Annotated in this window: 59 protein-coding genes (2 of these 59 cut by a window edge); 28 read left to right on the top strand and 31 right to left on the bottom strand. The window is 63.7% G+C overall.

Annotated elements, in window-relative coordinates; all coding sequences use genetic code 11:
* From U0S50_RS09525 to U0S50_RS09475, 11 genes are all read right to left on the bottom strand, one after another.
* On the bottom strand, positions 1-1,019 hold the 5' portion of the coding sequence (locus U0S50_RS09525; protein ID WP_322308540.1) for a M14-type cytosolic carboxypeptidase. It extends 91 nt beyond the left edge of the window; 1,019 of the gene's 1,110 nt are visible here — the first part of the coding sequence; its start codon is at positions 1,017-1,019; the stop codon falls past the left edge of the window.
* The gene (locus U0S50_RS09520; RefSeq protein ID WP_322308539.1) at positions 1,016-1,642 is read right to left on the bottom strand and encodes a DUF4136 domain-containing protein; all 627 of its coding nucleotides are present in this window, start codon (positions 1,640-1,642) and stop codon (positions 1,016-1,018) included. Before U0S50_RS09520 ends, U0S50_RS09525 begins: the two co-directional genes overlap by 4 nt.
* An 84-nt stretch (positions 1,643-1,726) precedes the next feature.
* On the bottom strand, positions 1,727-2,398 hold the full coding sequence (locus U0S50_RS09515; RefSeq protein WP_322308538.1) for a cell wall hydrolase: 672 nt from the start codon (positions 2,396-2,398) through the stop codon (positions 1,727-1,729).
* 197 nt (positions 2,399-2,595) lie between these two features.
* Positions 2,596-2,934, bottom strand: coding sequence for a DUF1491 family protein (locus tag U0S50_RS09510; protein WP_322308537.1), 339 nt, complete (start codon positions 2,932-2,934; stop codon positions 2,596-2,598).
* 18 nt (positions 2,935-2,952) lie between these two features.
* Positions 2,953-3,417 carry a PTS sugar transporter subunit IIA gene (locus U0S50_RS09505; RefSeq protein WP_322308536.1) on the bottom strand — a complete coding sequence of 155 codons (465 nt, stop codon included), beginning with the start codon at positions 3,415-3,417 and terminating at the stop codon, positions 2,953-2,955.
* A 146-nt stretch (positions 3,418-3,563) separates the two neighbouring features.
* Positions 3,564-4,142, bottom strand: a complete 579-nt coding sequence (gene hpf, locus U0S50_RS09500; protein WP_322308535.1) for a ribosome hibernation-promoting factor, HPF/YfiA family — start codon at positions 4,140-4,142, stop codon at positions 3,564-3,566.
* Between the two features lie 47 nt (positions 4,143-4,189).
* Entirely contained in the window at positions 4,190-4,891 is a 702-nt protein-coding gene (gene dnaQ / locus U0S50_RS09495) for a DNA polymerase III subunit epsilon (RefSeq protein ID WP_322308534.1), read from the bottom strand.
* Positions 4,892-4,910: 19 nt separating this feature from the next.
* Entirely contained in the window at positions 4,911-5,534 is a 624-nt protein-coding gene (gene coaE / locus U0S50_RS09490; protein WP_322308533.1) for a dephospho-CoA kinase, read from the bottom strand.
* On the bottom strand, positions 5,531-6,346 hold the full coding sequence (aroE, locus tag U0S50_RS09485; RefSeq protein ID WP_322308532.1) for a shikimate dehydrogenase: 816 nt from the start codon (positions 6,344-6,346) through the stop codon (positions 5,531-5,533). Before aroE ends, coaE begins: the two co-directional genes overlap by 4 nt.
* A 10-nt stretch (positions 6,347-6,356) precedes the next feature.
* Positions 6,357-6,956 carry a Maf family protein gene (locus tag U0S50_RS09480; protein ID WP_322308531.1) on the bottom strand — a complete coding sequence of 200 codons (600 nt, stop codon included), beginning with the start codon at positions 6,954-6,956 and terminating at the stop codon, positions 6,357-6,359.
* Entirely contained in the window at positions 6,953-7,765 is an 813-nt protein-coding gene (locus tag U0S50_RS09475; RefSeq protein WP_322308530.1) for a pyruvate, water dikinase regulatory protein, read from the bottom strand. The genes U0S50_RS09480 and U0S50_RS09475 overlap by 4 nt, the downstream gene beginning before the upstream one ends.
* 357 nt (positions 7,766-8,122) lie before the next feature.
* Between U0S50_RS09475 and hemE the strand changes: the two genes are divergently transcribed.
* The 6 genes from hemE (at position 8,123) to U0S50_RS09445 (ending at position 12,579) form a co-directional block, all read left to right on the top strand.
* A complete protein-coding gene (hemE, locus tag U0S50_RS09470; RefSeq protein WP_322308529.1) occupies positions 8,123-9,151 on the top strand; it encodes a uroporphyrinogen decarboxylase in 1,029 nt (342 codons plus the stop codon).
* Between the two features lie 3 nt (positions 9,152-9,154).
* On the top strand, positions 9,155-9,607 hold the full coding sequence (locus U0S50_RS09465) for a CopD family protein (protein ID WP_416194978.1): 453 nt from the start codon (positions 9,155-9,157) through the stop codon (positions 9,605-9,607).
* A 208-nt stretch (positions 9,608-9,815) separates the two neighbouring features.
* On the top strand, positions 9,816-11,072 hold the full coding sequence (gene rho / locus U0S50_RS09460; protein WP_322308528.1) for a transcription termination factor Rho: 1,257 nt from the start codon (positions 9,816-9,818) through the stop codon (positions 11,070-11,072).
* Positions 11,073-11,081: 9 nt separating this feature from the next.
* Positions 11,082-11,375 (top strand): antibiotic biosynthesis monooxygenase family protein, encoded by a 294-nt coding sequence (locus U0S50_RS09455; RefSeq protein ID WP_322308527.1) that lies wholly within the window; start codon positions 11,082-11,084, stop codon positions 11,373-11,375.
* A complete protein-coding gene (locus tag U0S50_RS09450) occupies positions 11,375-12,097 on the top strand; it encodes a TerC family protein (protein WP_322308526.1) in 723 nt (240 codons plus the stop codon). The genes U0S50_RS09455 and U0S50_RS09450 overlap by 1 nt, the downstream gene beginning before the upstream one ends.
* 80 nt (positions 12,098-12,177) lie before the next feature.
* Positions 12,178-12,579, top strand: a complete 402-nt coding sequence (locus tag U0S50_RS09445; RefSeq protein ID WP_322308525.1) for a DUF1489 family protein — start codon at positions 12,178-12,180, stop codon at positions 12,577-12,579.
* Positions 12,580-12,669: 90 nt separating this feature from the next.
* Here U0S50_RS09445 and U0S50_RS09440 read toward each other — a convergent pair whose 3' ends face one another.
* Complete coding sequence (locus tag U0S50_RS09440) at positions 12,670-13,068, bottom strand: nuclear transport factor 2 family protein (protein WP_322308524.1); 399 nt, start codon at positions 13,066-13,068, stop codon at positions 12,670-12,672.
* Positions 13,065-13,763: a dienelactone hydrolase family protein gene (locus tag U0S50_RS09435; RefSeq protein ID WP_322308523.1), complete on the bottom strand. Its 699-nt coding sequence runs from the start codon at positions 13,761-13,763 to the stop codon at positions 13,065-13,067. The genes U0S50_RS09440 and U0S50_RS09435 overlap by 4 nt, the downstream gene beginning before the upstream one ends.
* 110 nt (positions 13,764-13,873) lie before the next feature.
* On the opposite strand from U0S50_RS09435, the gene U0S50_RS09430 reads away from it, so the two are divergent.
* The 9 genes from U0S50_RS09430 to U0S50_RS09390 all read left to right on the top strand — a co-directional run bounded on the left by U0S50_RS09430 (position 13,874) and on the right by U0S50_RS09390 (position 24,616).
* The gene (locus U0S50_RS09430) at positions 13,874-14,170 is read left to right on the top strand and encodes a DUF6489 family protein (protein WP_322308522.1); all 297 of its coding nucleotides are present in this window, start codon (positions 13,874-13,876) and stop codon (positions 14,168-14,170) included.
* 14 nt (positions 14,171-14,184) lie between these two features.
* Entirely contained in the window at positions 14,185-15,498 is a 1,314-nt protein-coding gene (gene mnmE / locus U0S50_RS09425) for a tRNA uridine-5-carboxymethylaminomethyl(34) synthesis GTPase MnmE (RefSeq protein WP_322308718.1), read from the top strand.
* A gap of 66 nt (positions 15,499-15,564) precedes the next feature.
* On the top strand, positions 15,565-17,427 hold the full coding sequence (gene mnmG / locus U0S50_RS09420; protein WP_322308521.1) for a tRNA uridine-5-carboxymethylaminomethyl(34) synthesis enzyme MnmG: 1,863 nt from the start codon (positions 15,565-15,567) through the stop codon (positions 17,425-17,427).
* Positions 17,428-17,606: 179 nt separating this feature from the next.
* On the top strand, positions 17,607-18,275 hold the full coding sequence (gene rsmG / locus U0S50_RS09415) for a 16S rRNA (guanine(527)-N(7))-methyltransferase RsmG (protein ID WP_322308520.1): 669 nt from the start codon (positions 17,607-17,609) through the stop codon (positions 18,273-18,275).
* The gene (locus U0S50_RS09410; RefSeq protein WP_322308519.1) at positions 18,272-19,054 is read left to right on the top strand and encodes an AAA family ATPase; all 783 of its coding nucleotides are present in this window, start codon (positions 18,272-18,274) and stop codon (positions 19,052-19,054) included. Before rsmG ends, U0S50_RS09410 begins: the two co-directional genes overlap by 4 nt.
* The gene (locus tag U0S50_RS09405) at positions 19,055-20,011 is read left to right on the top strand and encodes a ParB/RepB/Spo0J family partition protein (protein WP_322308518.1); all 957 of its coding nucleotides are present in this window, start codon (positions 19,055-19,057) and stop codon (positions 20,009-20,011) included.
* Positions 20,012-20,281: 270 nt separating this feature from the next.
* Positions 20,282-20,791 carry a DUF4402 domain-containing protein gene (locus U0S50_RS09400; protein ID WP_322308517.1) on the top strand — a complete coding sequence of 170 codons (510 nt, stop codon included), beginning with the start codon at positions 20,282-20,284 and terminating at the stop codon, positions 20,789-20,791.
* Between the two features lie 186 nt (positions 20,792-20,977).
* On the top strand, positions 20,978-21,793 hold the full coding sequence (locus U0S50_RS09395) for a molecular chaperone (RefSeq protein ID WP_322308516.1): 816 nt from the start codon (positions 20,978-20,980) through the stop codon (positions 21,791-21,793).
* A gap of 90 nt (positions 21,794-21,883) precedes the next feature.
* Entirely contained in the window at positions 21,884-24,616 is a 2,733-nt protein-coding gene (locus U0S50_RS09390; RefSeq protein ID WP_322308515.1) for a carboxypeptidase-like regulatory domain-containing protein, read from the top strand.
* 51 nt (positions 24,617-24,667) lie between these two features.
* Here the strand turns inward: U0S50_RS09390 and U0S50_RS09385 are convergent, their stop codons facing one another.
* Positions 24,668-25,276 carry a glutathione S-transferase family protein gene (locus U0S50_RS09385; protein WP_322308514.1) on the bottom strand — a complete coding sequence of 203 codons (609 nt, stop codon included), beginning with the start codon at positions 25,274-25,276 and terminating at the stop codon, positions 24,668-24,670.
* A gap of 100 nt (positions 25,277-25,376) precedes the next feature.
* Between U0S50_RS09385 and U0S50_RS09380 the strand changes: the two genes are divergently transcribed.
* Positions 25,377-26,126 (top strand): YafY family protein, encoded by a 750-nt coding sequence (locus tag U0S50_RS09380; protein WP_322308513.1) that lies wholly within the window; start codon positions 25,377-25,379, stop codon positions 26,124-26,126.
* Here U0S50_RS09380 and msrB read toward each other — a convergent pair.
* The 4 genes from msrB to U0S50_RS09360 form a co-directional block, all read right to left on the bottom strand.
* Complete coding sequence (msrB, locus tag U0S50_RS09375; protein WP_322308512.1) at positions 26,084-26,572, bottom strand: peptide-methionine (R)-S-oxide reductase MsrB; 489 nt, start codon at positions 26,570-26,572, stop codon at positions 26,084-26,086. The two genes, U0S50_RS09380 and msrB, sit on opposite strands and share 43 nt — an antisense overlap.
* A gap of 43 nt (positions 26,573-26,615) precedes the next feature.
* Positions 26,616-27,872 carry a cytochrome P450 gene (locus tag U0S50_RS09370; protein WP_322308511.1) on the bottom strand — a complete coding sequence of 419 codons (1,257 nt, stop codon included), beginning with the start codon at positions 27,870-27,872 and terminating at the stop codon, positions 26,616-26,618.
* 130 nt (positions 27,873-28,002) lie between these two features.
* Positions 28,003-29,250 (bottom strand): ABC transporter permease, encoded by a 1,248-nt coding sequence (locus U0S50_RS09365; RefSeq protein ID WP_322308510.1) that lies wholly within the window; start codon positions 29,248-29,250, stop codon positions 28,003-28,005.
* Positions 29,247-30,203, bottom strand: coding sequence for an ABC transporter ATP-binding protein (locus U0S50_RS09360; RefSeq protein WP_322308509.1), 957 nt, complete (start codon positions 30,201-30,203; stop codon positions 29,247-29,249). Before U0S50_RS09360 ends, U0S50_RS09365 begins: the two co-directional genes overlap by 4 nt.
* Before the next feature lie 68 nt (positions 30,204-30,271).
* Between U0S50_RS09360 and queG the strand changes: the two genes are divergently transcribed.
* Positions 30,272-31,324, top strand: coding sequence for a tRNA epoxyqueuosine(34) reductase QueG (gene queG / locus U0S50_RS09355; protein WP_322308508.1), 1,053 nt, complete (start codon positions 30,272-30,274; stop codon positions 31,322-31,324).
* A gap of 28 nt (positions 31,325-31,352) precedes the next feature.
* Here the strand turns inward: queG and U0S50_RS09350 are convergent, their stop codons facing one another.
* Both U0S50_RS09350 and U0S50_RS09345 read right to left on the bottom strand, forming a co-directional pair.
* Positions 31,353-31,724 carry a hypothetical protein gene (locus U0S50_RS09350; protein ID WP_322308507.1) on the bottom strand — a complete coding sequence of 124 codons (372 nt, stop codon included), beginning with the start codon at positions 31,722-31,724 and terminating at the stop codon, positions 31,353-31,355.
* The gene (locus tag U0S50_RS09345; protein ID WP_322308506.1) at positions 31,721-32,416 is read right to left on the bottom strand and encodes an EI24 domain-containing protein; all 696 of its coding nucleotides are present in this window, start codon (positions 32,414-32,416) and stop codon (positions 31,721-31,723) included. Before U0S50_RS09345 ends, U0S50_RS09350 begins: the two co-directional genes overlap by 4 nt.
* Positions 32,417-32,525: 109 nt before the next feature.
* Between U0S50_RS09345 and U0S50_RS09340 the strand changes: the two genes are divergently transcribed.
* Positions 32,526-33,524 carry an adenosine kinase gene (locus tag U0S50_RS09340; RefSeq protein WP_322308505.1) on the top strand — a complete coding sequence of 333 codons (999 nt, stop codon included), beginning with the start codon at positions 32,526-32,528 and terminating at the stop codon, positions 33,522-33,524.
* Positions 33,525-33,579: 55 nt separating this feature from the next.
* The gene (locus tag U0S50_RS09335; protein ID WP_322308504.1) at positions 33,580-33,843 is read left to right on the top strand and encodes a hypothetical protein; all 264 of its coding nucleotides are present in this window, start codon (positions 33,580-33,582) and stop codon (positions 33,841-33,843) included.
* A gap of 46 nt (positions 33,844-33,889) precedes the next feature.
* On the opposite strand, the gene U0S50_RS09330 is transcribed toward U0S50_RS09335, so the two are convergent.
* The 3 genes from U0S50_RS09330 to tsaD form a co-directional block, all read right to left on the bottom strand.
* On the bottom strand, positions 33,890-35,425 hold the full coding sequence (locus tag U0S50_RS09330; protein WP_322308503.1) for a lipopolysaccharide biosynthesis protein: 1,536 nt from the start codon (positions 35,423-35,425) through the stop codon (positions 33,890-33,892).
* A gap of 76 nt (positions 35,426-35,501) precedes the next feature.
* Entirely contained in the window at positions 35,502-36,497 is a 996-nt protein-coding gene (locus U0S50_RS09325) for an NAD(P)H-dependent glycerol-3-phosphate dehydrogenase (protein ID WP_322308502.1), read from the bottom strand.
* Positions 36,494-37,528 carry a tRNA (adenosine(37)-N6)-threonylcarbamoyltransferase complex transferase subunit TsaD gene (tsaD, locus tag U0S50_RS09320; RefSeq protein ID WP_322308501.1) on the bottom strand — a complete coding sequence of 345 codons (1,035 nt, stop codon included), beginning with the start codon at positions 37,526-37,528 and terminating at the stop codon, positions 36,494-36,496. Before tsaD ends, U0S50_RS09325 begins: the two co-directional genes overlap by 4 nt.
* A gap of 61 nt (positions 37,529-37,589) precedes the next feature.
* Between tsaD and hemC the strand changes: the two genes are divergently transcribed.
* From hemC to U0S50_RS09295, 5 genes are read left to right on the top strand one after another with little or no spacing between them, the layout of a single operon-like run.
* The gene (gene hemC / locus U0S50_RS09315; protein ID WP_322308500.1) at positions 37,590-38,543 is read left to right on the top strand and encodes a hydroxymethylbilane synthase; all 954 of its coding nucleotides are present in this window, start codon (positions 37,590-37,592) and stop codon (positions 38,541-38,543) included.
* Entirely contained in the window at positions 38,540-39,229 is a 690-nt protein-coding gene (locus U0S50_RS09310) for a uroporphyrinogen-III synthase (RefSeq protein ID WP_322308499.1), read from the top strand. The genes hemC and U0S50_RS09310 overlap by 4 nt, the downstream gene beginning before the upstream one ends.
* Positions 39,230-39,248: 19 nt before the next feature.
* Entirely contained in the window at positions 39,249-40,160 is a 912-nt protein-coding gene (locus tag U0S50_RS09305; RefSeq protein ID WP_322308498.1) for a mitofilin family membrane protein, read from the top strand.
* Positions 40,161-40,203: 43 nt separating this feature from the next.
* The gene (locus tag U0S50_RS09300; RefSeq protein ID WP_322308497.1) at positions 40,204-41,406 is read left to right on the top strand and encodes an acyl-CoA dehydrogenase; all 1,203 of its coding nucleotides are present in this window, start codon (positions 40,204-40,206) and stop codon (positions 41,404-41,406) included.
* Entirely contained in the window at positions 41,399-42,541 is a 1,143-nt protein-coding gene (locus tag U0S50_RS09295) for a CaiB/BaiF CoA-transferase family protein (protein WP_322308496.1), read from the top strand. The genes U0S50_RS09300 and U0S50_RS09295 overlap by 8 nt, the downstream gene beginning before the upstream one ends.
* Before the next feature lie 66 nt (positions 42,542-42,607).
* Here U0S50_RS09295 and U0S50_RS09290 read toward each other — a convergent pair whose 3' ends face one another.
* On the bottom strand, positions 42,608-43,492 hold the full coding sequence (locus U0S50_RS09290; RefSeq protein WP_322308495.1) for an OmpA family protein: 885 nt from the start codon (positions 43,490-43,492) through the stop codon (positions 42,608-42,610).
* A gap of 341 nt (positions 43,493-43,833) precedes the next feature.
* A complete protein-coding gene (locus tag U0S50_RS09285) occupies positions 43,834-46,191 on the bottom strand; it encodes a TonB-dependent receptor (protein WP_416194977.1) in 2,358 nt (785 codons plus the stop codon).
* A gap of 222 nt (positions 46,192-46,413) precedes the next feature.
* Here U0S50_RS09285 and U0S50_RS09280 point away from each other — a divergent pair, with 222 nt between their 5' ends.
* A complete protein-coding gene (locus U0S50_RS09280) occupies positions 46,414-47,055 on the top strand; it encodes a TetR/AcrR family transcriptional regulator (RefSeq protein ID WP_322308494.1) in 642 nt (213 codons plus the stop codon).
* Between the two features lie 123 nt (positions 47,056-47,178).
* On the opposite strand, the gene metW is transcribed toward U0S50_RS09280, so the two are convergent.
* The gene (gene metW / locus U0S50_RS09275) at positions 47,179-47,778 is read right to left on the bottom strand and encodes a methionine biosynthesis protein MetW (protein WP_322308493.1); all 600 of its coding nucleotides are present in this window, start codon (positions 47,776-47,778) and stop codon (positions 47,179-47,181) included.
* Entirely contained in the window at positions 47,775-48,893 is a 1,119-nt protein-coding gene (metX, locus tag U0S50_RS09270; protein ID WP_322308492.1) for a homoserine O-acetyltransferase MetX, read from the bottom strand. The genes metW and metX overlap by 4 nt, the downstream gene beginning before the upstream one ends.
* 91 nt (positions 48,894-48,984) lie before the next feature.
* Here metX and hisC point away from each other — a divergent pair, with 91 nt between their 5' ends.
* Complete coding sequence (gene hisC / locus U0S50_RS09265) at positions 48,985-50,091, top strand: histidinol-phosphate transaminase (protein WP_322308491.1); 1,107 nt, start codon at positions 48,985-48,987, stop codon at positions 50,089-50,091.
* Between the two features lie 7 nt (positions 50,092-50,098).
* Positions 50,099-51,001: a prephenate/arogenate dehydrogenase family protein gene (locus U0S50_RS09260; RefSeq protein WP_322308490.1), complete on the top strand. Its 903-nt coding sequence runs from the start codon at positions 50,099-50,101 to the stop codon at positions 50,999-51,001.
* A 69-nt stretch (positions 51,002-51,070) separates the two neighbouring features.
* Here the strand turns inward: U0S50_RS09260 and U0S50_RS09255 are convergent, their stop codons facing one another.
* From U0S50_RS09255 to ftsE, 4 genes are read right to left on the bottom strand one after another with little or no spacing between them, the layout of a single operon-like run.
* On the bottom strand, positions 51,071-51,799 hold the full coding sequence (locus U0S50_RS09255) for a lysophospholipid acyltransferase family protein (protein ID WP_322308489.1): 729 nt from the start codon (positions 51,797-51,799) through the stop codon (positions 51,071-51,073).
* Between the two features lie 10 nt (positions 51,800-51,809).
* Complete coding sequence (locus tag U0S50_RS09250; RefSeq protein ID WP_322308488.1) at positions 51,810-52,340, bottom strand: YdcF family protein; 531 nt, start codon at positions 52,338-52,340, stop codon at positions 51,810-51,812.
* Positions 52,337-53,242, bottom strand: coding sequence for a cell division protein (locus U0S50_RS09245; RefSeq protein ID WP_322308487.1), 906 nt, complete (start codon positions 53,240-53,242; stop codon positions 52,337-52,339). The genes U0S50_RS09250 and U0S50_RS09245 overlap by 4 nt, the downstream gene beginning before the upstream one ends.
* A gap of 12 nt (positions 53,243-53,254) precedes the next feature.
* Positions 53,255-53,983: a cell division ATP-binding protein FtsE gene (ftsE, locus tag U0S50_RS09240; RefSeq protein ID WP_322308486.1), complete on the bottom strand. Its 729-nt coding sequence runs from the start codon at positions 53,981-53,983 to the stop codon at positions 53,255-53,257.
* 158 nt (positions 53,984-54,141) lie between these two features.
* Here ftsE and U0S50_RS09235 point away from each other — a divergent pair, with 158 nt between their 5' ends.
* Positions 54,142-54,185: the 5' end (the start) of a zinc-ribbon domain-containing protein gene (locus U0S50_RS09235; protein ID WP_322308485.1), read on the top strand. 808 nt of this gene lie beyond the right edge of the window; the window shows 44 of its 852 coding nt (coding positions 1-44); its start codon is at positions 54,142-54,144; the stop codon falls past the right edge of the window.

Raw genomic sequence — 54,185 nt, 5'->3', positions numbered from 1 at the left:
TCATTATCCTTGAACGGCATTTCCAGCGTCATCGACACAGCACCGAAGCGTTCGGCGATCTGGGTGGTCGACATCGACAGATTGGCCTGTCCCGGGGCCGATACAGCATAGCCAAGACGCGTTTGAAAATCGGGGGTGTTGGAGGAGAGGGTTTTTTGGAATGTCTGGTAATTTTCTGACTGTTTCACAGTGACCGAGGGGATCCCCTCGAACCCGGCCACGAAAACCGCCGGAATTGCTTCGTCTCCGTGGATATCCATGGCCCAGTCGACGCCGCTTTCGTCCATGGCATTGCGCACGCAAAGCACCTCCGGACTGCGTTCTGCAGACGGTTTGTCCCATTCGCGGTTGAGATTCACGCCCGCGAAATTGGTGCGCAGATGCCCGCGCCGCGACCCGTCGGGATTCATGTTCGGCACGATATGGAAGCGACATTTCTGCCGCAGCGAACGCGCATGGGGATCGGCCGGGTCGGTAAGCTTTTCAAGCGCCCCTTCCATCCACCATTCGGCCATGCTCTCGCCCGGATGCTGCCGCGCATAGAGCCAGACCTGGACATCGCCGGTTCCCATTTCAAGGCAATCGATCGGCTGTCCTTCGAGGCTGGTGCCGAGACAACGATAGGTGACGCCCTCGCATTCGGCGACCGATGCCACCAGATCATGATGCCGTTCCATCGAGTAGGGCGCAAAATAAGCAACCCACAGGAGATCGCCTTCGGCGGTATGGCGGATCGTCAGCGTGCCGGCGTCATAGGAGGTGTCGAGCCGGAACCAATGTTCGCGGTCGTAGCTGGCACAGGCGGCATAGCCCGGCCAGCCGTCGGGATAGGCCGAAGCCTCGAGCCCGCCGATCGCGAGTTCCAGCGCGTCGCCCGCCGAACAGGCCACGCGAAAATGAAACCATTGAAAGAAATCGGATTCACGATCCTTGCGGATGGACAGGCGCGCATTGGTCCCGTCAATCGAATCCACGACGATATTGCCGCTGTCGAACGCGGCGTTGATGGTGATGGTCATGGGACCGTGATAGTGCGTCCGGATTCGCCGGGGAAGTCCTTGAATAAGGCTTCGGTCAATTTCGCCGCAGCCAGAGACGGCTGCGCCGCTGGCGCCTTTTCCGGAACCGCGGTCAGCGCCCGGCCTTCCCAAAGAGCCTGGCCGGTCGCGGCATCGTCGATCCGCACGGACAGTTGCAGATCCTGCATAGCCCGGGGCCCGCCGCCAAGATTGATGCCGATTCCAAGGCCGACACCCGAACCATAGCTGCCGGTCGATCCGCCGACCCCAACCGATACGGGCGATCGTTTCGCAAGACCCGCGCGGTCGGCGCGATCGAAGCCGATACGCACCTTGAGCGGCGCGGCGCCACCATCATCGGCGGGAACAAGACCCTGAAGCTGCAGCTGACGTTCCACCGCGACCCGGTAGCTGTTCCATTCGAGCGACGGCTGGGTCGCGCCGAGCATCGCCGCCGCATCGTTCAGCGGCACGGCGTCGATCACATAGCGCGTCCCCGCCGCCCAACCCGCGACGGCATTGCTGTGGAAACGGGTCACTTCGACCGGTGGAACGGCCGTCGCACAGCCGCCAAGCGCGAGCGCGGCGGCGGACAGCAACGCAGCAGATTTGTGACGCATCATGACGGGCATCATGCGCCACAAAAGATGGCTTGGCAATGAACGGCATAGCGGCCCGGCGCGTGCGCCGAGGCTGCGGTGAACCGATCAGCGGTAGAAGATGTGATTGTCGATCTGCGCGATGCGCGTCTTGCGCCAGCCGGGCGATACGTGACGGGCGTGAAAGAAGAGAGCGCCCGGTGCATGGTTCTTCCAACTGCCGTCCTGGGCGATCTGCGCAATGGCGATGGCATTATCCCACTGCTTGCCTTCGCGAATGCGCGGCATTTTGCCGCCGCGAATGAAGCTGAACTGGCTGCGCTGATAGACGACGCCGCACAGGCTGGCAGGAAAGCGACCCGACTGGGCGCGGTTGATCACGACATGCGCCACGGCAAGTTGACCGGGAAGCGATTCGCCGCGCGATTCGAAATAGACGGCGCCGGCAAGGCAGCGCAGTTCCGGATCGAGCGTCGCCGGCCGGGGCGTCACCGCGACAAGCGCCGCGAGCGATTCGGCCGTCAGCGGCTGAATAACGGGCTCGGCGTCATTGGTATCGGCGTTGGCATCGGCGATGATTTTTTCCACCGATGCTTCGATATCGGCGGGCGGTTGCGTCGCCGGTTCCCCTGCCACCGGATTGGCAGAGGGAAGGGCGATTGCGGGCCGATTGGCGTCAACGCCCAAATCATTGGCGAAACCAGGTTCCGCCAGTAGCAGCATGGTTGCGGCAGTCATGCCGACGGCAGCCACACTGGCAGCGTTCAGGATGCGACTCATATTGTCCGTCAAAAGGGCGGCTGATGGACCGAAACCTCAAAACAGGTGGGGGAAGACTTTGCTCCAGGCCACCTGCGGCCATCATCCGACTGCGTGTCCGAACCGTTCAATCGGACGCATCGGAAAAAACCGACGCAACCCGCGGGACGACCTACGCGTTGATCTGTCGGCGCCACCTATTGTGCGGCGCAACAGAGTCAAGTTATCGCCCCCCATTCGGCGACGAGCCGTGGCGCATCTGCGATATCCAGTTCAACGATCCACAGGTCGGGATCGGCCCTTCGCCGCCGGTCGTGATAGTTTGCGCGCGATTCATCATCCGCATCCGGACCGGGACCGACGGCTTCCCATAGCTGGCCGCCATCGAAGGAAAAGCGCCGTTCGAGCAACGGCCCAACCTGCCCCCGATCGCTGCATTGGACCAAAATCGTTCCCGCCCGATCGTCGCCCGCCGCCAGAATGGCCGCAAAACCGCCAGCCGCCTGCGTTTCACGCAGCAGCAAGTCGATGAGAAAGCGGCTGGTCAACCGCGTCATGGGAAAGCTGGTCGCGGCTCAGGCCGCGTCACGCGTTTCGCTGTCGGCGAGCATCGCATAGAGCGATTCGTCATTCTTTGCGCCGCGCAGACGTTCCGCAATGCTATCGTTGCGCAACATGCGCGACACGCCGGCCAGCGCCTTTAGATGATCGGCGCCCGCATCGAGCGGCGACAAAAGCACGAACAGCAGATCGACCGGCAGGCCGTCGACCGCGTTGAAATCGATCGGGCGCGCCAGTTGCAGGAACAGACCGCGCACGCCCGACAGGTCGGGCATCTTGGCATGGGGCAGGGCGATTCCCCGCCCGAAACCCGTCGACCCCAAGCGTTCCCGTTCGAGCAACGCCTCGCTGACTTCACCCGCATCGAGGCCGAGCGACCGGCTGGCGAGATCGCCCACGAAGGGAAACAGCGCCTTTTTCGAGTCGAGCTGCACGTGCGCGCGCACGGTCGCGGGATAGAGAAGGGTCGAAAGGTTCATCGCTTTGATCAAATCTTCTTGCCGCCGGGCAAGCGCCCAGCTGTCCCTTGACGATCATGGATCGGTCGTGTCGGAGCCCCGCCGTCCCGGCACAAGGGCAGTGTTGGGCGCGGCCCTTATGCCGGTTTGCGAAGAAAATCCAGCCCCTATCGTGGTTCAACCCAACCGATAGTGCCATCACGGCGGCGATAAACCATATTATGGGCGCCCGTCTTGCTGTTCACGAACAGCAGCGCATTGGTGTCGCGCAGGTCGAGCATCATCACCGCATCCGACACGCTGCTGGTCGGAATATCGACGCGGGTTTCGGCGATGATCGCCGGAGCGTCGCCCGCATCATCCCCTTCACCGCCGCCATCAAAGACGATGTAGCTGGCATTGTCGTCGATTTCCTCGACGGTCGGCGAACGCAATTGCCCGGCGCTGCTGTTGCGGTCCTTCAGCCGCCGCATATAGCGTCGGAGCTGTTTTTCGATCCGCTCGGCCGCGCCCTCGAACGCGACATGCGCATCCTGCGCCTGGCCGTGCCCCTTCAGCACCAGCCCCTGCATCACATGCGCCACGATATCGCACTGAAAACTGTCGTGCGGTCCTTTGCCGAACGTCGCATGCGCCCCGATGGCGCGCGAGAAATATTTGTCGGCAATCGCGTTCATCCGGTCGGAGACATGCGCCTGAAGCGCTTCACCGGTTTCGATCTGATGACCAGAGACGCGGATTTCCATTTTTCTTCTCCTTCACAGGTCTCGGTGACGGCGGGCGTCAACCACCATCACGGCTTATCGTGCCATAGCGGCTGATTCAGCATGGCAACGAATTCGGTATGACGCGCCAGTTCGGCGGGGGTTGCAGCATGGGCGCGCGCCTCGCGAAAAGGGCGGGACACGGAAGACGCCGACGCAGCGGATGCCGTGTGCGCAGGTGACGAGGCATCGCGCATCGACGCAAGGCCAAGGCCGATCTGACGCCCCCCGGTCATTTCGATATAGAGATGGGCGAGAAGTTCGGCGTCGAGCAGCGCGCCATGCTTGATACGGTGGCTGCGGTCGATGCCATAGCGGGTACACAGCGCGTCGAGGCTGTGCTTGGCGCCCGGATGCATCTTGCGCGCCATCTGGACGGTGCAGCACATGCGCGTCATGTCGAGCGCCGGACGCCCGGCACGCGCAAATTCGGCATTGATGAAGCCAAAGTCGAACGGGGCATTATGCGCCACCATCGGTGCATCACCCAGAAACTCGATCAGTTCATCGATTCGGCTTGCGAACAGAGGCTTGTCCGACAGGAATTGTGCCGACAGGCCGTGTACGGCCTCCGCTTCGGGCGGCATGTCGCGCTCCGGATTGAAATAGGCATGAAAGGTCCGCCCCGATTCCCGGCGATCGACCAGTTCGACGCATCCGATTTCCACCAGCCTGTGCCCGGCCTTGGGGTCGAGTCCCGTGGTTTCCGTATCGAAAATTATCTCGCGCATCGAAGCTTCAATATTGACCCTAACGGGTCCGGAAACAAGAGGCGATGGCGCGAATTTGACGATGCGTCTCGCTTTTCGGGCGACCGGTTTCGATCACGAAATCGGCGCGCATCCGCTTGACCCGGTCGGACACCTGCAAGCGCCGGATAGCCTTGAGTTTTGCGCGCGTCATGCCGGGGCGGCGGATCACCCGGCGGGTTTGCATCCAGGCCGGCGCCGACACCACCGCGATCGCCCCGACCTTGCGCCAGCCGCCCTTTTCAAACAGCAGCGGAATGTCGAGAACGACGACATCGCGCGCGCGATGCCGCATCAGGAACCGGTGCTGCGCCTTTGCCACTGCGGGATGGACGATGGCTTCGAGCGCGGCGAGTTCGTGGGTATTGCCAAGCACGCGGGCGCCGAGCTTTTGCCGGTCGACACCCTGGCGGCCGGTCGTGCCGGGAAAGCGGGCCTCGATCGCGGCGACCAACGCGCCGCCGGGTCCCTGCAGCCGGTGCACCTCGGCATCGGCATCGAACACCGGAACGCCCTCGCGCTCGAACATCGCGGCAGCGGTCGATTTCCCCATGCCGATCGACCCGGTCAGCCCGAGGATGAAAGGTCGGCGCAGCGTTCGGTGCGGGCGCTTGAAATGACTCATGCCAGAAGCAGCGCACGCAGCTCGTCGTCGCGTCCTTCGGGCGGCGCCACGCCAAAGAAAAGCTCGAACGCGAGCGCCGCCTGGCCGATCAGCATGTCGAGCCCGTCGACGGTTGCCAGCCCCCGTGCCGCCGCCGCCCGCAGAAGCCCGGTTTCGAGCGGCGAATAGACGAGATCATAGACGATCGCGTCTTCGGGAAGCGGCGAAAGATCGAGATCGAGCGCGGGTTGACCGGTCATCCCCAGGCTGCTCGCATTGACGAGCAGGGCGGCCGGCGGCAGCGGTGCGTCGAGCGCCAGTACCTCACCCTTCAGGCCGAAGGTGGCGAGCAGCCCCATCGCTTTCAGCGGCGAACGGTTGAGGATGGTGACAGGACCGGCCCCGGCCCGCGCGAGCGCAAACAGCACCGCTCGCGCCGCACCGCCCGCCCCGACGACAATGACTGGCGCCCCCGCCAGGTCGATTTCGGCAAGCGGGGCATAAAAGCCGGCCGCATCGGTGTTGGTCCCGATGAGCGATCCGTCGGGCTGGCGCACCACCGTGTTCATCGCACCGATCGTCGCCCGCACGTCGCCCGGATCGTCGACCAGATCCATGATCGCCGCCTTGTGCGGCATGGTGACATTGCAACCGCGCCAATCAGGATCGGTGCGGCGCCGTTCGACATAGGCGGCAAGATCGTCGGCCAGCACATGCGCGCGGCGATAATCGCCGGACAGGCCGAGTGCGTTTATCCAGAAACCGTGGATCAGCGGCGATTTCGACTGGGCGATCGGGTCGCCGATCACCTCGGCATAGGGAAGGCTGGTCATGATGTCCTGTTCATTGGGGGGCGAGGCCAGCCGCACGCAGCCAGCCGAGCAGCGGTAGCATCGGCATGCCGATGATGGTCCAGGGGTCGCCGTCGACCCGGTCGAACAATTGCACGCCCGCGCCCTCTATCTCATAGCAGCCGACGGTCCAGCGGATGCTGTCCCAATGGCGCGCCACATAGGCGTCGATGAAGGTGTCGGACAAGGGTCGCATCCACAGTTTCGCCTCGCCGATCGCCCGCCATACCGGCGCCCCGTCGCGGGCCGCGACCGCCGCGCTGAACAAGCGGTGGCGATTTCCCGCCAGCCGCCGCAGATGCGCCGCTGCCTCTTCGGGGCTTTCGGGTTTGGCGAGCATCCCGCCATCATCGAGTGCAAGGGTTGAATCGGCGCCGATCACCGTGACGCCAGGCAGGCGCGCGGAGATTTTGACGGCCTTTGCCTCGGCCAGGGCGTCGGCGATGTTGCGCGGCGTCTGTCCCGCCGCCAGCAGCGACGCGGTCAGCGCCTCTTCATCGACATGCGCGGGCGAGGTTTCGAAATCGAGCCCGGCCGCGCGCAGCATTGCCGCGCGCCCGCTGCTCTGTGAGGCCAGGAGCAAACGGGTCATGCCGGTTGCCGATCTTCGACCAGCTTGATGACCGCCGCCGCGGTTTCCTCGATCGAACGGCGGGTGACGTCGATCACCGGCCAGCCATTGTCGGCGAACATGCGGCGCGCATAGGCGATCTCCGCCTTCACCCGCTCATCATCGACATAGGCGGTTTCGGGCGCCTGATTCAGCGAGAGCAAGCGATTGCGGCGCACCTGGACCAGCCGGTCGAGCCCCGTCGTCAGCCCGACGACCATCGGCTTCTTGAGGTTGAACAGCGCATGGGGAGGCGGCGATTCGGGGACGATGGGGATATTCGCGGTCTTGTACCCGCGATTGGCGAGATAGATGCTGGTCGGGGTCTTGGACGTCCGTGATACGCCGGCAAGCACGATGTCGGCCTGTTCCCAATTTTCCCAGCCGATCCCATCATCATGCGCGACGGTGAACTGGATCGCCTCGACCCGGGCGAAATAGGCAGCATCGAGCACATGCTGGCGCCCCGGCCGCGCCTTTGCTTCCTGTCCCAACATGCGCGACAGTGCGTCGGTAACGGCGTCGAGCGCAGGAACGATCGGCAGCCCCTGGGCATCGGCGCGGCGCTCGAGGCTGGCGCGAAGCTCGCCATTGACGAGCGTGAAGAGGATCATTCCCGGGCTTGCCTGAACCTCGGCCATGATGCGGTCGAGATGCGATTCCGATCGTACCATCGGCCAGAAATGCCGCACCACTTCGACGTCATCGAACTGGGCGATCGCCGCCTTGGCAATATTTTCGAGCGTTTCCCCCGTGGAATCGGATATAAGGTGCAAATGAAGGCGGCTCATGCCGCACCATGACGCCCGCGCCGCCAAAATTGCAAGCCGCGAAGCGGTCGGGGCGCCCCGGCAACACCCCAAGACGGCCTGTGGATAAGTTTCCGCATAAGCCTGGAAGCAATCGGGCACCAAGCAAACATCCCCAGCCGAACCGATTCCATCCATGCACTTGTCCACAGGGGACAAATTTTATCCACAGGCTGTGAAGAAGGGGGACAAGATGGTGCGACTCTGGACCGTCCCATCGGTGCTGCAGAGTCAATATGTTGGCAAAAGCGGCGCTTGTGCCTAAAGCCACGCTGTCCACCCGACAACAAACCACCACATTATCTTTAAATATATTATGAAGAGAGAAAGAGGGGCCGCGTGAAGGCGTCACCGAAGAGCTTGCTGGCAACGCTGCATGGGGTGCGGCAGGATCGACCCGCCATGTGGCTGATGCGCCAGGCGGGGCGTTATCTTCCCGAATATCGCGCTTTGCGGGAAACCAAGGGCGGTTTTCTCGAACTTTGCTATGATCCGGAGGCGGCCGCCGAGGTGACATTGCAACCGATCCGCCGTTTCGGTTTCGACGGTGCGATCCTGTTCTCCGATATTCTCGTCATTCCGCACGCGCTGGGTCAGGATTTGTGGTTCGAGGCGGGCGAGGGGCCACGACTTGCCCCGCCGCTGGTCGACCATGCGCTGGCCTCGCTTGCCGCGGCGCCCCAGCGGCTCGACCCGGTTTATGCGACCGTATCGCGGGTCGCGGCATCGCTGCCTTCCGAAACGACGTTCCTGGGCTTCGCCGGCAGTCCCTGGACGGTCGCCACCTATATGATCGCCGGTGCGGGTTCAAAGGACCAGTCGGCAGCGCGGCGGCTTGCCTTTGGCGATCCAGCGGCCTTTCAGGCGATCATCGATGCGATCGTCGATCTGACCGTCACCTATTTGGCGGGGCAGATTGAAAATGGCGTCGAGGCGGTGCAACTGTTCGACAGTTGGGCCGGCAGTCTGAGCCCGGCACAGTTCGAGCAATGGGTCGTCGCGCCCAATGCCGAGATTGTTCGCCGATTGAAGGCGCTGCATCCCGATACGCCGATTATCGGCTTTCCCAAGGGGGCGGGCGGCAAGCTTCGCGCCTATGCCAGCGAAACCGGGGTCGATGCGATCGGTCTGGACGAAACGGTCGATCCGGCCTGGGCGAACGCCAGCTTGCCCGGCGATTTGCCGGTTCAGGGCAATCTTGACCCGCTGGCGCTCGTCGCTGGCGGCGAAGCGCTCGACCGGGCGGTCGACCGCATCCTTGCGGCCTTCCCCGATCGCCCCCATATCTTCAACCTCGGTCATGGCATCGTGCCGGACACGGCCATTGCCCATGTGGAACATCTGATCAGGCGCGTACGGGGCGGATAAGATATGGCGGACTGGATCGGATTTCTGGGGGTAACGATGCTTTGGGTGAAGGCGGCGCACGTGATTTTCGCCATTTTTCTGATGGCGGGCCTGTTCATGATGCCGCGTTTTTTCGTCTATCACCATCAATGCCCCGTCGGGTCCGATGAAGATGCCAAATGGATCGAGCGCGAGGATCGTCTGCGCCGCATCATCCTGAATCCGGCCCTGGTCATCCTGTGGGTGCTGGGGCTGATATTGGCATTCAATGGTGGTTATTGGACGCAGGGCTGGTTCCATGCGAAATTTGCCGTCGTTCTGGCATTGTCGGGCTATCACGGCTGGGCCATCGGATATTTCAAGAAGTTGAAGCGGGGCGAGCGGCCGCTGACCGAAAAACAGCTTCGTCTGCTCAACGAGGTTCCGGGCGTTGCCGCGGCGGTGATCGTCATTCTGGCAGTCGTCCGGCCCTTTTGATTCATCGCCCGATTTGGCCGCTGCGGCGCGAGCCGATTGACTTGAAACCGGCCCGGTTATAGGGGCCGATCAACCCCGTTTCGTGCGGGCGGCGCATTCTGGGCGCCGATGCTATCAGAACGGTCGTCCCCCGGCCGGATAGGCACCGGCAGGTGCGACCGATTGAAGATAATATTTTCCCGAATTTTCAATATCCTGGAATCCATCCATGCATCTTAAAGAACTAAAGACGAAATCGCCCGCCCAGCTGGTGGAAATGGCCGAAGAGCTGGGTGTCGAAGGCGCGTCGACGCTGCGCAAACAGGATCTGATGTTCTCGATCCTGAAAGAGCTGGCCGAAGAGGGCGAGGAAATCATCGGATCGGGAACGATCGAGGTGCTTCCCGACAGCTTCGGTTTTCTCCGCTCGTCGGACGCCAATTATCTGGCCGGTCCCGATGACATCTATGTCTCGCCCAACCAGGTTCGCAAATATGGTCTGCGTACCGGCGACACGGTCGAAGGCGAAATCCGCGCACCGCGCGACGGCGAACGTTATTTTGCGCTGACCAAGCTGATCAGCGTCAATTTCGACGATCCCGAAGTCGTCCGTCACCGCGTCAATTTCGACAATCTGACGCCGCTGTATCCGAACCAGAAGCTGTCGCTCGATACCGTCGATCCGACCGTCAAGGACAAGTCGGCGCGCGTCATTGATCTGGTCAGCCCGCAGGGCAAGGGACAGCGCGCGCTGATCGTGGCGCCGCCGCGCACCGGTAAGACGGTGCTGCTTCAGAACATCGCCAAGGCGATCACCGACAATCACCCCGAGGTGTATCTGATCGTCCTGCTTGTCGACGAACGTCCCGAGGAAGTCACCGACATGCAGCGCAGCGTGAACGGCGAGGTCGTATCGTCGACCTTTGACGAACCCGCGACGCGCCACGTCCAGGTGGCCGAGATGGTGATCGAAAAGGCCAAGCGCCTGGTCGAGCACAAGAAGGACGTCGTCATCCTGCTCGATTCCATCACCCGCCTTGGCCGCGCGTACAACACGGTTGTACCGTCGTCGGGCAAGGTGTTGACCGGCGGTGTCGATGCCAATGCGTTGCAGCGTCCGAAGCGCTTTTTCGGTGCCGCCCGCAATATCGAGGAAGGTGGATCGCTGTCGATCATCGCGACCGCACTGATCGACACCGGCAGCCGCATGGACGAGGTGATCTTCGAAGAGTTCAAGGGCACGGGCAACAGCGAAATCGTTCTCGACCGCAAGGTCGCCGACAAGCGTATTTTCCCCGCTCTCGATGTCGGCAAGTCGGGAACCCGCAAGGAAGAATTGCTGGTCGAGAAGGACAAGCTGTCGAAAATGTGGGTGCTGCGCCGCATCCTGATGCAGATGGGCACCGTCGATGCGATGGAATTCCTGCTCGACAAGATCAAGGATTCGAAAACGAACGAAGATTTCTTCGATTCCATGAATCAGTAAGTTACGGGCATGGCCGTTATCGAACACGCCCTTCTGCCGGTACGGCCGGGAATGGAGGCGGCGTTCGAAGCGGCTTTTGCCGAAGCCCGCCCCCTTATCGAGGCGTCACCCGGTTTTCTGGGTATCGCCATTCACCGGCCGCTGGAAAGCGGGGCCGCCTATCTGCTATTGGCACGATGGCGGTCGGTAGCCGATCATCGCGATGGTTTCCGAATGTCGGATCGCTATCGGCGATGGCGTGCGCTGCTCCATCCATTTTATGACCCTGTTCCCGAGGTCAATTATTTCGGAGAAGATATTTGATGCTCGAGTTTCTGACACAGGCAGCCGCAGCGGCGCAGGGTTTTGGCGGACCCGGCGGCATGTGGGACCATATCGTCAATGATTTTTCCAATATCACGGAGCCAGCCGCTTTCGCGGCGTTCCTGCAGGTATTGATGATCGACATCGTGCTGGCGGGCGACAATGCGATCGTCGTCGGCGCGCTGGCCGCCGGCTTGCCGGCCGATCAGCGCAAGAAGGTGATCATGATCGGCGTCCTTGCGGCGTTGGTGTTGCGTATTGCCTTTGCGCTTGTCGTGACCCAGCTCATGCAGATCGTCGGGCTGATTTTCGTCGGCGGCCTGCTGCTGATCTGGGTGGCATGGAAAATGTGGCGCGAACTGCGCGATGGCGCGCATTCGGCCGGTTCGCCCGAAATCGAGGGTGACGAACATTCGGGCCTGAAGCCCGCCAAGAGCTTTGCCGGGGCGGCCTGGGCGGTTGCGGTCGCCGACGTCAGCATGAGCCTCGACAATGTGCTCGCCGTCGCCGGTGCGGCGCGCGATCATCCGGGAATCCTGATTGTCGGCCTGATCTTTGCTGTCGCCCTGATGGGCGTCGCCGCGAACATCATCGCCAAATATATCGAGCGCTATCGCTGGATCGCCTACATCGGCCTTGCCGTGATCGTCTATGTTGCCTTCAAGATGATCTATGAAGGCTGGATCGATCCTGCGGTCGGCATGGGCACTTTGTTCAGCTGAACTGCCTGAACCGAAACGGAAGAGCCGGTCTCGCAAGAGGCCGGCTTTTCTTTTGGGTGTTTCACCCCCATCTGGGGGTCATGGCCCGACTTCATTTGACCCGCGTTGCCGTCGGCTGTGCTGATTACCCGGCGCTTGCCCGGCGCATCGAAACCTATGCCAGCGATGGCGAAATTCGCTTTCCGACGCGGTTTCGACCGAAGCGCGCCGAGGAATTGATAGGTGGCAAGCTGCACTTCATCGTCCGCCACACGCTGGTCGGGCGGGTCGAGATCCTGCGCTTTGAGGATCGTTCCGACGGGCGGATCGATATTGTTTGCGCCGCCCGGCTCGAGCGGCTTCATCCACAGCCGAAACGTGCCCATCAGGGCTGGCGTTATCTGACCGAGGAGGACGCGCCCAAGGGGAGCGATGATGACAGCGGCGTCGGCGACCTGCCGCCCGCCCTGTATCGGGAACTGGCCGAACTGAGCTTGATCTGAGTACGTGCAACCCCGTGAGGGAAGGCACGGCCTCCCCGATACCGGAGAGGCCGTGACAATGGGTCAGCGAGGGCTTTTCCGATCGCCGGTCTATCCGGCCTGTGCGGACAGCGTCGCGGCCATTTTCTCCCACACTTTGTTCACCGCCTTGAGCGGGCGGATCATCACCTTGAAATCGACGATCTGTCCCGCGTCGTTCCAGCGGATGAGGTCGACGCCATTGATGTGGATACCATCGAGCTGGGTCTGGAATTCAAGACAGGCCTGATTGCCCTCGCTGATCTCGCGCAGATAGCGAAAATCGTCACCGCCCAGCGCGTGGCTGGCGGCGTAGAGATAGGCGAAGACCTTTTCGCTTCCTTCCTGCGGCGTGTGGACGACCGGCGAGTGGAACACCGCATCGGCGGCGATCATCGCGCGCAGGGCCTCCGCATCGCCATTTCCCGCGATATAGGCGTGCCAGGCCGCGAGGCCGCGATGTCCGCTCATGCGAGATGCTCGGAGAAAAAGGCATGGGTGCGCCCGTCAGCAAGCCTGGCTCCGGCATCGTCGCGGCGATTGCCGCTGGTTGCTGCAAAGCCATGATCCAGGCCGACATAGTCGTGCAGCGTCACCTTGGGATGCGGATCGAGCCCCGCATGGATGCGGGCCTGAGCGGCTTCGTCGACCAGATGATCGGCGGTCGGGATATGCAGCATCAGCGGGTGGGCGATGGCATGGCTCTCATCGAGCATCTGGTCGATCATGACGCCATAATAGCCAACCGATGCGTTGATGTCGGTCCTCGTCGCCGCCATATATGCCAGGCGGCCGCCAAGGCAGAAACCGACGCATCCGACCTTTTCGGCACCCTGGCTGCGCAGCCAGCGGATCGCCGCCTCGATATCCTTTACCCCGTCGTCGGCGTCATATTGCCCGAAATATCCGAAGGCCTGTTGCAACTCGGCCTCGACGTCGGGATCGAGTTCGGCGCCCGGTGCAAAGCGCCAGAAGAGATCGGGCGCAATGGCAAGATATCCCTCCGCCGCCCAGGCATCGCATTTTTCGCGGATACCGGCGTTGACCCCGAATATTTCGGGGATGACGATGATCGCACGATTACTGTCCGCATCGGGGCGCGCGACATAGGCCGGAATCTGGCCTTCAGTGTCGAAAGCCGGGATGTGAATGTTGGTGGCGGACATGAAGGGGGCTCTCCTGCTCTTGCTTATTGGCGATGAAAGCGCAAAGCTAGCGGGCGAGAGGGCGCGGCTCAAGCGGCTTGCCTTGGCTTTTGGTGGCAGGAGATAAGGCATTGAAATTCAACATTGAAATCGATTGTACGCCCGAAGAGGCCCGGCGGCTTTTCGGTTTGCCCGATCTGGAGCCGCTGCATGACATCTATCTTGGCCGCGTGAAGGAATTGATGGCGAAGGGGATCACGCCCGACATGGTCGAGGCGATGGTCAAAAGCTGGGCGCCAATGGGCGAAGCCGGGCTGGGACTGGTCCAGTCGCTGCTCGGTCAGTTTGGCGGCGGGCTGATGGGTGGGGCGCGGCCTTCGTCGCCCAAATCGGATGACAAGCCCGAGGCGCGGGGGCGCAAGAGCTGACCCAAGCGGAAACCATCGATACGATTTTCGCCCTGTCGAGCGGGATGCCGCCGGCGGCCATTGCCGTCGTGCGCGTCAGCGGGCCGCTTGCCGGATCGGCGCTTGCGGCGCTGGCTGGGCGGCTTCCGGCGCCGCGGCACGCGGGGTTGGCCGACCTGCGCGATTCCGATGGTCAGCCGCTCGATCGCGCGCTGACGCTGTGGTTTCCAGGCCCGGCTACGGCGACGGGCGAGGATCTGGCGGAGTTTCATCTGCACGGCGGCCGGGCGGTGATCGCGGCGGTCGAGGCGGCGCTGGCGGCGATGCCCGGACTGCGCCGCGCCGAAGCGGGGGAATTTACCCGCCGCGCCTTCCTGAACGGACGGATCGATCTCGCCGAAGCCGAGGGTCTGGCCGATCTGCTGGCCGCCGAAACCGAGAGCCAGCGGATTCAGGCGCTTGGCATGGCCAGCGGGCATGTTTCGCGCGCGGTCGCAGTCTGGCAGGACCGCTTGCTCGCCCTGATGGCGAAGGCCGAGGCCGAACTAAATTTTGCCGATGAGGATGATGTCGGCGCCTATGACCTGTCGGCGCGCCAGTTGGTCGACGGGATGGGGGCTCTGGCCGTCGATCTCGACCGATGGCTGGCGCGGCCGGTGGCAGAGGTGATCGCCGAGGGTCTGTCGGTGGTGATCGCCGGACCGCCGAACGCCGGAAAATCGACGTTGATCAATGCCCTGGCTCAGCGCGAGCTGGCGATTGTTTCGCCGATTGCCGGAACGACGCGCGATGTTATCGAAACGCCGCTGGCGCTGGACGGTATCGCGATGCGCTTTTCGGATACGGCCGGAATGCGCGGAGAAGGCGCCGATGCAATCGAAGCCATCGGAATCGACCGCGCGCGTGCCGCGGTGATGGCCGCCGATATCCTCCTTTGGCTAGGCGACCCCGAGGCGGTCCCCGACCATCCGCGCCATATTCTGATCGCGGCGCAGGCCGACCGCTGGCGCGGCGACACGGCGGCCGAGGCCGCTGCACGCCGGAGCGACCTAATTTTATCCGCGGCGACGGGGGAGGGGATGGAGGAACTCCACCGCCAGATCGTCGCGATGGCCCGGACGCTGCTTCCCCGCGAGGGAGAGGCGGTGCTGCGCCAGCGTCAGCGCGCGGCGCTGGCGGATGCGAGGGAATGGCTGACAATCGAAGCGGGTTCGCGTGAGGAAGAGGATATGATCCTGCTCGCCGAACGGCTGCGGCTTGCGGCCGCCGCGCTGGATCGCATAACGGGGCGTGCCGGAGTGGAGGATATGCTCGACGCGCTGTTCGGGCGTTTCTGTATCGGCAAGTGACTGTTCCACGTGAAACATCGCTGATGTGGACCGGCTGGCCCGTTTGGGGTAAAGGCGCGCCCAATCATGGACAGCAGCAGCATTTTTGATGTCATCGTCGTTGGCGGCGGGCACGCCGGGACCGAAGCCGCGGCAGCGGCTGCGCGTCTTGGTGCAAGCGTGGCGCTGGTCAGTTTCGATCCCGCGCTGATCGGCACAATGTCGTGCAACCCGGCCATTGGTGGACTGGGCAAAGGCCATCTGATGCGTGAGGTCGATGCCCTCGACGGCTGGATGGCGCGCGCTGCTGACGCAGCGGCGATTCATTATCGCATGCTCAACGCATCGAAAGGGGCGGCGGTGCAGGGGCCGAGGATCCAGGCCGACCGAATGCTCTATCGCGATGCGATCCAGGCGCTGCTCGCGGGCGAAGAGAAGATTCGGGTCGTGTCGGGCGAGGCTGCCGCGTTGACCTTGTCCGCCGACGGATCGCGGGTGGATGGGCTGGAACTGGGTGACGGTTCGAAGATCGCTGCGTCGGCCGTGGTGCTGGCGACCGGAACCTTTCTGGGCGGAACGCTGTTCCGCGGTGAGGAAAGGATGGCCGGTGGGCGGATCGGCGAGGCGGGCGCCCACCGACTTGCCGAACAGTTGCGCGGTGCGAGCCTGCCGATGGCGCGGCTCAAGACCGGAACACCCCCGCGACTGGATGGCCGGACGATCGACTGGGCGATGCTCGAGGAACAGCCGTCGGATGATGGCGATTGGACCTGTTCCACGTGGAACAGAGAGCGCACGGTCCCGCAGATATTTTGCGCCATCACGCGCACCAACGAGGCGTCACATCGCATCATAGCGGACAATCTGCACCGATCACCGCTGTTCACCGGGGCCATCGGAGCGGCGGGACCGCGCTATTGCCCGTCGATCGAAGACAAGATTCACCGCTTCGCCGATCGCGACGGCCACCAGGTCTTTCTGGAACCAGAAGGACTGAACACCCACCTTGTCTATCCCAACGGGATTTCAACCTCACTCCCAGCCGATGTTCAGCTCGCGATGCTGCGGACGATGAAGGGGCTGGAATCGGTCGCCATGGTGGTTCCGGGTTATGCGGTGGAATATGATCATATCGATCCGCGTGCGCTCGACCGGACCTTGCAGGTTCGCGGGATCGAGGGGCTTTACTGCGCCGGGCAGATCAATGGGACGACCGGATATGAAGAAGCGGCGGCGCAGGGTCTGATCGCCGGCGCGAATGCGGCGCTTTCGGTCCAGCAGCGCGAACCGCTGATCCTCGATCGTTCCGAATCCTATATCGGCGTGATGATCGACGATCTGGTGCTGCAGGGGGTCAGCGAACCTTATCGCATGCTGACGGCCCGCGCCGAATATCGGCTGCGGTTGCGCGCCGACAATGCGGCGACGCGGCTGACGCCAAAAGGTATCGCGCTAGGATTGGTCGGTCGCGCGACCGCCACCCTGTTCGGTGAGCGGATGGCGGAGCAGGAGCGGGCTGGGGTGCTGCTCGATTCTGTTGTGGCCAGCGCGGACTATCAGGCGATCGGGATCGCCATTCCCGGCGATGGCGTCGCGCGAAAGCGTATCGATTTGCTTCGCTATCCCGGCGTGACGATGGAAACGCTGGTCGCGCTGGAATCCGAGCTGGCCACGATCGATCCGGCCATTCTGGCCGAACTTGCCGAGGATGCGCATTATGCGCCTTATATCGCGCGGCAGGATGCCGAACTGCGCGCCCTGGCGGCGAATGAGGCGATCACCCTCGACCCTGAGCTCGACTATATGGCGATCGGCGGCCTGTCGCGCGAAATGGTCGAGCGGTTGTCCAAGGCTCGGCCCGAAACATTGGGGCAGGCGGCGCGGATCGATGGTGTGACTCCCGCCGCGCTGACCGCGATCATGGTTCACAGCAGGCGGCGTGCAGCCTGATCATTTCGGGCAAGCTCCAGATCTCGTCGCCTTTCACCGGCGGCGTCCTGGCGTTTGGAGCGCGCGAACGGGCAGACAGGGAGGGGCATCGGTCGCATGGTCCGCTTGTCGAGTGATTGTGGGCGTTGACACCGAATGCGGCAGCGATGCGAATGGCGGCGGATGATAGAGAGAGCGGTATGACCGAAGGTCTGGACAGTATGATTCTCGATAATGAAGATGCGGCGCGGGCATGGCTTCGCGCGGTCTTTGATCCGATCCCGACCCAGTGGCAGCAACTCGAACGCTTTGCGGCCATGCTCGTCGCCGAGAATGAGCACCAGAATCTGATCGCGAGTTCGACCGTTTCGGCGCTGTGGGTGCGCCATATCGCCGACAGCGCCCAGCTTTTGAGCCTCGATCGCGAGGGCGAAGGACTTTGGCTTGATCTGGGAAGCGGACCCGGGCTGCCGGGAATCGTCGTTGCGATCTTGAGCAACCGACCAATATTGCTGGTCGAATCGCGCAAGCGACGCTGCGACTTTCTTCGCGCCGTGATTGCCGAGTTGGGCCTTGGCCATGTGGAGGTGGCGGAAGCACGGCTCGAAACGCTGAGCACGGTTCCGGCGGCCACCATCAGCGCACGCGCCTTTGCTCCGCTCGACCGCTTGGTCGACTTATCCTCTCGTTTTTCCACCGAATCGACATGTTGGTTGCTGCCAAAGGGGCGAAACGCAGCTAAGGAACTTTCCTTGTTGCCGCCGACGTGGCAAAGATTGTTCCACGTGGAACACAGCCGCACCGACGTCGACAGCGGAATATTGGTCGGACGCGGGAAAATTGGCCCGAAACAGCGAGGAAAGCGATGATCCGCATAGCCGTGGCGAACCAGAAGGGCGGGGTCGGCAAGACGACGACCGCAATCAACCTCGCCACCGCGCTCGCCGCAACAGGGTGGCGGACGCTGATTATCGACCTCGATCCGCAGGGAAATGCTTCGACCGGGTTGGGAATTGCGCAGGCCCAGCGTGAATATTCCAGCTATGAATTGCTGCGCGGCGATGCTTCGATCGCCGAGTGCGCGGTACATACGGCGGTGCCGCGGCTCGACATTGTACCTGCCACGGTCGATCTGTCGGGAGCGGAGATCGAACTGATCGAGTTCGGCGACCGTTTGCACCGTCTGCAGCAGGCATTGTCGAGCGCCGAAGCGGGCCAGTGGGACATTTGCCTGATCGATTGTCCGCCGTCGCTTGGAATGCTGACGCTCAATGCGTTGATCGCTGCCGAATCGCTCATCGTGCCGCTGCAATGCGAGTTTTTCGCGCTCGAGGGGTTGAGCCAATTGCTCACGACCGTCGAACGGGTTCGCGGGCGATTCAATCCGCAGCTGTCGATCCTGGGGGTTGCGTTGACGATGTTCGATCGTCGGAACCGGCTGACCGACCAGGTGTCCGATGATGTGCGCGAATGTCTGGGGCCGGTGGTGTTCGAAACGGTGATTCCGCGCAATGTCCGTCTGTCGGAGGCGCCGAGCCATGGTTTGCCCGCGTTGATCTATGACCATCGCTGCCCAGGATCGGCGGCCTATATCGCGCTGGCGCGCGAGTTGATCGACCGCCTGCCCAATGTTCGCAAGGCTGCATAAATGTCGGAAAATAAAGACGAAATTTCACCAGCCACGGCGCGCAAGCGGCCATCGGGGCTGGGCCGTGGATTGAACGCGCTGTTCGGCGATGCCGCGGTCGAAGCGCCGGTGCTGGCGAGCCCAGGTTCGGCGGTAAAGCCCGCTCCGGTTGCGGGCGATTCGGTGCAGCATGTCGATGTCGGGGCGATTCATCCGCTTCCGGGCCAGCCGCGTCGTCATTTTGACGAAACAGCGATTGCGGAACTGTCCGAATCGATCGCCGCGCGCGGGTTGCTCCAGCCGATCATCGTCAGGCGTGCACCCGATGGACCAGGATATCAGCTGGTTGCCGGTGAACGGCGCTGGCGCGCGGCGCAACGCGCGGGGCTTCATCAGATCCCTGCGCTGGTTCGTGAGTTGGACGATGCCGCGACCTACGAGATCGCGCTGGTCGAGAATATTCAGCGGCAAGACCTGAACGCGATCGAAGAAGCGAGTGCCTATCGCAAGCTGATCGAGGATTTCGGGCATAATCAGGAAGCGCTTGCGCGATTGGTCGGAAAGTCGCGCAGCCATGTCGCCAATCTGATGCGGCTTCTCGACCTGCCTGCTTCGGTGCAGGATCTGGTCGGTGACGGATCGCTGGCCATGGGACATGCGCGGGCGTTGATAGGGGCCAGCGGGGCCGAGGCCATCGCTCGCCGGATAGTCAAGGAAGGCTTGTCGGTCCGCGCGGTCGAAGCGCTTGTCCGCGACAACCGCGAAGGCGGTGGTCGCAAGGGCTCCACCGAAGCAAGGAGCCTGGATAGCGGCCGGGATCCCGACATCGTTGCGGTCGAACGCCATCTGTCCGAACTGCTGGGGATCGGTGCCACGATCCAATATGCGGGCGATGGCAAGGGGGCGTTGACGCTGAAATTCGCATCGCTCGACCAGCTCGACATGATCTGTCAGCGGCTGTCCGGCGAATCGATCTGACCCTCCCTCAGATTGGACGACGAACGGTGCATCCCTTCCCTCGTTCGAACGGCCAAGCGGCGCCTGGCAGCTTCGCCGATCGACGGCTGGAATCGGTGCGGATTTCATTTAACCATATGGAAATGATAGAAATTATTGGTCGATTCAATCGGTATCCTAATGTGCTGTTAACTATGGTTGTCGGCAAAAGTTGAACAGATGGTCCGCTATGAGCGGCGATGAATGGGGTGGGATTTCCATTCGGACTATGACTGTTCAAGGGACCAAAATATGCGCAAATTGAAAATGACGCGCGCCGTTGCCGGCGCGGTACTGGCTGTTGCCGTTATGCAGGCGCCGTCGGCGCAAGCCGCAACGGCCACGGGTACGGCGAAGGCGAAGATCCTGCGCCAGATTACGCTGACGAATACCAGCGACCTCAACTTCGCGACGGTCATCAGCGGCGGATCGGCTTCGACCGTCACCGTGGCGACCGATGGCGCCGCGACTTGCGGAACCGGCCTGACCTGTACCGGAACCACGACGGCCGCCAACTTCAACATTCAGGGCACGAACAATGCTGTTGTTCTGGTCGGTGGCGACTCGAGCGTGACGCTGACTGGATCGCTGGGCGGTACGATGAGCGCGTCGCTCGACTATTCGGCCAGCTCGGTGACGCTGACCAATGGCCCCGGTACCGTCGGCGGCAGCTTTCAGGTCGGCGGGGTATTGAGCGTCGGCCTGAACCAGGCGTCGGGTGACTATTCGGGCACCTTCAATGTAACGGCCAATTATCAGTAAAAATTGGGGGGAAGGCGCGCCGCGACCTGCGCGCCGACCAATGTGGGGCCGCCGGGCATATCCGGTGGCCCCCTTTTTGTGCCGCTGATGGCGGTTAGCGAAATATCAACCATGTTGGGGCAGGCAGAAGGCGACCAGATGGTGCGGTGGGGATCGCGCCGGACAACGATTGTGGGGATCGTATCCATGTTGCGTTTTTTGCGGGGCCTTGGCCTCTTTCTGACCCTGTTCATGCCATTGTCGTCGGCGCAGGCCGCCGGCGATCTGCTTGTGGCGCCGACACGCCTGATTCTCGACGGATCCAGAGGCACCGAAGTGGTGCTGAACAATATCGGCGTTGCGCCGGCAACCTATCGAATCAGTCTGGAAATCAAGCGGATGACGGCGGAGGGCGGGCTGGACGAAATCGCCGAAGCCGATGCGACCGCCGAGGAGCGGGCGGCGCTCGACATGATCGTCTTCAGCCCGCGCCGCGTGACCTTGCCGCCGAACCAGCCGCAGGTGATCCGTGTCGGTGTCCGGGTTCCGGAAGGGCTTGCAGCAGGCGAATATCGGGCCCACATGCTGTTCCGCGCGGTGCCCGATGCGGCGCCAGTGACGGAACCGAAGGGCGCGTCGGGCGGTGTCTCGATCGCCATCACGCCGATCTATGGCATCACCATTCCAGTGATCGTCCGGGTCGGGGACCTGAGCGCCGTGGCATCCATCGGCGAGGCATGGGTCGAAGAGACGGCGGACGGGGCGGCATTCACCTTCGACCTGCGCCGCGAAGGGGGACGGTCGGTCTATGGAGACATAGAGGTGACGCGCCCGGGGTTGGCCGCGCCGTTGCTGACCGCGCGGGGTATAGCCGTCTATCCGGAGATAAACGAACGCACGGTGTCGCTTCGCGTGCCGCCCGAACTGGCCCGGACGCTGAAAGGGCCGGTACACATTCGCTACAGCGAGGATCGCGAAGTCAGCGGCGGCACGATCGATGCGGTCGATCGGGTGGTGAAATAGGCCGCGCGGCCGGTCTGGCGGGCCTTGGCCGTGATCGCCCAAGCATCTTGTCGGCAGCGCGGGCGCGCCAGATCGATCCTGGCGGCAGCCGTGCTTGCGTTCGCGCTCTTGATTGCCGGCGGCGTCAAGGCGGCGCCGCTTGAGCAACATGCCCCGGTTGCGGATGGGTGGGTGCCCAATGACGATGATGGCTGGCTGTTCGATGTGCGGTCGGGGCAATATCGACTTGGCGATGGGGTGCGCGGTTATCAGACGCCGCAAGGCATATGCGTCGATCTGGCTGATATGGTGCTCGCGCTTGATCTTGGCGTGCGCGTTGACAGGAAGTTGCGCCGCGCAACCGGATGGGTTCTTGACGAACGGCGCAGCCTGACCATCGATCGCGATGTGGGCGAAGTGCGGCTGGGAAATGAGCGGATTCCGATTGCAGCCACGGACATTCGCGATACTTCGGCGGGGTGGTGCGTCGATCTGGGGCGCCTTTCGCGTTGGTTCGGCATACCGTTTACCGCTGATCTGTCGAATGCGGTGCTCCGCATCGACAGCAAGGAAAAGCTGCCCTTTCAATTGGCGGCGGAGCGCCGCGCGCGCGCCGCGTCGATCCGCCCCGCGGCGGCATCGTTCGATCTTGAAAGCTTGCCGCGCGCCGAGCGTCCCTATGGTAACTGGGCCGCGCCGTCGGTCGATGTGGCCGCTTCGATCGGGTTCCTTTCCGATCGTCGTGGCCAGACGCGCACTCCGGCGCGATATGAGGTCTTTGCTGCGGGAGAGGTCGCCCGCCACAGTTTCGACGCGCGGCTGTCGTCCGATGAATCGGGCGTTCCGGACAGTTTGCGCTTGCGGCTGTATCGCACCGATCCGGAAGGGCATTTGCTCGGTCCGCTACACGCCACCCACTATGGTGCCGGCGATGTCATGCTGCTTTCGACCGGAATCGTCGCGCAGTCGACGCCGGGACGCGGCGCGCTGATCACGAACCGCCCCGTCGAACGGCCCGACAGTTTCGATCGAACCAGCTTTCGCGGCGACCTTCCCAGCGGCTGGGACGCCGAGCTTTACCGCAATGGACAGTTGCTTGCGTTCACGGCGCCCAATGGAGAAGGGCGATATGAATTCGTCGACGTGCCGCTTCATTATGGGGCCAATCGCTTTGAAATCATCCTCTATGGCCCCCAGGGTCAGATTCGTCGCGAAATTCGCGAGATGCAGGTCGGGATGGATTCGATCCCGCCGCAGAAGACCTGGTACTGGGCGGGGTTCGCTCAGGAAAATACGGACCTTGTCGCGTTCGGGGATCGGCGGCGCGGTGCGTTTCGTCGCGGATGGCGCGGGACTTTGGGGATTGAGCGCGGGATCGACACGCGAACGTCAGTCGCGGCCTATGCCCACAGCCTGATGATCGAGAATCTCCGCCGTAACTATGCGGAAGGAGCGCTGCGCCGTTCGATCGGACCGACTGTGTTGGAAATCGCCGGGGCATGGTCCGACGACGGTGCGATGGCGGCCCGTGCGAGCTGGCTCGCGGCCTTTGGCGAAACCTATATCCGGGCGGACGCACTACGGGGATGGAACGGCTTTGTTTCCGACCGTTTTGCCGGAGATATCAAGGAACTATATTCGGTATCGGTCGATCAGTCGGTGAAATTGGGCCGCGCCGTCCTGCCGGTGCATTTCGATATCCGGCATACCGGGCGATTGTCGGGCATATCCAGTCTGGAAGCGAGTGCGCGGGCGTCGGCGAGCCTGCGCGCCGTCAGCTTCACCGGTCAGATCGACTGGAGCCGCAGTCATAATCCCTTTGGACCCGACCCGCCCGACAATCTGACCGCAAGCTTGCTCGCCAATGCCCGCATCGGCCGCGTTCGCCTGCGCGGCGAGGCGCGTTTTGCCCTGTCGGGCAATAATTCCGACACGCGCGCCGCGGTCATTGGCGAATGGGCAGGGAAGGGCGATGCCGAATGGCGGGCCGAACTGGGTTATGATCGAGGTTTGGCAAGGGCGCGTGCCGGCCTTGGCTATACGCGGCGTTTCGAGCGGTTCCAGCTCGGAGGATTTGGTGAAGTGGCGAGCGACGGATCGGTCGCGGCGTCGCTGTCCTTTGCTATCAGCCTGGGGCCGCAGGCGGGCGGAGGATGGCGCCTGTCGAGCAAAAGGCTGGCGAGCCGGGGGCAAGTCACCGCCGAGGTGTTCATGGATGACAATGGCGACGGCATCCGCCAGGCGAATGAGGCGGCGGTGAAGGATGTTCCGCTTACCGCCGGCCGCGCCTTTGCCGATGCCGCAACCGATAGCCGCGGGCGGGCCTCGATCGACGGGTTGGAGCCGTTTCAACCCGTGATGATCGGCGTCGATGCCGGCGGTCTTCCTAACCCCTTTGTTCAGCCTGTTCTGCCAGGTGTCATGGTTACGCCGCGTCCCGGGGTAGCGATCAAGGTCGCCCTCCCGATGTCGGTGGCGGGCGAAATCGAGGGAGTGATCCGGCGTGATGGAGGCAACCCCGTTGCGGGATTGACGCTGGAGCTGGTCGATGCCGAGGGGCGCGTTCGGGCGTCGACGCTGACCGAGTTCGACGGATATTTCCTTTTCGAAAGCGTCGCTTATGGCCGCTACACTGTCCGACCATTGCGAAAGGCAGCGACTGCGCTGCGATTGGATTCCAGCTTTGCCGTTGCTGCGGCGCCGGGAAAGACCACCCCGCGGGTGCGGTTGGGTACGCTGGTTTTGAAGCCGCCCGTGGGTGCGGCGGCGGATCGCGAGCGAAGGTCGCCCGATGATGGAATCGGCGCGCGTGGACCACCGGGGGAGGTCGCCGTCGGGCGTTGAACCAAGAAATCCGGCCACCTGGGGAGAGACAGGCGGCCGGAAAGCGGAGCTTCAGCTATGCTGGGGGCCGGAGGCGTCGTCCAGAAGCTGGCCTCGCAGCGCCGCCGGGCGGTTTCCGCAGCGCTCGACATAGGCGTCGATGGCGGCGCTCGGAGGAAAGGCGCTCCGCGCAAAGGCGAGGGCGCTGGCGACCAACAGATCGACGGCCGAATAATCGTCGCCCATCAGATAGGGGGCTTTCGCCAACGCCGCCTCGATACGGTGAACCGCCGCTTCATACTGCCGCCTTTTCATCGGCGATCCATCGAGTTCGTCCATTATGGCGGCGAACATCGCCGGTTCCATCTCGGCGGCGTACCACAATGCCCATGTCAGATAGTCGCCACGCTGGGCGTCGTCGGGGGACGGGGCCAGGCCGGCCGCAGGAAAGGCATCGCAAAGATACAGAATGATCGCGACCGATTCGGCGACCACTCGCCCGTCATGCTCGATCGCGGGAACCCGCTTGTCAGGGTGCGGGTTGGCCGGATCCGGTGATCCGTCGCCGGTCATCGGACGAAAGATCGACACCGGGCGTATCTCGTACGGAACACCCAATTCTTCCAACAGGCTGAGGATTCGCGTCGAGCGTGATTGAGGCGCGTGATAGAGGGTGATCATTGGTATTTGCTCCATTTTTTCCAAGTCGACGCTCTCAAGGATTGACGACAGGCGGTCTTTAGGAGAACCCTACTGACAGCATTCTGTCAGTAGGGTTTCGATGATGCGGCGAGCCGACCGACTATTTCAGATCATCCAGCTGTTGCGCCGTTCGTCGCGACCGGTGACCGCGGCGGAAATGGCCGCGGAACTGGAGGTATCGGTCCGCACGATCTATCGCGATGTCGCGGACCTGATTGGCCAACGGGTGCCGATCGCGGGGGAGGCGGGCTTCGGTTACGTCCTCGATGATGCCTATGACATGCCGCCGCTGATGCTTACGTCGGATGAGGTCGAGGCGGCGGTGCTGGGCGCGCAGTGGGTGGCGGCGAACGGCGACGTCGTGCTTGCAAATGCGGCGCGCGACCTGATCGCAAAGATATTGGCGGTGGTACCCGAACAATTGCGCCCGATGATCACGGCGCCCTCCATGTCGGCACGGCCACCGTTTCAAAAGCTGAATGACGGCATCGACATCGTCCGCCTGCGGCAGTGGATACGGACAGGGGGCAAGGTCCGCATATCCTATCGCGACGAGGAAGGCGCGGAGAGCGAACGGGTGATCTGGCCGATTATCATCGGATATTTCGACAACCGCCGGACGATCGCCGCCTGGTGCGAGAAACGGCAGGATTTCCGCAGTTTTCGAACCGACCGTGTCGTCGAGGCCGCATTTCTGGATGAAAAATATCCAGGCCCGCCGGGAGCGCTGCGGCTCCGCTGGAAACAGGCGATTCTCGACCGTTACGCGGCGCGGGAAAAGGACTGTCAGGCGGGACGGAAGCGGAGCGCCGTCCCGTTCATGCAATAGCGCTTGCCCGTCGGTTTGGGCCCGTCGTTGAATACATGGCCCAGGTGGCCGCCGCAGCGCCGACAGTGCACTTCGGTCCGCGGATAGCCGAGATCATAGTCGGTTGAGGTTGCGATCGCGCCCTTGAGCGGCGCCCAGAAGCTGGGCCAGCCGGTTCGGCTGTCATATTTGGCCGTGCTGGAATAGAGCGGCAATCCGCATCCCGCACAGGCAAATATGCCGGCGCGCTTTTCCTTGTCGAGCGGACTGGTGAACGGCCGCTCGGTTGCCGCTTCGCGCAGGACCCGATATTCGAACGGCGAGAGGCGTTTGCGCCATGCATCGTCGGACAGGCGCCAGCCCGGTTCTGCGACCGGGCGCTTGCCCCCCTTGGCGAACAGCATCGGCGCGGCAATCATCGTGCCGCCCAATGCGATGCCGCCAAGGATGTAGCGCCGTTCGATCATTGTCCTTGATACGTGGCGGGCGCGGCCGAAGTTTCAACCGGCCTCAATATTTTTCGAGTTCGACCTGCATGTGGCGATAGCCATGAACGAAGCTGGCATGGACCCGTTCGGGTTCGCCGATGACGTTCACGCGCAGGCGTCGGCGCTGCATTTCGGCGATCAGCGCGGTGAGTTGAAGTTCCGCGACACGGGCGCCCACGCAGCGGTGAATGCCATAGCCGAACGCAAGGTGGCGCCGTGCATTTTCACGGTCGACGATGATGCTGTCGCCATCAGGAAACACGCTTTCGTCGCGATTTGCCGATGCATACCACAGCGCGATCTTGTCGCGCTTGCGAATCTGATGCCCGAAGAGTTCGGTATCCTCCATTGCGGTCCGGCGCATGTGGGCGAGCGGGGTCTGCCAGCGAATGATCTCGTGCATCGCGTTGACCGCAAGTTCGGGATCATGGTTCGCCTCCAGCTTCGCGCGTTCGCCGGGGAAGCAATGAAGCCCATAGGCATAAGCGGACATGGAATTGCGCGTCGTGTCATTGCCGCCGACGATCAGCAGGATGAGATTCCCCATGAATTCTTCGTGGCTCATATGGCTCATCGCGTCGGACTGCAGCATGATCGAGATCAGGTCATGCTGTCCCGGATTGCTCGCCTTGCGGTCCCACAACTGCTTGAATGCCGCCCCCATTTCATAGGCGATGGCCAGGCGTGCCTGGCGCTGTTCGGGGGTGTTGAAGCTTTCGATGTCGCCAAGGGCGTCGGACCAGGCGGTCAATTTGTGCCGGTCTTCCCAGGGGAAGTCGAACAAGATGGCCAGCATCTGTGTCGTCAGTTCGATCGAGAGCTTTTCGACCCAGTCAAAGGGTTCGCCGATGGGGAGCGTGTCGAGGACGTCGCTGGTCCGTTTCAGCGTGTCGGCGCGCATCCGCTCGATTTCCGAAGGACCAAAGGCGGGGGCGACCGTGCGGCGCTGTGCCGTATGTTGCGGCGGGTCCATGGCGATGAACATCGGCATCGGCACTTCGCCTTCCTTCAGATGCTCGATACCGTCCCCCGCAACGGTGATGCCGCCATATTCCCAGGAGGAGGAAAAGATCTTCGGTAACGCCTCGATATGCTGAATGGGCTTGTAGGTGGTCACCGACCAATAGGGGCCGAACTTTGAATCCTCGCAATAATGGATCGGCGATTCGGCACGAAGCTGGCGCATCGGTTCCTGCCAGCGATCCTCGCTCCACAGCTCTGCGCGGCTGACGTCCAGGGGATTGACGGTTTCCGGGGCGGTACGAATCTGGGTGGCCATCTGGCTGCTCCTCTCAGGCGGCCGTCTTTGCGCGGCCAATTGGGTTGCAGAATGCCACTATTTACAACTTTGTCAACGCGGCCGACGGGCCGAAACTGTTTCCCCTACGGTCAACGGCTTGCGCGGTCGATCAGCCCCCCTTTCGGCGTTGCCAGAACTTCCAGTCGCTGCGCCCGCTGAGCACGCCGGCGCGAAAAAGGCGCACCGAAATGAAAATGACGAGGGCAACCCACAGTGCCTGCCAGCCAAGCGCGAGCAGGTGGATCCCGCGTGCCTCGTCGGTCGCCGCGCGCGCGGCCATCGCCAGCGGCGAGGAAAAGGGAATGGCCTGTGCCACGGCGGCAAGCGTTGTTCCCGGCGCACTGGCGGCCGCCGACGACAGGCTGAACATGCCGACCTGGAAAATGGTGATCGGAAGGCTCAGCATCTGAATCTCGCGCACCGTGGCTGCCTGGGCGCCGACGCCCAGGAACACCGCGCCGAGCAGGAGAAAGGACATGACAAAATAAAGAAACCCGATCGCGAGGAAAAAGGGCCAACCCGTCGCGGGCGTCGCGATGGCCATGGCTCCGGCTTTGGTCGCGGTTCCCGCAGCGGCCAGGGCGGCCGGATCGGCGCTGAAAAGCGAGACCAGGCCGCCGCCGAGCGCCATCGCAAGCCAGAAAACGATAAAGAGAATGGCGACGCCGAGCAGGCCGAGCAGCTTGCCGAGAAAAACGCTTTCCAATGGGACTGCGGCGGCGAGGATTTCGATCACCTTATTGCCTTTTTCCTCGGCCAGCGACCCGACAGTCTGGCCGGCGAGAAGGATGGTAAGCAGGAAAATGACGAATACCGCGCTAAAGCCGATCGACTGTTGCGCGGCGATGCTGGTTCCGCCGTTCGCCATGCTTTCGAAACGCGGCCGGGTCGGGGGCAGTTCGCCCGCTGCCCGGCTGATCCGTATTTCACTGGCGAGAAGCGCCAGATATCGTCCGGCGCTCGACCCCGCCTGGCGTTCGACGATATGCGGATTGGCGAGCGGACCGCGCATCACCGCGAGCGTGTCGCTGCCCTTTTCGGCGGCGATCGCTGCGGCATCCACGGGCGCAGAGCCCGCGATGCGCAGTTCAAGCTTGGGCGGTTCGCGACCGAATCCGGCGCGCAGGCGAAGATCGGCGTCGCGTGCCGCCTGCATGTCAGGGGCGTCGACGACCGCAACGATGCGTCCTGCGCCCCGCGCACTGTCGGCGAGCTGCGATGCGCCCATTCCCCCGACGGCGCCCATGCCGAGCATGAACAGAGGTGCCAGCAGAAAGATCAGGAAGGTCGGGGTCGCGACGATCGCCAGAAAGTCTCGGCGCGCGATGACGAACATATTCTTGATGAAGGGCGTCATGCGGCGGCCTCGTCGATGGCGTCGCTCTGGGGATCGGCGTTGAAAGCGCCGTCGACCTGCCGAACGATATGAACGAAGGCGTCATGGAGCGCCGGGCGGACGATCGACAGGCCGGCGACGCCGACATGGCCGGCGGTGATGCGCGCGAGCAGGGGCTCGATCGCGTCGTCGCTGATCGGGAAATGCCATGCATCGCCGATCCGCTCGGCGCCGTGGGGCAGCAGCGCGGCGACCGTATCGGGCGCAACGTCGGCGCGCGGCGTATAGCGCACCTGCATCGGCAACAGCGCGCGCGCCTCGTCCACCGTCCCTTCGAAGCGGCGCTGCGACCGCGCGATGATCGCCAACCGGTCGCACAGTCTTTCGGCATGCGCCATCACATGGGTAGAGAAGAGGATGGTGGCGCCGCGTTCGCGTTCGCGCCGCACCAGCATTTCCAGACGTTCCTGATTGACCGGATCGAGTCCCGAAAATGGTTCGTCGAGGACGATCAGGTCGGGGGCATGGACGATCGATCCGATGAGCTGGATCATCTGGGCCATGCCCTTGGACATTTTGCGGATTTTCTCGTCGATCACCCGTTCCAGGCCGAGTTCGGCCATGAAGGTGGCGGCACGGCGTCGCCCCTCTGCCCAGTCGAGGCCGCGTAGCGCGCCCATGAAGGCAATTGCCTCGCGCGCTTTCATGCCGGGATACAGGCCGCGCTCTTCGGGCAGATAGCCGATGCGATGGCGAACGGCCTGGGGCCGGCGATCGCCAAAGATGCGGCTTTCGCCGGCATCGGGATCGATAATGCCCAGCGTCATGCGCAGCGTCGTCGTCTTTCCGGCGCCATTGGGGCCGAGCACGCCATAGATGCTGCCCCTGGGGACGAGAAGCGTGACGTCATCGACGGCCTTGAAGGAGCCGAAAAATTTTGTGAGGCCGCGCGCCTCGACACTGAGGTCGGTCAAATAGGAATTCCCGAACTTGCTGTTTCGCAGACTATGGCACGCCAGAGCCCTTGCCGTATAGAGCGCCAATGGTTGCCGAAGCCTTGCCCTCACTCGAACAGCGGCTCGAAGACGTCGCACGCGCGCATGGCTTTGCGGCGTTCGGCATCGCCGACGCCGGTGCGGCGCCGCTGACCGCCGCGCGGCTCGATGCCTGGTTGGCCGACGGATGCCATGGCGATATGATCTGGATGGAAAGCCGCGCCGCGCAACGCGGGTCGCCGCAGGGACTATGGCCCGACGTGCGTTCGGTCATCGCGCTGGGCATGAGCTATGCCCCGGCGCATGACCCGTTGGTGCTGGCCGAACATCCCGACCGCGGCCGAATCTCGGTCTATGCGCAGGGCGGCGACTATCACGACACGGTCAAGAAGGCGCTGAAAGCGGTCGCGCGCTGGCTGGTCGCCGAAGCCCCCGGTGCCGAGGTAAAGGTGTTCGTCGACACAGCGCCCGTGATGGAAAAACCGCTGTCGGCGGCGGCCGGACTTGGCTGGCAGGGCAAGCACACCAATCTGGTCAGCCGGGACCACGGCAGCTGGCTGTTCCTGGGCGCCATTTACACCACGCTCGACCTGACGCCCAGCACAGCGTCGCGGGACCGGTGCGGCAGTTGCTCGGCCTGTCAGGATGCCTGTCCGACGCAGGCCTTTCCCGCCCCCTATCGCCTCGATGCACGCCGCTGCATTTCCTATCTGACGATCGAGTATGACGGGCCGATACCGGACGAGTTTCGCGCCGCGATCGGCAATCGCGTCTATGGCTGCGACGATTGCCTGGCCGTGTGCCCGTGGAACAAATTTGCCGACACAGCGGCCCGTCATCGCGCCTTTCTTCCCCGCGGCGAACTGGTCGCGCCGTCGCTTGCCGATCTGCTGGCGCTCGACGATGCGGGATTCCGGCAGATATTTGCGGGATCGCCGATCAAGCGCATCGGCCGGAACCGCATGGTACGCAACGCGGCGATCGCGGCCGGGAACAGCGGCGACCGGCGGCTTTGCTCGGTGCTGGAGCAGCTGGTCGAAGATGAAGCCGACGTGGTTGCCGAGGCGGCGCGCTGGGCGCTGGGCCGGTTGGCACCATGACGCCACGCCGCTTGGGAGCGACGGTTTTCTAGCGGCGGAGGGCCTGAGCGCAGCCGTCGACACCGGCATCGCGGCCATCGGGAGTCCGGGCATCGACATGGGTGGCAACCGGTGTCGCACCTGCGCGCGGCGCATAGAAATAGATGTCGAGGGTGCAGCTGCTGCCCGCGAACTGCATCTTGCGGCCCGCACCTTCCTTCACGTCCAGCCGAGGCGAACCGAACAGGCGGCCGATCGCGTCGGCGCTGGTGCCGATCAGGCTGTTGTTCTGGACCGGTTTGACCACCGTGGAGGGCGGTGCGGACACCGGCGGCACGGCACGCGGGACCGCTCCGCCCGCACAGCCCGCCAGGGTCAGGGCGAGGCCGAAGGCGACGATGGAATGGCGGTGACGCATCATGAAAAATCCCTGTCGTGCATTGGAAGGTCGCGCATGTGGAACAGGTGAACGGCCATAGCTGTGCTGACGATGGGCGCCAACAGATTGACGACGGGTACAAGGAAGCTTGCGGCAGACAGCAGCCCGAGCGACCAGCGGGTGCCCCGTTCGAGCGGCGCTTGGCCCGGGTGGCGCGCGCCTATCATGGCGTCGAGATCCCGGCCGAGCAGCATGGCATTGACCGCAAGGGCGAGAAGCGGCGTCCCGATTCCCGTGACAAGCAGCAGGATATAGAGCGGCAGCGCGAGTATATTCCCCAGGATCAGCCGGGCAAGCGAGGCGAGCGCAAGGGTCATGGTCCGGCGCCATCCGACATCAACCGCCCGTGATGCGGCGACCGGATAGTGGCGTCCCTCGATATCTGCGACGATCGCGTCGGCGAACAGCCCGATCACCATGATCGCAACGGCGCGAAACAGCAGCCAGCTGCCGGCGATGACAAGGACAATGACCAGCACTCCGGCCATATCGGCCTGGGCGGCGCTCAGCCAGCCTTCGCTTTGCAACAGGTGGCGGGCCAGCAGAAAGATGGCCGTTCCGGCGGCGGCGAGGATCAGCAGTGTCAGCGCCAGGCTTTGCAGGAGGATCGCCAGGCCGCGCGGGCTCGCAACGTCGCGAAGGGCCAGGAACAGGGCGGGCAGTACGCGGACCATCGATGGAGGGATGCGCGGCGCCGGATGCTACGTCAAGCGCGCCGCTTGCCTTGGCAGCGCTGCGCCCCTAAGGCCGCGCGCAGCTTTTTCAGCCAGGACAGGATATTTCATGGCCCCTCCCGCCCGTTTCGACATTATCGCCATCGGCAATGCGATCGTCGATGTCATCGCCCGCGCTGACGATGCCCTGATCGATGCAGAAGGGCTGACCAAGGGGTCGATGCGGTTGATCGATGCGGTCGAGGCAGAGCGCCTCTATGCCGCGATGGGGCCGGCGGTCGAAATGTCGGGCGGCAGCGCCGCGAACACTTTGGCGGGCATGGCAGCGCTGGGGCAGCGCTGCGCCTTTATCGGCCAGGTCGCTGACGATCAGCTTGGCCATGTGTTCACCCACGACCTGCGGGCGCTGGGCGTTGCTTATGACACGCCGGCGCTGAGTGCCGGGGCTCCCACCGCGCGCTGCCTGATTCTCGTTACGCCGGATGGGCAGCGGACGATGAACACCTTTCTGGGGGCAAGCCACCTTCTGGAACAGGCGATGATCGCCGAAGACCGGATTGCCGCGTCCGACATCCTTTATCTGGAAGGATATTTGTGGGACCCGCCGCTGTCGCGTGCAGCGATGCGCCGCGCGATCGACGTCGCGCGTGAAGCGGGGCGCAAGGTCGCCTTTACCCTGTCCGACGCCTTCATCATCGACCGCCATGGCCCCGATTTCCGCGCGTTGATCGCCGAAGGCCTGTTCGACATTCTGTTCGCGAACGAGGTCGAGATCGGTGCGCTCGCCGAGGAAGCCGATTTCGAAACGGCCGTCGCAAAGGTTGCGGCGCAGGTGCCGTTGCTCGTCGTGACGCGCGGAGAAAAGGGAGCGATCGCGATCCGGAACGGCGAGCGAAGCGCCGTCGACGCCGAACCGATCGACCAGGTGGTCGACACGACGGGGGCGGGCGACCTGTTCGCCGCTGGTTTCCTGGCCGGCCTTGCCGAAGGACGGCCGGATGCAGAATGCCTGACGATGGGCGCCATATGCGCGCGTGAGATCATCGCGCAGGTCGGTCCGCGAGCGCAAACCGATCTCAAGGCCCGGATCGCGGCGCGGCTGGGATAGGAACCAAATGCGGCCGTGACGCGTCCTATGCCCGTTCAGCATGGGAGATGGTTTCATGGCCGACGAAATTCACACGACCCGCGATACCGACGGGAACACGCACACCACGACGATTATCGATCGCAACGAACGTCGGGGCGGCGGGATTGGCACGGGCTTGATCCTGATCGTGGCGCTTGCCGTCGCGGCCTTTGTCGCCTTTCAGTTTCTGGCCAATGACAAGGCCGAAACCGGCGCGGTAACGGAAGCCGCGCAAAAGGTAGGCAATGCAGCGGAAGACATTGGCAATGCCGCGCAGGACGCCGTGAAGCAGCAATGACAATCGGGGGCGGTCGGCCGTACGCCTTGTGCGCGGGCGGACCGGTTCAATCGCGACCGGCGACGCCGGAATCCGCCGAGGGCTGTTTACGGAACAGCGCCCGGTCTTCGGGGCCGAAGCCGCGGGTCCAGATCAGCCAGCTATAAATGCCGAGAATGACCGGCACGCCGATCAGCAACTCGGCCCATTCGGGCATTTGTGTCGCTCCCCAGCCCAGCACCGCGGCGCCGGCGGTTGCCCAGACAAGCGCCCAGCGCAGGCTGTTGACCGGAGCGTCCAATATCCGTGACAGCAAACGCGCCTTGACCACCGAAGCAAAGCCGAGGGCGAGCATGAGGGCGAGCGCAACCGCCACGGCGTAGCTGATGTCGGGCAGTCCCATGGCGCGGGCGGCAAGAATCAGGGCGACGCTGAGCAGCGCTTGGAGCGCCAATGTCGCAAGGCTGATCAACAGATTGCGATGGCGCGCCACATAGACGAGCGCGGCCTCGCTCACCACCGCGGTCGCGGCGACCACTTCGGCGGCCAGCAAAAAGGCGAGCGCACCGGTGCCGCTGACGAATTCGGGGCCGACCAGACCCATCACCGCTTCGCCCGGAATGCCGAGCGCAAGTGCGACGCCGGCCTGCGCGGCGATGATCCAGAAGCCGACCTGGCTGACCTGTGCGGCAACGGCACCCAGCCGCTTTTCGGCGAGGTTACGGGTTATGACGGGGCCAAGGATCGGCTCGAAGCTGGTTTTGAGCTTTTGCGGCAGCGACGCGACCTGCTGCGCCATATAGTAAATGCCGTAGATGGTCGGCGACGTGAACTGGCCCAGGATGAACAGATCGAGGCGCCGCGTACCCCATTCGATGGCGTCGGCGGCGGCAAGGGGGGCGTTGCGCCGGGCCAGGGTGATCAGATGCATCGCATCGGGACGCCACATTCCCGGGCCACCGAAATGACGAATCATGGGGATGAGGGCGGTCAGAAAGGCGCCGATCATGGCGGCGGCGTAGGAGAGCATCAGCCCGTCCTTTACCGAGACGTACCAGAATGCGGCGGCCGCGATGCTGATGACCCAGGGTTCGACGACCGCGCGCGCACGCACCGTCGCGCCGATATCAAATCGGTAGGCACAGGCCGCGAGCGCGATTTCGGTTCCCGCGATCGCAAAGACGAGAAGCGCCATGCAGCGGTCGGAGGTGCTGATGTCGCCGCTGGGGAACATGAACTGGGGAAAGAGGAGCAGGATTGCCGATCCGATCGCCGAAGCGAGGAAGGCGACGAACATGCCGTCCCAGACGATATGGCGCTGGTCGGCACCGGGAGCGCTCAATTGTTCGGCAAGCCCGCGTTTCAGCCCCAGGGTCGCAAGCTGTGCCACCAGTTCGATCACCAGGACCGCCAGCGCGAATCGTCCGACGAGATCCGGGCCGTACCAGCGGCCCGCGAAATAAAGGAACGGCAGGCGCGCGACGAGGCGCAGCACGAAGCCGAAGAAATTGGTGCGTCCGCCCTTTGCCAAGGCGGCAGTATCCGCATCGCGTTGGCCTTCGCCAGACGCGGGAGGCGCGGCTGCGCTGTCCGTTTGGCTCAAGCCCTGCGCCCCTTCTGCTGATCCCTGAAAGCCAATCTAGCGTGCTGCGATAGCAGGCGCAATTCCATGCAAACGATCATCGGCCCTCTGGTCTGAGCGGGCGGCTGAGCAGAGCCTGAATGGCCGCGGCGACATGGGTTTCGCCGGCTACCAGTCGTGCGACCGTGTCGATGATCGGCATTTCTATGCCATCGGCCCGTGCGGCCGCCGCGACAACCGGTGCGCTGAACGCGCCTTCGGCGATCGTCCGTCTGTCCGCCATCAGCTCGGTCATGCTGATCCCCCGGCCAAGACCCTGGCCAAGCGCAAAATTGCGCGAGTTCGACGAGGTACAGGTAAGCACCAGATCGCCAAGTCCGGCGAGCCCGGCCAGCGTTTCGGATTTGGCGCCCCGCGCCAGGCCGAATCGGGACATTTCGGCAAAGCCGCGGCTGATCAGCGCTGCGCGCGCGTTGAGCCCCAGGCCCGCGCCATCGACGATGCCGCAGGCGATCGCCAGGATGTTCTTGATCGCGCCGCCAATCTCGGCGCCGATCAGGTCGGTTGAGACATAAGGGCGGAAATGCGGCCGGGCGAGTGCGATGGCGAGTGCGTCGGCGGTGCTGCGATCTTCGGCGGCGAGCGTGATGGCGGTCGGTAGCCCGGCCGCGACTTCATGCGCAAAGGTTGGCCCGGACAGGACGGCGAGCGTGCGGCCGGGAAAAAGGTCGCGGGCAATATCGACCGGAAATGCAAAGCTGTTCGCTTCCATCCCCTTGCTGCAGAATATCAGCGGAGCGTTCCCGGCGGGAAGCTGTGCGAGCACCGTCCGCAGATAGGGCACCGGAACGACGACGAGCAGCGCGTCGAGCTCGGCCAGATCGGCCAGCGTGTCGGTGGCGGTGAGCGATGGCGAGAGCGCCGCGTCCGGCAAGAAGATCGGGTTGCGATGTTCGGCGTTGATTGCTGTGACGACATCGGTTTCACGGGCCCAAAGGCGTACCGTGCTGCCGTCTGCGGCGAGCAGCTGCGCAAGCGCGGTGCCCCAGGCGCCCCCACCGATGACGCCGAACCGGGATAGGGATGACGTCATGCTTTCACTCCAGCGCCGCGTACGGCTTCGGCATCGGGGTCGAGCGGCCAGCGCGGGCGTGCGGCAACCGACAGATCATTGGTCAGCCCGGCCGCGAATCGTTCGGCGCCCGCCCAGGCGATCATCGCGCCATTATCGGTGCACAGCCATAGCGGCGGTGCGACGAACGGCTTGTCGAAGCGCGCCGCGAGCTCGGTCAGCGCCTGGCGGATCGCGCCATTGGCCGCAACGCCGCCCGCGACGACGAAGGCGGTGGCCTCCGGGCAGACGGAGAGCGCGATGCGGCTGCGGTCGACAAGGCAGTCCACAACGGCTTGCTGGAAAGAGGCGGCGAGGTCGGCACGGTCATAGGCGCCGCTGCCGGCGGCTCGAGCGACCGCGCTCTTGAGACCGGCAAAGGAGAAATGCGGCTCGGCGCTGCCGATCAGCGGGCGCGGCAGGGGCACCGCGCGCGGGTCACCGTCCGCCGCAACCCGTTCCACCGCTGGGCCGCCGGGATAGCCGAGGCCTAGCAGCTTGGCGGTCTTGTCGAACGCTTCGCCCGCCGCATCGTCGATCGTGGTGGCAAGCCGCCGGTAATCGTCGACGCCGCGCACCAGCAACAATTGGCAATGGCCGCCCGAGACGAGCAGCAGAAGATAGGGAAAGTAGAGGTGCGGGTCGGCAAGCCGCGGGCTCAGCGCGTGCCCCTCCAGATGATTGACAGCGATCAGCGGCTTGTTTGCAGCGTGCGCAAGCGCCTTTCCGGTGACGAGGCCGACCATCACCCCGCCGATAAGACCGGGACCGGCGGTGGCCGCAATCGCGTCGACGTCGGAAAGGGTGACCCCCGCATCGGCGAGGACGGCTTCGACGATCGGGGCGAGCCGATCGACGTGCGCGCGGGCGGCGATTTCCGGGACGACGCCGCCATAGGGGGCGTGATCAGCCTCCTGCCCTGCGACGCGATGCGCCAGAATGCGCCGGTCGCTATCGACAAGCGCAGCCGCAGTTTCGTCGCAGCTTGATTCGAGGCCAAGGATCAGGGGCATAATGTTGCGGCTTCCTTTACCCGCCCCTTTATCGGCAGGGCAAGCCACGCTAGCAGGCTGCATGGCTTCTATTCCGCTTCCCACGATCAATCGTCCCCTGCGCATCGGTACGCGGGCCTCTCCCCTTGCCCTGGCGCAGGCGAATATGGCCGCAGCGGCGTTGATCGCGGCGCATGGCATCGCGCAGGATGTGCTGGAAATCGTACCGATGACCGCGACCGGCGACAAGATCCAGGACCGGGCGCTGGCGGAGGTCGGCGGCAAGGCGCTGTGGACGCGCGAACTCGATGCCGCACTCGACGCCGGGATCATCGACATTGCCGTCCATTCGCTGAAGGACGTCGAAACGGTGCGCGATGCGCGCTTTGCCTTGGGCGCGATGCTCGAGCGGGCGGACCCGCGCGATCGGCTGGTGGTACGGGACGGGGTCAGCGCCGGTACGATCGCCGACTTGCCGACCGGTGCGCGGTTGGGGACGAGCAGCCCGCGCCGAGCAGCGCAGGTGAAACGATTGCGTCCCGACCTTGAAACATGTTTGCTGCGCGGAAATGTCGCCACGCGCCTGGCCAAGCTGGCGGCGGGCGATGTCGATGCGACGTTGCTCGCGGCGGCGGGACTGGATCGGCTGGGGATGCACGAGATCGGGACCGTGCAGCGTGTCGAGTCTTTGCTTCCCGCCGCATCGCAGGGTGCGATCGGTATCGAATGCCGCGCCGAGGATGGCGTGACACTGGCGTTGCTGGCGGCGATCGACCATGACCGCACACATCGCGCGGTGGCGGCCGAAAGAGCGTTTCTGGCCGGTGTCGGAGGCGATTGCCGATCGCCGGTTGCCGCTCATGCGCAGTTTCAGGCGGACGGCGGACTTCGCCTCGACGCGCAGCTTTTCTCTGCCGATGGCGCAGATTGCGTCGCCGGGTACGCCGTGCTGGTCGATGACGACACGGCGGGAGATCTGGCCCGCCGCCTACTTTCGGAGGCTCCGGCCGCAGTCCGAAGCCTGTTCACGGCATGACGCCGGACATGCCGCTGATTGTCACGCGGCCCGAACCCGGATGTACGGCGACGGTCTCACGGGCTCGGGCGATGGGACTCGATGCGCGGCCCATGCCGTTGTTCGCGGCCCACCCGATCGACTGGGCAGCTCCCTCCAATCCGGCGGCCTTCGACGCCTTGCTGTTCACCAGCGCGCAAGCGCCGCGGCTCGCTGGTCCGATGCTTTCCGCGCTTGCCGGTTTACCGGGCTATGCGGTGGGTGCGGCGACGGCCGCGTCCGCGTCCGCGGCCGGTGTCACGGTCGCGATGATTGGCGACAGCGATGGCCAGCATCTGATTGATGCCATGGCGCCCATGGGAATCCGGCGGATACTGTGGTTGTGTGGCCGCGATCGATCGCATTTCGGATCGCCGGGGACCGAGGTGACGGCGGTACCCTGCTACGCCGTCGACAGGGTTGCTCCTCCAGCGGTCTGGTCCGGCCTGGTCGCGGCGCCTGCGGTAATCATGGTGCATTCCAGGCGTGCGGCAGAATATGTTGCCGAGCAGGTCGCTGCACCTAAGCACCTGAGTTTGATAGCAATCAGTCCCGCCGTCGCGGCAGCGGCGGGTGGCGGATGGCGCCAGATCGGGGTTGCCGAGCGGCCCGACGACGCGGCAATGTTGGCACAGGCGGTTGCTTTGTGCCACAAGAGCGCAAAATAGGGTCGTTCGAAAGAGACACATGGCAATCGAAAATATCGATACCTCCTCGCCCGCGAGCGGCGAGGGTCCTTCGCGAGGACTGTCGCTGCGTACGCTCGTCATCGGTGCGGTCATATTGTTGCTGATCGGCATTGTTGGCGGCGGCTGGGCAATGAATCGCCTGCTGGGCGATCGACCGACGCCGGCGGCGGTCAAGGCCGCCTCGCCATCGCCTGACACGGCGACAGCGCCCACCGGTGCGGTTCCCGCTCCGACCGACGCCGCGGCGGCAGCGCCGATGGTGGTGGCCCCGGTCGATGGCGCCAGCGCGCTGGCGGCGCGGGTCGCCGAACTGGAACAGCGACTGTCGCGCATCACGCTGGAAGCGGAGTCGGCATCGGGCAACGCGTCGCGGGCCGAAGGGCTGCTCGTCGCCTTTGCCGTGCGCCGCGCACTCGATCGCGGCTTGTCGCTTGGCTATCTGGAGGCGCAGCTTCGTCTTCGGTTCGGCGATGATCAGCCCAATGCTGTCAAAACCATTATCGACACCTCACGCGATCCGGTGACGCTGGAACAGCTGCGGACCGAACTCGACACCCTTGCCCCGCATCTGGTGGGGCGCGGCGGCGAAGGAAGCGGCAGCCTGTGGACCGGGATTCGTCGCGAGCTCAGCGAATTGTTCGTCGTGCGCGAAGCAGGCACCCAATCGCCTCGTGCGTCGGAACGACTCGATCGCGCGCGCCGCTATCTGGCGGGCGGGCAGGTCGACAAGGCCATTGCCGAGGTCGAGGCGATGCCGGGTGCGTCGGCCGCCGCCGATTGGCTGATCGACGCGCGCCGTTATCATGAGGCGCGGCGTGCGCTTGACCTGATCGAGACAGCGGCGATATTGGAGCCGCGCGACAGTGCCGCTGCCGCAATGGCCAGCAAACCGGCCGCATCCACCCCCTAGCGCGCACCCAACGGGCTGCTCGCCATAGAGAAAGCCTGACGATATGGCCCTCGCCGATCCGCAGCGCATAGAAGCGCTCGACCCGCTTGACCCCCTTCAGCTTGACGCACAGCTGAGCGAAGAGGAGCGCATGGTGCGCGATACCGCGCGCAGTTACGCCGAGGCGGAATTGTTGCCGCGTGTGACCTCTGCCTTTTTGGATGAGCGTTTCGACCGTGAAATCATGCGCGAAATGGGTGGTCTTGGCCTGCTCGGCGCGACCATCGATCCGGAATATGGCGGTGCGGGGCTGAACTATGTCAGCTATGGCCTGATCGCCCGTGAAGTCGAGCGTATCGATTCAGGCTATCGGTCGGCCTGCTCCGTGCAAAGCTCGCTCGTTATCCACCCCATTAATGCCTATGGCAGCGAGGAGCAGAAGCGCCGCTATCTGCCCGGCCTGACCTCGGGCGAGCTGGTCGGTTGCTTCGGCCTTACCGAACCCGATGCCGGCAGCGACCCTGCAGGAATGCGTACGCGCGCCGAAAAGATCGAAGGTGGATATCGCCTCAAGGGCGCGAAGATGTGGATCACCAATTCGCCGATCGCCGACGTCTTTGTCGTCTGGGCGAAATCGGATGCGCATGACGGTGCGATTCGCGGCTTCGTCCTGGAAAAGGGGATGAAGGGCCTGTCGGCGCCGAAGATCGAGGGCAAGGTGTCGCTGCGTGCTTCGATTACCGGCGAGATCGTCATGGACGGGGTCGAGGTCGGCGAGGATGCGCTGCTGCCCCATGTGTCCGGATTGAAGGGACCCTTCGGCTGTCTCAACCGTGCGCGCTATGGCATCGGCTGGGGCGCGATGGGGGCTGCCGAATTCTGTTACGAAGCGGCGCGCAACTACACGCTGGAACGCAAGCAGTTCGGTCGTCCGCTCGCTGCCAACCAGATCGTCCAGTTGAAGCTGGCGAACATGCTGACCGAGATTGCACTTGGAACGCAGACGGCCTTGCGCGTCGGCCGCCTGATCGACGAAGGGCGGCTTGCGCCCGACATGATCAGCCTGTTGAAGCGCAACAATTGCGGCAAGGCGCTCGATATCGCGCGGGTCGCGCGCGACATGCATGGCGGGAACGGTATTGCCGCCGAATATCATGTGATCCGTCATGCGGTGAATCTGGAAACGGTGAACACCTATGAAGGGACGCATGACGTTCACGCGCTGATCTTGGGGCGCGCCATTACCGGCATCAGCGCTTTTGCCTGATCCCAAACCGCTGGAGGGCATCCGCGTCATTGAATTGGCGCGGGTGCTCGCCGGGCCGTGGTGCGGGCAATTGCTCGCCGACCTTGGCGCCGAGGTGATCAAGGTCGAGCGACCCGGATCGGGCGACGATACCCGGCATTGGGGGCCGCCCTTTGTCACCGATGCCGACGGCGCGAATCTGGGTGCCGCCTATTATCATAGCTGCAATCGGGGCAAGCGCGGCGTCGCCATCGATATGGCGAGCAGCGAAGGACAGGCTGAGATACGTGCGCTGCTCGCGACAGCGGATGTCGTCATCGAAAATTATAAGGTCGGCGGACTGACCAAATATGGCCTCGATCCGGCCCGGTTATGTGCCGATTTTCCGCATTTGATTGTCTGCTCGATCACCGGCTTTGGTCAGACCGGCCCATATGCGCCGCGTGCAGGATATGATTTCATCATCCAGGCGATGGGCGGCGCGATGGCGCTGACCGGAGAGCCCGACGGAGCGCCGCAAAAGGCCGGGGTCGCCTATGCCGATATCTTTACCGGCATGTATGCCACCGTCGCTATTCTGGCGGCGTTAAGGCGTCGTGACGTCACGCGGCGCGGCGCACATATCGACATGGCGCTGCTTGATTGCCAGGTCGGAGTGCTGGCCAATCAGGCCGCCAATTATCTGGCGAGCGGTTCTGTTCCGAAGCGGATGGGCAACGGCCACGCCAATGTCGTGCCCTATCAGGCGTTCGCAACCGCGGATGGCGATCTGGTCATTGCCGTTGGCAATGATGGGCAGTTTCGCAAATTATGTGCGATATTGGGCGAACCCGGATGGGCGGACGACGACCGTTTCGCGACCAATTCCGCCCGACTGAAAAATCGCAGGATATTGATCCCCTTGCTTGCCGCCAGAATCGCGGCGTGGGAAGCGCTGCCCTTGTCGCTGGTGTTGGAAGCCGATGGCGTGCCAGCGGGCTCGATCAACGATATGGCGGGCGTATTTGCGGACCCCCACGTGGTCGCACGGGGAATGCGCTTTCGTCCCGAGGGCGCCCATGTTGATGGATTGGCGTCACCGATCGTCATTGACGGAGAGCGCATGGTCGCATCGTGCGGCGCCCCGCCACTCGAGGAGCGCGCGGCCACGATCTAGCCGCGCGCCGTCCTTTGTGCCTTTCAAAAATGGTGGGGATGGGCATGGCCCACCCCGCACCGATACTTACAGCCCGTCGAGGCCCTTGCTCACCAGCACGTTCACCGCGACGCGGCGGTTTTGCGCCTTGCCTTCGACGGTGTCGTTGCTCGCCAACGGATCGGCTTCAGCCATTCCTGTGGGGGTAAGCATGCGATAGGGCTTCCAGCCGCAAGCCTGCTGCAGATAATTCACCACGCGGCTGGCTCGCTTTTCGCTAAGCTGTTGGTTGAATTCTTCATTTCCGGTCGAATCGGTATAGCCAACGACCAGCAGCAATGCGTTGTCGACCGAGTCCGCCGCCGCGGCCGTGGCGCAAAGATCATCCTTCGCCTGCATCGACAGCGCTGCCTTTCCGGTGTCGAAGTTCACATTGGTCGTGCTCTTGACATTATACTTGTCGATATCGCCCATGCGGCCGCGCAACGCTTCGGTTGCTGCCGTCTGTTCGGCAAAGCGCTGGTCGGTGCCGTTGCGGATCATCGTCGCGGTCTTGAGATCCTTGGTTTTCAGATCGACCTGGCTTGCGACCAGGCCCCCGCTCCACTGCAAGGTGTCGATGGTGACGGGTAAGCCGTTGAGCAAGGAGTCCGACGCAAGCTTGTTCCGGTTCATCCCCAGAAAGCCGCCGCTGGACTTGATCCGTGTCTGGTCGATGATCGTGACAACGGCGTTGCTGCCGTCGGCGGTGGTCACCTGAATCTGATCGCCGTTGCGGGCAGAGATAATCCCTTCAACTTCGGGGCCCTTCGCCATCTCCGACGGATCCGGCATCGGCGTGCCATATACGGTCGCCATGACCTCGCCCTCGGACGCATCCTGTTGTTGCGCGGCCAGGCTGCTCGTCGCTGCGGGCCCGGCAAGCATGGCCATCAGCAACAGGGTTCCTGCTTTTTTGGGAACGCCACTCATTACGCTACTCCTTCACCTAAACAGCCGCCCCTGCGTGTTCGCGGCCTTTCGTTCATCCCCCCTCAAAATGATGCGTCCGTTTGCAGCAATTTCATCACCCCGCTTTGCCGTGATTGCTGCATTCGAACGCGCCAAAATGGGTGTTCATCTTTTCCTTGCTGGCGGATGAACACATTGGGGGGGGCGTTGGTTGCGTGGCCGGTTGGAGCGCATTGCGCGGTGAGCCGAAAGCCGGTTCATTTCAGCCTGCGCGGCGCTGTCGCCGACGACAGGAGTATATGGCGTGCATAAAAAAGGGCGCCGCGATGGGCGCCCTTTCCCCTTATGGGATGATTGCTTGATCAGAATTTGATCGTGCCGGTCAGGAAGACCTGACGCGGATTTCCATAAAAGGCGGTGACGACGCCTTCGAGGCCCAATGTCGGCGTTGGCAGGCCCTGGGCATTCAGCACGGGCGTGCCGTCGGCGCCGGTCGCCACAAACTGATAGCCCGAGGTGGTATATCGCTTGTCGAGAATATTCTTGCCATGGACGCCCAGGCTGAAACGCTCGCTCGGGGCGGTCCATACCAGCGAGGCGTCGAGCAGCGCATAGCCCTTTTGATCAAGATAGGGGCTCGGCGTTTCGAACTGATTGGTTTTGCTGCGATAGCTGAGCGTCGTCGTCATGGCGAGATCGCCATCCGCGACCGGCAGGGTCGCGCCGAGTGTCCCCGCCATCGTCCAGCGCGGGGTGTTCTGGATGCGGCGCAGGTCCGACACATCGACACCGTTGACGATATAGCGCTTATAGTCGCCGTCGATGAAGCCGAGGTTGCCCGTGAAGCTGAGCGACGAACCTGCACCAGCGAAATCGCGGGCAAAACGGGCATAGGTTTCGAATTCGACGCCCTTGAAGGTCGCCTTGCCCGCGTTGGTGGTTACCCCGGCAAAGCTTTCGAACACCCCGTCGCCATTGGCGTCGACCCCGACCGAGCCCGGGATCTGGACATTCTTGTAATCGCCGTAGAAGCCAGTGAGGGCAACGCGCAGATTTCCGTCGAGCAGGGAGCCCTTGTAGCCCAGTTCATAGCTGTCGACCGTTTCCGGTTCGAAGAGGAAGAAATCATAGATTTCATCATAGCTGCGCAGCCCGTCGCGGTTGGTGTCGGGCGCGATACGCGCGTCGCCGCGCGGATCGAAGCTGCCGCCCTTGAATCCCTGAGCATAGGAGGCATAGACCATGTGATCGGAGGTGGGCTTGTAGCTCAGCGACACGCGCGGATTGAAATCGGTGAACTTCGCGCGGCCGTCGAAATTGGTGATCGTCGCGATCGGGACCGCAGTGCCGCCAAAGATCGGCGAACTGCCGCCGATTTTGGTCTGACGCAGAATCCGCGAGTGGCGCTTGTCGCTGGTATAGCGGCCGCCGGCCGACAGGCTGAACTGTTCGGTGATGTCGAAGGTGAAATCGCCGAATACCGACCATGTCTTGGTCGACACATCGCCCGAGGTAAAGGCGTTGAGGCCGGGCAGACTCAGCACGGTGCCAGTGGTTCCCAGTATCACGTCGAAATCGGTCGTCGAATTTGCGTCGAGATAATAGAAGCCGACGAGGCCACTCAGCCGGTCGCTGTTGTACAGCAGCTGGAATTCCTGGCTGAGTTGTTCGTTGCGATAGACGGCGGGTACATCGACGTCGACCGACGGCAGACTGTCGAAATCGATCGGCGTGAAGCTGGTGTCCTTGCGCCACGCGCTGATCGACCGGAAAGTGACGGAGTCACTGAAGTCGACGTTGACCGTCATTGCGAGGCCATAAGCCTCGACATCCTGCTTCGGCTTCGCAAGGCCAGCGCGCGTGTCATAGACATCGCCCAGCACCGGCGCCGCCGACTGCAGTCCGGGGATCAGGCGGTGGCCGTTGCGTGGGTCCGACTTGTCGCGGGTATAGTCGCCGGCGATACGGATGAAGACGGGCTCGCCATAGCCGCCGAACTCGATGCTGCCGCGCCCGGCCCAGACATCCTTGTTGTAATTTTCGACGCCCGAAAGGTGGAGATTGTCGCCAAAGCCGCCACGCGAGAGCCGGGCACCCGACACGCCGACGCGCAGCAGGTCGCTGACCGGCGCGCTGGCCGTTACGACCAGATCGGCCTGGTCGTAGGTTCCATAGCTGGCGCGCGCTTTCAGGCTGAACTCCTGCGGCAGGCGCTTGGTGACATATTTGATCGCGCCGCCGATGGTGTTGCGGCCATAAAGCGTGCCTTGCGGGCCGCGCAGCACCTCGATCCGTTCGACGTCATAGATGTCGATTACCGCCGCCTGCGGGCGGTTCAGATAAACATCGTCGAGATAGATGCCCACGCCCGATTCAAAACCCGATACCGGGTCTTGCTGGCCGACGCCGCGGATGAACGCGGTCAAGGTCGAGTTGGTGCCGCGCGAATTTTCCAGCGTGACGTTGGGCGCCTGATTCTGGACGTCGGTGACGTCGATGGCGCCCGCGGCTTCCAGAGCGTCGCCCGAAATGGCGGTCACGGCAACGGGAACATCGATCAACCGTTCGTCGCGGCGCCGGGCCGTCACGATGATTTCGCCGTCGCTGTCATCGCTGGCGGCGCCTTCGTCCTGGGCGAAGGCGGCGGGGGCAAAGGCCAGCATGGAAATCGCGCTGGCGCTCAGCGCGGCGCGACGGACATGGCGGGCGAAAGGACGCATGATGTGTCTCCCATGTGATGGGTGGCCCCTCGCCACCCTTGTGCGTTTTTTGGGCCCGGAGCTTGCCAAGCCGCGCTGCACCCAATAATGAAAGGTGAACCAAGTTTCAACTTGGAATATCAGGCCGCCCTTTTTTGCTTGCCTGTGGTGCACAAAAGCCACGATGGGGGCGGGACATGTGATGGGGGTGCGGGTGTCAGCCGCGCGGGAGGGTGAAAGCAGATGAACGAACCGCGATCAGCGACACCGGGGCATCCCGAAGTGGGAGCCAATCCCGAGAAGGCGCCGCGGACCGAGCGCGGACGCAGGACTTTGCGAAAACTGCTCGATGCGGCGGCGGTCGAGTTTGGGGAACGGGGTTTTCACGAAGCGTCGATCAGCGGCATCACCCGGCGCGCCGGGACCGCGCTCGGCAGCTTTTATACCTATTTTGATTCGAAAGAAGAAATATTCCAGGCGCTTGTCCGCTATATGAGCGAACAGCTTCGCGATCATGTGACCCCGCTGGTTCAGGCGGCGCCCGACGAAATTGCGGCCGAGCGGGTGGGTCTGGAATCCTTCCTCGGCTTTGTGCGCGCGCATAAGGAAATCTATCGGATCATCGATGAGGCCGAGTTCGTCGACTATGCGAGCTATCGCCGTCACTATGAAACCACCGTCGAGCGTATCCGGCAGCGATTGGCGGCCGGCGCGGAACGTGGAGAGGTCAGGCCCGATGCGGGTGAGATCCACGCCTGGGCCATCGCCGGTATGAACGTGTTCCTGGGTATGCGCTACGGCTTGTGGGATGAAAGCGCCGATATTGCGGAGGTCGCGCGGGTCGTGAACGACTTGCTGGCGAACGGGTTGAAAACGCGGGATTGATCGCCGTCCTTTATACAGGGCAGGGGTGCCACCGGTTTGAGCTGCGGATTTGGCGTGGGGAGCGGACGTTTCTCCCTTTCGTCACCCCGGGGTTGACCTGGGGTCCAGCTATTGCCTCGCCGATCAGCCGCGCGCGATCAGGAAGATCGCATGTTCCGCGCGCCAGCTGGCGGCGGCGTCGCTCGTCGGCTTGTCGCCGTTCAAATACCAGGCGCCTTCGACGGCGATATTCTTTGCCGCGACCAGGTCGCGAAAATCGCTGACCGTGACATGGTGGATATTGGGCGTTTCATACCAGGCGACGGGCAAGAGGCGCGTCACCGGCATGCGCCCGCCCCACAGCAGCGCGAGGCGGACGCGCCAATGTGCGAAATTGGGGAAGCTGACAAAGGCGCGCGGCGCGATGCGCAGCAGTTCGTCGACGACGCGGTCCGGGCGGCGCGAGGTTTGCAGCGTCTGCGACAGGATCGCGATGTCAAAGGCATCGTCGGGATAATCGGCGAGGTCACGGTCGGCATCGCCTTGCACGACGGCCAGCCCGCGTTCCATTGCTGCCGCGACATTGGCGGGATCGATTTCAAGGCCACGTACATCGGTCGCCTTGGCGTCACGCAGCGCCGCCATCAGCGTCCCGTCGCCGCAGCCGATGTCGAGCACGCGCGCGCCCGCCGGCACCTGGGCGGCGATCAGCGCGAGATCGGGGCGCAGACCCGGCGCGCTCATCGTCCAGCCTCGATAAAGCCCGCCATCAGCCGCCACATTTCGGGCGAATCGAGCAGGAAGGCGTCATGGCCGAAGGGGCTCGATAATTCGACGAAACTTGCCTGCGCACCCGCGGCGTGCAGCGCCTGGACGATGCGCCGCGATTCGCTGGTCGGATAGAGCCAGTCCGAATCGAAGCTGACGAGCCCGAAGCGCACCGGCGACTGGCGAAAGGCATCGGCGAGCCGCCCGCCATGCGGATCGGCAAGGTCGAAATAGTCCATTGCGCGGGTGATATAGAGATAGGAGTTGGCGTCGAAGCGATCGACAAAGCTGATCCCCTGGTGCCTGAGATAGGATTCGACCTGGAAGTCGGCGTCGAAGCCAAAGGTCTTGGCCTCGCGATCCTGAAGCTGTCGGCCGAATTTCTCGGTCAGCCCGGCCTCGGACAAATAGGTGATGTGCGCGGCCATCCGCGCGACCGACAAACCCTTCACCGGAACCCGGCCGCTGGCGTAATAATCGCCGCCCTGCCAGTCGGGATCGGCCATGATCGCCTGTCGCCCTACCTCGTGGAAGGCGATATTCTGTGCCGAATGGCGCGCGGCGGAGGCGATGATCAGTGCCCGGTCGACGCGATCCGGATAATGGGCGGCCCAGGTCAGTGCCTGCATTCCACCCATCGATCCGCCGATGACGGCATGAAGCCGCGCGATACCCAGTTGATCGAGCAGCATGGCCTGGGCCCGCGCCATGTCACCGATCGTCACGACCGGGAAGGTCATGGCGAAGGGGACGCCGGTGGCGGGATCGATGCTGGCGGGGCCGCTCGATCCCAGGCAGCTGCCGATCACATTGGCGCAGACGACATGATAACGGTCGGTATCGATCACGCCGCCCGGCCGGACAACCTTGCTCCACCAGCCGGGCTTTCCGGTCACGGGATGGGTCGAGGCGACATATTGATCCATCGTCAGCGCGTGACAGATGAGGATCACATTATCGCGGGCTTCGTTCAGCGGCCCATAGCATTCATAGGCGATGGTCGGCCGTGCGAGCACGGCGCCGCTGTCGAGCGGAAGCGGCCGGTCGAGTTCGACCTGATTATGCCGGACGGGTTGTAAACGGGTGGCCATGGCTTGCGCGGGGCTAAGCGGGTGCGGGAGACGTGTCAACGCAGAGCGCAACATGCTGGACTCAGCGCGATCAAACGCTAAACGGCCGCATATGACCGATACGACACGCACCCTGCAGCCCAAGCCGTGGATCAGCGGCATCGCTCCTTATATTCCCGGCAAGTCGGCGGGGGCCGACGGGCGCCCGATGGTGAAGCTGTCGGCAAATGAGAATCCGTTGGGAACCGGCGACAAGGCGCGCGAAGCTTTTGTCGCGGCCGCCGCCGATCTGGCGCGCTACCCCGACCCCGGCGCCGCGGCACTGCGCGAGGCACTCGGCGCCAAATTCGGGCTCGACCCGGCGCGGGTGATTTACGGTACCGGTTCGGACGAACTGCTCCACCTTGCAGCGAGCGCCTATGCGGGGCCGGGCGATGAAGTGCTCTATGTTCGCTATGGTTTCTCGGTTTACGAAATCGCGGCGCGGCGGGTGGGGGCGACTCCGGTTGAGGCCCCCGACAAGGATTATGCGACCGATGTCGACGCGCTGATCGCTGCGGTGACGCCAAAAACGCGCGTCGTCTATCTTGCCAACCCCAATAATCCGACCGGTACGCTGGCGACGAAGGACGAGGTTGCGCGAATCCATGCCGCGCTCCCCGCTGATGTGCTGTTCGTACTCGACCAGGCCTATGCCGAATATCTGGAACCGCAGGAGGATGACGGCGGGCTCGAACTGGCGAAACAGGCACCGAACGTGTTCGTCACCCGTACCTTCTCCAAAATCCACGGGCTGGCCGCTGAACGCATCGGCTGGGGCTACGCCAGCGCCGAGGTGATCGAGGCGCTGCACCGCATTCGTGCGCCGTTCAACGTCACGCGCTGTGGCCAGGCGGCGGCGATCGGCGCGCTGGATGACGATGATTTCGTCGTGCGCAGCCGCGATCAAAATGCGCAGTGGCGCGCCTGGCTGACAGCCGAGCTTGAAGCGATGGGCAATCATGGCGTGCGCGTTGTGCCGTCGGCGACCAACTTCCTTCTCGTGCTGTTCGAAGGCTCGGTAAGTGCCGAGCAGGTCAATGCGCATTTGATGGACGCGGGCTATATCGTTCGCTGGCTGCCGGGGCAGGGGCTGCCGAACGCGCTTCGCATGACGATCGGCAGCGAGGAGGAAACGCGCGGGCTGGCCGCGGCGATTCGCGCTGCGCTCGAAGGCTGACTTCGGCATGGATGCCGGGCGGCTGGCGATCGTCGGACTGGGCCTGATCGGCTCGTCAATCGCGCGTGCGGTCCGGGCGCGGCTTCCGGGCGTGGTTGTCACCGGCCATGACGCCAGCGCTGAAGTGCGTGCCGAGGCGCGGTCGCTCGGTCTTTGCGACCATATTGCCGACGATCCCGCTATGGCCGTGACAGACGCCGATCTGGTGATTTTGGCGGTACCGGTGGGGCGCATGGCCGACGCGGCGCATATGATCGCGCCCGGCCTTGGCGCCGATGCCATCATTTCCGATGTCGGATCGTCGAAGGCTGGGGTCGGCGCGGCGCTGCGCGCGGCGCTGCCGGGCCATGTCATCATTCCTGCGCATCCAGTGGCAGGGACCGAAAACAGCGGCCCCGCTGCCGGTTTTGCCACGCTGTTCGAGGGGCGTTGGTGCATCATCACGCCCGAAGCCGACGCTTCCCGGGGTGCGGTCGATCGGCTCGCTGGATTCTGGCAGGCGCTTGGCGCTCGGGTCGAAACGATGGACGCCGCCCATCATGACATGGTGCTGGCGGTGACGAGCCATTTGCCGCACCTGATCGCCTATACGATCGTCGGGACCGCGAGCGAGCTTGAGGAAGTGACCGAAAGCGAGGTCATCAAATATTCGGCAGGGGGCTTTCGCGATTTTACCCGTATCGCGGCGAGCGATCCGGTGATGTGGCGCGACGTTTTTCTGGCCAACAAGGATGCCGTGCTGGCGACGCTTCAGCGTTTCAACGAAGATCTGACGGCGCTGCAACAGGCGATCCGCCGCGGCGATGGCGGAAAGCTGGAGGATTGGTTCACGCGGACGCGGGCGATCCGTCGTTCGATCATCGAACAGGGACAGGACGACGCGGCCCCGGATTTCGGTCGCAAGCATTGAGCGCGTGCCGCGTCGTGGTGGTGAAAGCGGCGTTTGCAGGCGCGATGGCGCCGGCGGGCGGTCTATCCCCTATGCGCCCCGCTTTACTTGCAACGCCTCTGGTGGATTGAGGGCGTTGATGGCGCGCCACACGCGTTCCTCGGCCTCGTCACGCGGCAGGCCGGCCGGAATCGTTTCGCCAACCCGATAGGTGATGGTGCCCGGCCATTTGACCCAGCGGCGCGGCGGATAGGCGACGCCGCTGTCGATCGCGACCGGGATGACTGGCACGCCGAGCAGCCGGTACATGCCTGCGAAACCCGCGCGCAGCGGGGGAGCTTCGCCGTGGGCGACGCGCGTACCCTCGGCGAACAGGCACAGCGGGCGTCCGCTGGCCAATGCGCCCTTGGCTGCCGCCAGCATCGCGCGCATGGCTTTGCCGCCGCCATCGCGATCGACCGGTATCAGGCCATAGAAGCGCGCGGCCTGTCCCCAGACGGGGATCGAGAATAGCTCTTCCTTGGCAAAGACCGCTGGATGGTGGAACAGCATCGGCTGTTCGACGGTTTCGAACGCAGATTCATGCTTGAAGACATAGAGTACGGGAATGTCGGGCATTTCGCCTTCGACCCGGATGCGTTGTCCCAGCAGAAGCTGGCAGATCAGGCGGTGAAAGCGAGCCCAAAGGCGGACGAACCAGCGTGTGGCATGGTGCGACACGGGCAGTGAGACGACCGCGCCTATCGAGCAGATGCTGCTCATCAACACGAAAGCGATCCAGAAAAGGATCGAACGGATCAAGGCGGCGAAATAGCGCATGGTGCAGCGCTTACAGGCCGAGCATGCCGCCCGCCAGCCCCGCGAGATATTTGTGATACTCACGAAACAGTGTGGCGAAACTCGGCTGGCTACGCACGGCGTCGGGAACAATCGTCACTTTGTCGCCGACCGCCCGCGCGATTTCATATTCGGCGCGGCGCATGTGCCAGTCGGTCGTGACCAGCCGAACGGTGCGATAGTTGCGCCGCGCAACCCATGTTGCGACTTCGGTGGCGTTCGAGCGTGTGTCCTCCGCTTCGAACCCGAGCGCGATGCAGCAGTCGAAGAGCTTCTCGGGGCGCTTGTAGGTCGCGGCGAGTTCCTTGGGCTTTACCTCGCGCGCAACGCCGCTGATCAATACCCGCTTCGCCTGTCCCGCCTCGAGCAATTCGAGTGCGCGATCTATGCGTCCCGGGCCACCGGTCAGCACGACGATAGCGTCGGTCTTCCCGAGCGGCGCGGGCATCGGCGGCAACAGGGCGAACCAGGCGAAACCCAGAACCCAAGCAAGAAAGGCAATGGATATCAATCTCTTGATCATAGTATCTTCTTGAGCGCGGCGAGCAGCGTCTGGCGCGCCGTCAGGGCTGCGAGTGCGATAGCCAATAGCGGCAGCGCCAGCAAGAGCGCCCAGCCAATGGTCCCGAGCGACGCTGTCGCGGCCAGCCCCGCCGTAACGCCCGACCACTGCCAGCCGATCAACAGCAGGATAGCCGTCGCGACGGCCGTGCCGAGCGCGATGCCGTAGGCGGTGTCGATGGCAATGCGGCGCTGGAACAGGCGGGTGATCTGGCGATCGGTGGCGCCGATCAGATGCAGCATTTCGATCGTCGCATAATGGGTGCCCAATGCGGCGCGAGCGGTCATGATGACCACGGCGGCGCTCGCGGCGGTCATCATCAGGACCAGTGCACCCGCGACCCAGGCGAGCGAGCGGATCAGCCGCGCGACCGGGCCCAGCCATTCGGCATGTGGAATGATTCGCGCGCCGGGTGCCTCTTCGGCCACCAGCTGGCGCAGGCGGGCCAATTGCCCGGCGCGGTCGGTGCCCACGAAGTCGATATCGACCAGTGCCGGAAGGGGGAGCGATTTCAGTGCCGGGTCGTCGCCATCGGCGCTGCCGAACCATTGGCCGAGCGTCGACAATAGTTCTTCCTGTTCGACCGATCGAGCCGACCGGACAAAGGATTGCGCGGCGGCGCGGCGGCGCAATGCACTCGCTTGTTCGGCCCGCGCGACCGGATTGGCCGTAACGATCTGTACGGTGACGCGGCCGGCGATTGCGTCCCCGATCGCATTGGCCGAGCGCGCGAGTCCTACCCCTGCCGCCGCAGCGAGCAGGGTCAGCATCATCAATATCGCGATCACCCAGGGCGTCGGACCGGCCAGGCGGCGGTCGGGGAGCAGACGGCGGTGCTGTATGGGAACGCGCGGAATGATCATCGACGATCCACCCTATGCCCGGTTCGGTGGATAGCGCAGAGCGCCGGTCGGGTCGGAGAGTCTTCCCTTCTCCAGGCGCATCATCTGGGCGTTCTCGATGCGGCTGATCAGGTGGATGTCGTGGGTGGCAACGACGACGGTGGTGCCAAGGCGGTTCAGCGCCTCGAACAATCCCAAAAGCCGCATTGCCATGTCGGGATCGACGTTACCTGTCGGTTCGTCGGCAACCAGCAGTTGCGGCCGCGCGATGACGGCGCGGGCAATGGCGACGCGCTGCTGCTCGCCCCCGGACAGGGTCGCAGGAAAGGCATCGGCGCGGCCGCCGAGGCCGATCCAGCTCAGCATTTCGCCAACGGGTCCCGCCAGATCCTCTTCCCCCACGCCGGCAATCCGCAGCGGCAATGCGATATTGTCGCGAGCTGACAAATGCGGGATCAGGCGAAAGTCCTGGAAGACGACGCCGATACGGCGGCGAAAGCCCGGCAGGCGGTGGCGCGGCATTGCCACCAGATCTTCCCCGAACAGCCGTACGATGCCGCGGCTTGGCCGCTGTGCGAGGTAGAGCATCTTCAAAAGCGAGGTTTTGCCTGCGCCCGATGCACCGGTCAGAAAATAGAAGCTGCCGGGCTGTAGATTGAAACTGATGTCGCTCAGCACTTCGGCATCGGGGCCATAGCGCAGTCCGACACCGTCGAATTCGACCATGGCGCCGCCCGGCCGCGGTGGCCGCGCCTCTGTCATGACGTCACCTTGGCGCCCAATCGCGCGAATTTTCGCCGGGATGACTGTCCAGCTGTGCCGCCCATAGCGACGCCTGTTGCACGGCTGTTCGGCGAGGACAAGGTGGAAGCGCCACGCGGCGCTTGCAACGCCGCGAATCAGCGTGTTTAGAGGAGGCCATGATCCTAGCCTGCCCGTCCTGCCATACGCGCTATGTCGTGCC

Source organism: Sphingopyxis sp. (genome assembly GCF_034380315.1).
Lineage (GTDB): Bacteria > Pseudomonadota > Alphaproteobacteria > Sphingomonadales > Sphingomonadaceae > Sphingopyxis.
This window is presented reverse-complemented; position numbering and strand designations above follow the sequence as displayed.

Excerpts from the sequence above, each read along its gene's own strand:
- U0S50_RS09520 (WP_322308539.1), bottom strand. The coding sequence starts at position 1,642 with ATGATGCGTCACAAATCTGCTGCGTTGCTGTCCGCCGCCGCGCTCGCG.
- U0S50_RS09515 (WP_322308538.1), bottom strand. The coding sequence starts at position 2,398 with ATGAGTCGCATCCTGAACGCTGCCAGTGTGGCTGCCGTCGGCATGACT.
- U0S50_RS09510 (WP_322308537.1), bottom strand. The coding sequence starts at position 2,934 with ATGACGCGGTTGACCAGCCGCTTTCTCATCGACTTGCTGCTGCGTGAA.
- U0S50_RS09505 (WP_322308536.1), bottom strand. The coding sequence starts at position 3,417 with ATGAACCTTTCGACCCTTCTCTATCCCGCGACCGTGCGCGCGCACGTG.
- hpf (WP_322308535.1), bottom strand. The coding sequence starts at position 4,142 with ATGGAAATCCGCGTCTCTGGTCATCAGATCGAAACCGGTGAAGCGCTT.
- dnaQ (WP_322308534.1), bottom strand. The coding sequence starts at position 4,891 with ATGCGCGAGATAATTTTCGATACGGAAACCACGGGACTCGACCCCAAG.
- coaE (WP_322308533.1), bottom strand. The coding sequence starts at position 5,534 with ATGAGTCATTTCAAGCGCCCGCACCGAACGCTGCGCCGACCTTTCATC.
- aroE (WP_322308532.1), bottom strand. The coding sequence starts at position 6,346 with ATGACCAGCCTTCCCTATGCCGAGGTGATCGGCGACCCGATCGCCCAG.
- U0S50_RS09480 (WP_322308531.1), bottom strand. The coding sequence starts at position 6,956 with ATGACCCGTTTGCTCCTGGCCTCACAGAGCAGCGGGCGCGCGGCAATG.
- U0S50_RS09475 (WP_322308530.1), bottom strand. The coding sequence starts at position 7,765 with ATGAGCCGCCTTCATTTGCACCTTATATCCGATTCCACGGGGGAAACG.
- U0S50_RS09465 (WP_416194978.1), top strand. The coding sequence starts at position 9,155 with ATGGCGGACTGGATCGGATTTCTGGGGGTAACGATGCTTTGGGTGAAG.
- rho (WP_322308528.1), top strand. The coding sequence starts at position 9,816 with ATGCATCTTAAAGAACTAAAGACGAAATCGCCCGCCCAGCTGGTGGAA.
- U0S50_RS09455 (WP_322308527.1), top strand. The coding sequence starts at position 11,082 with ATGGCCGTTATCGAACACGCCCTTCTGCCGGTACGGCCGGGAATGGAG.
- U0S50_RS09450 (WP_322308526.1), top strand. The coding sequence starts at position 11,375 with ATGCTCGAGTTTCTGACACAGGCAGCCGCAGCGGCGCAGGGTTTTGGC.
- U0S50_RS09445 (WP_322308525.1), top strand. The coding sequence starts at position 12,178 with ATGGCCCGACTTCATTTGACCCGCGTTGCCGTCGGCTGTGCTGATTAC.
- U0S50_RS09440 (WP_322308524.1), bottom strand. The coding sequence starts at position 13,068 with ATGAGCGGACATCGCGGCCTCGCGGCCTGGCACGCCTATATCGCGGGA.
- U0S50_RS09435 (WP_322308523.1), bottom strand. The coding sequence starts at position 13,763 with ATGTCCGCCACCAACATTCACATCCCGGCTTTCGACACTGAAGGCCAG.
- mnmG (WP_322308521.1), top strand. The coding sequence starts at position 15,565 with ATGGACAGCAGCAGCATTTTTGATGTCATCGTCGTTGGCGGCGGGCAC.
- rsmG (WP_322308520.1), top strand. The coding sequence starts at position 17,607 with ATGACCGAAGGTCTGGACAGTATGATTCTCGATAATGAAGATGCGGCG.
- U0S50_RS09410 (WP_322308519.1), top strand. The coding sequence starts at position 18,272 with ATGATCCGCATAGCCGTGGCGAACCAGAAGGGCGGGGTCGGCAAGACG.
- U0S50_RS09405 (WP_322308518.1), top strand. The coding sequence starts at position 19,055 with ATGTCGGAAAATAAAGACGAAATTTCACCAGCCACGGCGCGCAAGCGG.
- U0S50_RS09400 (WP_322308517.1), top strand. The coding sequence starts at position 20,282 with ATGCGCAAATTGAAAATGACGCGCGCCGTTGCCGGCGCGGTACTGGCT.
- U0S50_RS09395 (WP_322308516.1), top strand. The coding sequence starts at position 20,978 with ATGTTGCGTTTTTTGCGGGGCCTTGGCCTCTTTCTGACCCTGTTCATG.
- U0S50_RS09385 (WP_322308514.1), bottom strand. The coding sequence starts at position 25,276 with ATGATCACCCTCTATCACGCGCCTCAATCACGCTCGACGCGAATCCTC.
- U0S50_RS09380 (WP_322308513.1), top strand. The coding sequence starts at position 25,377 with ATGATGCGGCGAGCCGACCGACTATTTCAGATCATCCAGCTGTTGCGC.
- msrB (WP_322308512.1), bottom strand. The coding sequence starts at position 26,572 with ATGATCGAACGGCGCTACATCCTTGGCGGCATCGCATTGGGCGGCACG.
- U0S50_RS09370 (WP_322308511.1), bottom strand. The coding sequence starts at position 27,872 with ATGGCCACCCAGATTCGTACCGCCCCGGAAACCGTCAATCCCCTGGAC.
- U0S50_RS09365 (WP_322308510.1), bottom strand. The coding sequence starts at position 29,250 with ATGACGCCCTTCATCAAGAATATGTTCGTCATCGCGCGCCGAGACTTT.
- queG (WP_322308508.1), top strand. The coding sequence starts at position 30,272 with ATGGTTGCCGAAGCCTTGCCCTCACTCGAACAGCGGCTCGAAGACGTC.
- U0S50_RS09350 (WP_322308507.1), bottom strand. The coding sequence starts at position 31,724 with ATGATGCGTCACCGCCATTCCATCGTCGCCTTCGGCCTCGCCCTGACC.
- U0S50_RS09345 (WP_322308506.1), bottom strand. The coding sequence starts at position 32,416 with ATGGTCCGCGTACTGCCCGCCCTGTTCCTGGCCCTTCGCGACGTTGCG.
- U0S50_RS09340 (WP_322308505.1), top strand. The coding sequence starts at position 32,526 with ATGGCCCCTCCCGCCCGTTTCGACATTATCGCCATCGGCAATGCGATC.
- U0S50_RS09335 (WP_322308504.1), top strand. The coding sequence starts at position 33,580 with ATGGCCGACGAAATTCACACGACCCGCGATACCGACGGGAACACGCAC.
- U0S50_RS09325 (WP_322308502.1), bottom strand. The coding sequence starts at position 36,497 with ATGACGTCATCCCTATCCCGGTTCGGCGTCATCGGTGGGGGCGCCTGG.
- tsaD (WP_322308501.1), bottom strand. The coding sequence starts at position 37,528 with ATGCCCCTGATCCTTGGCCTCGAATCAAGCTGCGACGAAACTGCGGCT.
- hemC (WP_322308500.1), top strand. The coding sequence starts at position 37,590 with ATGGCTTCTATTCCGCTTCCCACGATCAATCGTCCCCTGCGCATCGGT.
- U0S50_RS09310 (WP_322308499.1), top strand. The coding sequence starts at position 38,540 with ATGACGCCGGACATGCCGCTGATTGTCACGCGGCCCGAACCCGGATGT.
- U0S50_RS09305 (WP_322308498.1), top strand. The coding sequence starts at position 39,249 with ATGGCAATCGAAAATATCGATACCTCCTCGCCCGCGAGCGGCGAGGGT.
- U0S50_RS09300 (WP_322308497.1), top strand. The coding sequence starts at position 40,204 with ATGGCCCTCGCCGATCCGCAGCGCATAGAAGCGCTCGACCCGCTTGAC.
- U0S50_RS09290 (WP_322308495.1), bottom strand. The coding sequence starts at position 43,492 with ATGAGTGGCGTTCCCAAAAAAGCAGGAACCCTGTTGCTGATGGCCATG.
- U0S50_RS09285 (WP_416194977.1), bottom strand. The coding sequence starts at position 46,191 with ATGCGTCCTTTCGCCCGCCATGTCCGTCGCGCCGCGCTGAGCGCCAGC.
- U0S50_RS09280 (WP_322308494.1), top strand. The coding sequence starts at position 46,414 with ATGAACGAACCGCGATCAGCGACACCGGGGCATCCCGAAGTGGGAGCC.
- metW (WP_322308493.1), bottom strand. The coding sequence starts at position 47,778 with ATGAGCGCGCCGGGTCTGCGCCCCGATCTCGCGCTGATCGCCGCCCAG.
- metX (WP_322308492.1), bottom strand. The coding sequence starts at position 48,893 with ATGGCCACCCGTTTACAACCCGTCCGGCATAATCAGGTCGAACTCGAC.
- hisC (WP_322308491.1), top strand. The coding sequence starts at position 48,985 with ATGACCGATACGACACGCACCCTGCAGCCCAAGCCGTGGATCAGCGGC.
- U0S50_RS09260 (WP_322308490.1), top strand. The coding sequence starts at position 50,099 with ATGGATGCCGGGCGGCTGGCGATCGTCGGACTGGGCCTGATCGGCTCG.
- U0S50_RS09255 (WP_322308489.1), bottom strand. The coding sequence starts at position 51,799 with ATGCGCTATTTCGCCGCCTTGATCCGTTCGATCCTTTTCTGGATCGCT.
- U0S50_RS09250 (WP_322308488.1), bottom strand. The coding sequence starts at position 52,340 with ATGATCAAGAGATTGATATCCATTGCCTTTCTTGCTTGGGTTCTGGGT.
- U0S50_RS09245 (WP_322308487.1), bottom strand. The coding sequence starts at position 53,242 with ATGATCATTCCGCGCGTTCCCATACAGCACCGCCGTCTGCTCCCCGAC.
- ftsE (WP_322308486.1), bottom strand. The coding sequence starts at position 53,983 with ATGACAGAGGCGCGGCCACCGCGGCCGGGCGGCGCCATGGTCGAATTC.